Source organism: Micromonospora pallida (assembly GCF_900090325.1).
GTDB lineage: Bacteria > Actinomycetota > Actinomycetes > Mycobacteriales > Micromonosporaceae > Micromonospora > Micromonospora pallida.
In genome coordinates this window covers 7,581,092-7,624,577 of the sequence record NZ_FMHW01000002.1, presented here as the reverse complement: position 1 = coordinate 7,624,577, position 43,486 = coordinate 7,581,092, and the positions used below count along the sequence as shown (strand labels likewise).

The 43,486-nt window shown below is 71.0% G+C and carries 44 protein-coding genes, 2 tRNA genes and 4 pseudogenes (1 of these 50 only partly in view); 20 read left to right on the top strand and 30 right to left on the bottom strand.

Annotated elements, in window-relative coordinates:
- The 7 genes and pseudogenes from GA0074692_RS32915 to GA0074692_RS37075 all read left to right on the top strand — a co-directional run.
- The coding region (locus GA0074692_RS32915; RefSeq protein ID WP_218106738.1) for a hypothetical protein at positions 1–276 on the top strand (276 nt) is incomplete at its 5' end.
- A gap of 3 nt (positions 277–279) precedes the next feature.
- Positions 280–637: pseudogene (locus tag GA0074692_RS32910) on the top strand (hypothetical protein).
- Entirely contained in the window at positions 637–1,083 is a 447-nt protein-coding gene (locus tag GA0074692_RS32905; RefSeq protein WP_245730573.1) for a minor capsid protein, read from the top strand. Before GA0074692_RS32910 ends, GA0074692_RS32905 begins: the two are co-directional and overlap by 1 nt.
- 116 nt (positions 1,084–1,199) lie before the next feature.
- Positions 1,200–1,751 (top strand): annotated as a pseudogene (locus GA0074692_RS37090) (phage tail tube protein); the annotation flags it as partial.
- Positions 1,752–1,851: 100 nt separating this feature from the next.
- Positions 1,852–2,193 (top strand): annotated as a pseudogene (locus GA0074692_RS37085) (DUF7426 family protein); the annotation flags it as partial.
- Entirely contained in the window at positions 2,154–2,420 is a 267-nt protein-coding gene (locus GA0074692_RS37080) for a DUF7426 family protein (protein WP_425413414.1), read from the top strand. The pseudogene GA0074692_RS37085 and the gene GA0074692_RS37080, both read left to right, overlap by 40 nt.
- Positions 2,389–2,570, top strand: a pseudogene (locus tag GA0074692_RS37075) (hypothetical protein); the annotation flags it as partial. The gene GA0074692_RS37080 and the pseudogene GA0074692_RS37075, both read left to right, overlap by 32 nt.
- A 106-nt stretch (positions 2,571–2,676) precedes the next feature.
- On the opposite strand, the gene GA0074692_RS34415 reads toward GA0074692_RS37075, so the two are convergent.
- Entirely contained in the window at positions 2,677–2,982 is a 306-nt protein-coding gene (locus GA0074692_RS34415; protein ID WP_141725468.1) for a hypothetical protein, read from the bottom strand.
- Positions 2,983–4,106: 1,124 nt separating this feature from the next.
- Between GA0074692_RS34415 and GA0074692_RS34410 the strand changes: the two genes are divergently transcribed.
- The 4 genes from GA0074692_RS34410 to GA0074692_RS32875 all read left to right on the top strand — a co-directional run bounded on the left by GA0074692_RS34410 (position 4,107) and on the right by GA0074692_RS32875 (position 6,968).
- Positions 4,107–4,949: a hypothetical protein gene (locus GA0074692_RS34410; protein ID WP_141725467.1), complete on the top strand. Its 843-nt coding sequence runs from the start codon at positions 4,107–4,109 to the stop codon at positions 4,947–4,949.
- Between the two features lie 893 nt (positions 4,950–5,842).
- A complete protein-coding gene (locus GA0074692_RS32885; protein WP_091652201.1) occupies positions 5,843–6,076 on the top strand; it encodes a hypothetical protein in 234 nt (77 codons plus the stop codon).
- A 17-nt stretch (positions 6,077–6,093) separates the two neighbouring features.
- Positions 6,094–6,342 carry a hypothetical protein gene (locus GA0074692_RS32880; RefSeq protein ID WP_091652197.1) on the top strand — a complete coding sequence of 83 codons (249 nt, stop codon included), beginning with the start codon at positions 6,094–6,096 and terminating at the stop codon, positions 6,340–6,342.
- A gap of 386 nt (positions 6,343–6,728) precedes the next feature.
- Complete coding sequence (locus tag GA0074692_RS32875) at positions 6,729–6,968, top strand: hypothetical protein (protein WP_091652193.1); 240 nt, start codon at positions 6,729–6,731, stop codon at positions 6,966–6,968.
- A 1,292-nt stretch (positions 6,969–8,260) separates the two neighbouring features.
- On the opposite strand, the gene GA0074692_RS32865 is transcribed toward GA0074692_RS32875, so the two are convergent.
- The gene (locus GA0074692_RS32865) at positions 8,261–8,611 is read right to left on the bottom strand and encodes a hypothetical protein (RefSeq protein ID WP_091652187.1); all 351 of its coding nucleotides are present in this window, start codon (positions 8,609–8,611) and stop codon (positions 8,261–8,263) included.
- A gap of 588 nt (positions 8,612–9,199) precedes the next feature.
- Here GA0074692_RS32865 and GA0074692_RS32860 point away from each other — a divergent pair.
- Both GA0074692_RS32860 and GA0074692_RS34405 read left to right on the top strand, forming a co-directional pair.
- Positions 9,200–9,451 (top strand): hypothetical protein, encoded by a 252-nt coding sequence (locus GA0074692_RS32860; RefSeq protein ID WP_218106737.1) that lies wholly within the window; start codon positions 9,200–9,202, stop codon positions 9,449–9,451.
- Between the two features lie 206 nt (positions 9,452–9,657).
- Positions 9,658–10,026: a hypothetical protein gene (locus GA0074692_RS34405; protein WP_141725466.1), complete on the top strand. Its 369-nt coding sequence runs from the start codon at positions 9,658–9,660 to the stop codon at positions 10,024–10,026.
- 515 nt (positions 10,027–10,541) lie between these two features.
- Here GA0074692_RS34405 and GA0074692_RS35130 read toward each other — a convergent pair.
- The 6 genes from GA0074692_RS35130 to GA0074692_RS32840 form a co-directional block, all read right to left on the bottom strand.
- Positions 10,542–11,057, bottom strand: a complete 516-nt coding sequence (locus GA0074692_RS35130) for a hypothetical protein (RefSeq protein ID WP_091652183.1) — start codon at positions 11,055–11,057, stop codon at positions 10,542–10,544.
- A complete protein-coding gene (locus GA0074692_RS32850) occupies positions 11,057–11,584 on the bottom strand; it encodes a hypothetical protein (protein ID WP_091652178.1) in 528 nt (175 codons plus the stop codon). Before GA0074692_RS32850 ends, GA0074692_RS35130 begins: the two co-directional genes overlap by 1 nt.
- A gap of 1 nt (position 11,585) precedes the next feature.
- The gene (locus GA0074692_RS32845; RefSeq protein WP_091652175.1) at positions 11,586–11,834 is read right to left on the bottom strand and encodes a hypothetical protein; all 249 of its coding nucleotides are present in this window, start codon (positions 11,832–11,834) and stop codon (positions 11,586–11,588) included.
- A gap of 84 nt (positions 11,835–11,918) precedes the next feature.
- Positions 11,919–12,074, bottom strand: coding sequence for a hypothetical protein (locus GA0074692_RS35125; RefSeq protein WP_176738647.1), 156 nt, complete (start codon positions 12,072–12,074; stop codon positions 11,919–11,921).
- A gap of 3 nt (positions 12,075–12,077) precedes the next feature.
- Positions 12,078–12,242: a hypothetical protein gene (locus GA0074692_RS35120; RefSeq protein WP_176738646.1), complete on the bottom strand. Its 165-nt coding sequence runs from the start codon at positions 12,240–12,242 to the stop codon at positions 12,078–12,080.
- A gap of 2 nt (positions 12,243–12,244) precedes the next feature.
- Entirely contained in the window at positions 12,245–13,351 is a 1,107-nt protein-coding gene (locus GA0074692_RS32840) for a DUF2637 domain-containing protein (RefSeq protein ID WP_091652171.1), read from the bottom strand.
- 110 nt (positions 13,352–13,461) lie between these two features.
- On the opposite strand from GA0074692_RS32840, the gene GA0074692_RS32835 reads away from it, so the two are divergent.
- Positions 13,462–14,241, top strand: coding sequence for a GntR family transcriptional regulator (locus GA0074692_RS32835; protein ID WP_091654506.1), 780 nt, complete (start codon positions 13,462–13,464; stop codon positions 14,239–14,241).
- A 58-nt stretch (positions 14,242–14,299) separates the two neighbouring features.
- Here GA0074692_RS32835 and GA0074692_RS32830 read toward each other — a convergent pair whose 3' ends face one another.
- From GA0074692_RS32830 to GA0074692_RS32815, 4 genes are all read right to left on the bottom strand, one after another.
- Positions 14,300–15,082 carry a hypothetical protein gene (locus GA0074692_RS32830; protein ID WP_091652169.1) on the bottom strand — a complete coding sequence of 261 codons (783 nt, stop codon included), beginning with the start codon at positions 15,080–15,082 and terminating at the stop codon, positions 14,300–14,302.
- An 80-nt stretch (positions 15,083–15,162) separates the two neighbouring features.
- The gene (locus GA0074692_RS32825) at positions 15,163–15,351 is read right to left on the bottom strand and encodes a DUF397 domain-containing protein (protein ID WP_091654504.1); all 189 of its coding nucleotides are present in this window, start codon (positions 15,349–15,351) and stop codon (positions 15,163–15,165) included.
- A 12-nt stretch (positions 15,352–15,363) separates the two neighbouring features.
- Positions 15,364–15,603, bottom strand: a complete 240-nt coding sequence (locus GA0074692_RS32820) for a hypothetical protein (protein ID WP_091652167.1) — start codon at positions 15,601–15,603, stop codon at positions 15,364–15,366.
- Complete coding sequence (locus GA0074692_RS32815) at positions 15,600–15,794, bottom strand: hypothetical protein (RefSeq protein WP_091652164.1); 195 nt, start codon at positions 15,792–15,794, stop codon at positions 15,600–15,602. The genes GA0074692_RS32820 and GA0074692_RS32815 overlap by 4 nt, the downstream gene beginning before the upstream one ends.
- A 212-nt stretch (positions 15,795–16,006) precedes the next feature.
- On the opposite strand from GA0074692_RS32815, the gene GA0074692_RS32810 reads away from it, so the two are divergent.
- Both GA0074692_RS32810 and GA0074692_RS32805 read left to right on the top strand, forming a co-directional pair.
- Positions 16,007–16,237, top strand: coding sequence for a winged helix-turn-helix domain-containing protein (locus GA0074692_RS32810; protein WP_091652161.1), 231 nt, complete (start codon positions 16,007–16,009; stop codon positions 16,235–16,237).
- A gap of 69 nt (positions 16,238–16,306) precedes the next feature.
- Positions 16,307–16,711: a GntR family transcriptional regulator gene (locus GA0074692_RS32805; protein ID WP_091652159.1), complete on the top strand. Its 405-nt coding sequence runs from the start codon at positions 16,307–16,309 to the stop codon at positions 16,709–16,711.
- A 722-nt stretch (positions 16,712–17,433) separates the two neighbouring features.
- On the opposite strand, the gene GA0074692_RS32795 is transcribed toward GA0074692_RS32805, so the two are convergent.
- The 3 genes from GA0074692_RS32795 to GA0074692_RS32785 all read right to left on the bottom strand — a co-directional run bounded on the left by GA0074692_RS32795 (position 17,434) and on the right by GA0074692_RS32785 (position 19,231).
- A tRNA-Ile gene (locus tag GA0074692_RS32795) sits at positions 17,434–17,510 on the bottom strand.
- A 160-nt stretch (positions 17,511–17,670) separates the two neighbouring features.
- The gene (locus tag GA0074692_RS32790; RefSeq protein ID WP_091652153.1) at positions 17,671–18,906 is read right to left on the bottom strand and encodes an NAD(P)/FAD-dependent oxidoreductase; all 1,236 of its coding nucleotides are present in this window, start codon (positions 18,904–18,906) and stop codon (positions 17,671–17,673) included.
- Between the two features lie 252 nt (positions 18,907–19,158).
- Positions 19,159–19,231 (bottom strand) — tRNA-Asn (locus GA0074692_RS32785).
- Between the two features lie 264 nt (positions 19,232–19,495).
- Between GA0074692_RS32785 and GA0074692_RS32780 the strand changes: the two genes are divergently transcribed.
- Complete coding sequence (locus GA0074692_RS32780; protein WP_091652150.1) at positions 19,496–19,912, top strand: hypothetical protein; 417 nt, start codon at positions 19,496–19,498, stop codon at positions 19,910–19,912.
- Between the two features lie 126 nt (positions 19,913–20,038).
- Here the strand turns inward: GA0074692_RS32780 and GA0074692_RS32775 are convergent, their stop codons facing one another.
- From GA0074692_RS32775 to dnaG, 14 genes are all read right to left on the bottom strand, one after another.
- Positions 20,039–21,049: a sugar phosphate isomerase/epimerase family protein gene (locus GA0074692_RS32775; protein WP_091652148.1), complete on the bottom strand. Its 1,011-nt coding sequence runs from the start codon at positions 21,047–21,049 to the stop codon at positions 20,039–20,041.
- Between the two features lie 330 nt (positions 21,050–21,379).
- Complete coding sequence (locus GA0074692_RS32770; protein WP_091652145.1) at positions 21,380–23,080, bottom strand: ThuA domain-containing protein; 1,701 nt, start codon at positions 23,078–23,080, stop codon at positions 21,380–21,382.
- A gap of 117 nt (positions 23,081–23,197) precedes the next feature.
- Positions 23,198–26,029, bottom strand: coding sequence for a PQQ-dependent sugar dehydrogenase (locus GA0074692_RS32765; protein WP_091652143.1), 2,832 nt, complete (start codon positions 26,027–26,029; stop codon positions 23,198–23,200).
- Between the two features lie 982 nt (positions 26,030–27,011).
- A complete protein-coding gene (locus tag GA0074692_RS32760; protein ID WP_091652139.1) occupies positions 27,012–28,220 on the bottom strand; it encodes a Gfo/Idh/MocA family protein in 1,209 nt (402 codons plus the stop codon).
- Positions 28,221–28,240: 20 nt separating this feature from the next.
- Positions 28,241–29,284 carry a substrate-binding domain-containing protein gene (locus tag GA0074692_RS32755; protein ID WP_091652136.1) on the bottom strand — a complete coding sequence of 348 codons (1,044 nt, stop codon included), beginning with the start codon at positions 29,282–29,284 and terminating at the stop codon, positions 28,241–28,243.
- Between the two features lie 122 nt (positions 29,285–29,406).
- On the bottom strand, positions 29,407–30,504 hold the full coding sequence (locus tag GA0074692_RS32750) for an ABC transporter permease (protein WP_091652132.1): 1,098 nt from the start codon (positions 30,502–30,504) through the stop codon (positions 29,407–29,409).
- 40 nt (positions 30,505–30,544) lie between these two features.
- Entirely contained in the window at positions 30,545–32,053 is a 1,509-nt protein-coding gene (locus GA0074692_RS32745) for a sugar ABC transporter ATP-binding protein (protein ID WP_176738761.1), read from the bottom strand.
- Positions 32,054–32,178: 125 nt separating this feature from the next.
- Positions 32,179–33,357, bottom strand: coding sequence for an ROK family transcriptional regulator (locus GA0074692_RS32740; protein WP_091652129.1), 1,179 nt, complete (start codon positions 33,355–33,357; stop codon positions 32,179–32,181).
- A gap of 278 nt (positions 33,358–33,635) precedes the next feature.
- Entirely contained in the window at positions 33,636–34,625 is a 990-nt protein-coding gene (locus GA0074692_RS32735; protein WP_091654499.1) for a YihY/virulence factor BrkB family protein, read from the bottom strand.
- A gap of 546 nt (positions 34,626–35,171) precedes the next feature.
- The gene (locus tag GA0074692_RS32730) at positions 35,172–35,981 is read right to left on the bottom strand and encodes an ABC transporter permease (protein ID WP_091652125.1); all 810 of its coding nucleotides are present in this window, start codon (positions 35,979–35,981) and stop codon (positions 35,172–35,174) included.
- A gap of 10 nt (positions 35,982–35,991) precedes the next feature.
- Positions 35,992–36,801: an ABC transporter permease gene (locus GA0074692_RS32725; RefSeq protein WP_091652122.1), complete on the bottom strand. Its 810-nt coding sequence runs from the start codon at positions 36,799–36,801 to the stop codon at positions 35,992–35,994.
- A 16-nt stretch (positions 36,802–36,817) separates the two neighbouring features.
- Entirely contained in the window at positions 36,818–37,747 is a 930-nt protein-coding gene (locus GA0074692_RS32720) for an ABC transporter ATP-binding protein (RefSeq protein WP_091652120.1), read from the bottom strand.
- 101 nt (positions 37,748–37,848) lie between these two features.
- Complete coding sequence (locus GA0074692_RS32715) at positions 37,849–38,382, bottom strand: hypothetical protein (protein WP_091652117.1); 534 nt, start codon at positions 38,380–38,382, stop codon at positions 37,849–37,851.
- Positions 38,382–40,250 (bottom strand): DNA primase, encoded by a 1,869-nt coding sequence (gene dnaG / locus GA0074692_RS32710; RefSeq protein ID WP_176738645.1) that lies wholly within the window; start codon positions 40,248–40,250, stop codon positions 38,382–38,384. Before dnaG ends, GA0074692_RS32715 begins: the two co-directional genes overlap by 1 nt.
- A 166-nt stretch (positions 40,251–40,416) precedes the next feature.
- Between dnaG and GA0074692_RS32705 the strand changes: the two genes are divergently transcribed.
- The 3 genes from GA0074692_RS32705 (at position 40,417) to GA0074692_RS32695 (ending at position 43,257) form a co-directional block, all read left to right on the top strand.
- Positions 40,417–41,169: an ATP-binding cassette domain-containing protein gene (locus tag GA0074692_RS32705; RefSeq protein ID WP_176738644.1), complete on the top strand. Its 753-nt coding sequence runs from the start codon at positions 40,417–40,419 to the stop codon at positions 41,167–41,169.
- Positions 41,166–42,539, top strand: a complete 1,374-nt coding sequence (locus GA0074692_RS32700; RefSeq protein ID WP_091652108.1) for a hypothetical protein — start codon at positions 41,166–41,168, stop codon at positions 42,537–42,539. The genes GA0074692_RS32705 and GA0074692_RS32700 overlap by 4 nt, the downstream gene beginning before the upstream one ends.
- 70 nt (positions 42,540–42,609) lie before the next feature.
- Positions 42,610–43,257 carry a hypothetical protein gene (locus tag GA0074692_RS32695; RefSeq protein WP_091652105.1) on the top strand — a complete coding sequence of 216 codons (648 nt, stop codon included), beginning with the start codon at positions 42,610–42,612 and terminating at the stop codon, positions 43,255–43,257.
- Between the two features lie 11 nt (positions 43,258–43,268).
- On the opposite strand, the gene GA0074692_RS32690 is transcribed toward GA0074692_RS32695, so the two are convergent.
- A protein-coding gene (locus tag GA0074692_RS32690) for a BCCT family transporter (RefSeq protein WP_091654496.1) crosses the window boundary here: on the bottom strand, positions 43,269–43,486 show its end. 1,417 nt of this gene lie beyond the right edge of the window; 218 of the gene's 1,635 nt are visible here — the last part of the coding sequence; its start codon lies beyond the right edge, outside the window; it ends in the stop codon at positions 43,269–43,271.

Genomic DNA, 43,486 nt, shown 5'->3' with positions numbered 1-43,486 from the left:
TCCGGCGCGTACGGCGACGTGTTACGCCGACCCCGTCGACGTGGGCCCGTGCGTCGTCGACGACACCACCGCCGGGTCGTCGTGCAGACCCAGGACGCCGAGGGCGCTGAGGGCGTCTCCTCCACCACGGTGTTCGCGCCGATGGCCACGGTCGCCCCGCCGTCCAGCCTGGTCACCCTGCCGTGGACCGGCCGCACCGCCAAGGTGCTCGCCGTCAGCGTGATGGAGGACCACGGGCTCGGCCTGCCCGAGCACGTCGAGCTGTCCCTGGAGTGACCCATGGCCGACGAGTTCCGCCTCGACTGGGACGGCGACAAGGTGCTCGCGCTGATGTCTGACGCCTCCTTCGACGGCTCCGAGCTGGCCGCCGAGCATCTGCTCCAGGTGTCCAGTGGCCTCGCCCGCACGAGGAGGGCGACCTGGAGCGGTCCGGTGAGGTCAGCTCCGACCGGGCGTCTGGCCTGGTCGCGGTCAGCTTTGACCGGTTCCTACGCCGTTCGTCAGCACGAGGACATGACCCTGCGGCACGACGACGGGCGGCAGGCGAAGTACCTGGAGGAGCCGATGGGCACCGAGCGCGACGTGAATGCTGGCGCTGATCGCGAAGGCCGCCGGCAAGCCCCTGGGCGGCCCCTGATGGCGGCCGGTGACGGCTGGACCTCACGACTCCTCACCGGCCTCGCCCTGCACCTCCAGGCCGCCGGTATCGGCACCTGGCGGGACAGCGGCATCTACCAGGCCAACGAGGTCGGCATCACCATCCGCGGTATCCCCACCAGTCCGGACCGGATCATCACGCTCGCCCCGTACGTCGTCGCCTCCCCGCCGGGGCTGGCCGACTACACCCAGGGCGTCCAGATCCGCGTGCGCGGCACCCGGGATCCCAGGGTGGCCGAGGACCTGGGCGACAGCGTCTTTGACGCGCTCGACAGCGCTCACGGCCTGGTCTGGGGCGAAATCCCGATCGTGCAGGTGTACCGGCAGTCGTACACCGCGCTCGGCGCCGACGCGAACGGCCGGTGGGAAAGCAGCCACAAACTACTACGTCGAGGCCATGCGCCCGACCAGCAACCGCACGACTGAGGAGAGGACCGTCATGGCGACGACCCCACCACCCGCGTGACCGCCCTCGCCCGGCGGATGCGCGTCGACATCGACACCGCCACCTACCCGGCCAGCCAGTACCAGCAGCTCATCGGATCGAGGAGCTGAAGCTCATCGAGGAGCTACGCACCGAGTCCGACGAGACCTACGAGGACGACGGCGCGGCCCGGGAGGCCGTCACCGGCTACAACTGGCGCATCGAGGCGAAGATCAAGCACTCGACGAACGCGGCCGGCACCAGCATCGACAGCGTCCACGCCTTCCTCCGGAACCGCTTCAACGCGGCGAAGGCCAGCAACGTGGCGTCGGCGGAGTTCGGGGTCCGCTGGTACGACCGCAACGGACTGGCCGGCGACAGCTTCGAGGGCCGGGCGTACGTGAAGGCGTGGCCCACGACGGCGCGGCACCGGTGCCCTCGACACGGTCAGCGTGGTCATCCAGGCCAAGGCCCGCTGACCCCGATCACCAACCCGGCCGCCAGCGCCGTGCCGGCCGTGACCGGACTCAACCCGGCGGCGGACCCACGGCCGGCGGCAACTGGTCAACATCTACGGCTCGAAGTTCACCGGCGTGACCGGTGCGACCGGGTCAAGTTCGGGGCGAACAACGCCACCAACTACACGCTGGTCAGCGACACCCACATCGTGGCCACGGCCCCGGCCGGTGCTGCCGGCACCGTCCAGGTGACCGTGACGACCCCGGCGGCACCAGCCCGAACGCGCCCGCCGACGACTACACGTACGCCTGATGGGTGCGAAGTTCGGCGACCTGGACGACTACTGGTCACCCGGGTTGACGCTGACGGTACGCGGCAAGGAGTACACCTTGCCGCTGCCGTCGGCAGAGCTGGGACTGTGGTGCCGCCGCGTCGCCGCCGTCGCCGGGAAGTCAACGCCGCCACTGGCACCGACGAGATTCAGGCCGCGGTCGCTGCGGTCGAGGCGCTCCCCGAGCTGCCGGCGGAGGAACATCACCTTGCAGGAGCGGGTCCTGGGCGACGTCTACCAGCAGATGGTGGCCGACCGGGTGCCGGACCCGTACATCCAGTTCTGCGGGCGACTGCCTACCTGTGGATCATCGCGGGCGAGGAGGCGGCGCAGCGGTACTGGACGTCCGGTGGCCGCCCGGAAGCACCGGGCCGGCGAACCGTCAGGAGCGCCGGCCAGTGGCCGGAAGACCGTACGGACGGGCCGCCGCGACGCCGCCAGCGGCCTCTACGAGTGGTACGACTACCCGGAAGAGGTCCGGCAGGAGCAGGACGCGGACCGGGTCTCGTGGGCGGACATCCTGAGCCGGTGGGCGCTCGTCGAGGCTGACCTGCACGACGTATACGGCGTTGACGTCGAGGACCGAGCCCTGTTGCGGACCCGATCCTGGCGGTGGCTCGACGTCCGGATCTCCGGTCTGCTGGCGGCGGACACCCGGCTGCACGGGCGTTCGCGCCCGTCCCGAGACGCCGGTCAGTAGCTGGACAGAGGTGCTTACGCACCACCTCGTTGATCTTCTTCGCCTTCGCCTCGCCGAACCCGTTCGGCTGGTCCGGTGAGGTGAACCGCGTGTTGGCGAACATGATCACCTTGGCTTCGTCGTTCGGCCAGTCCTTGATGGTGCGGCACTGGTCCCGGCCCGGTCGATGATCCGGTCTGGGTCCTTGTCTCCGACGATGTCCGGGTCGATCTTCCGTAGCGCGGCCAGGTAGGCGTCAGCGGTCTTCTGGTCCGGCTTCGGCGGGATGCCGGCAGCCTCCAGCGCCTTCTCGACCGCCTCGGAGCTGATCGCGCCGGCGTGGTTGGAGTCGCCTCCGGGTCTCCTCGCTGCTACCGCAGCCGCCAACGCGATCGCCGCAACGACGGCGACCGCTACGTGCCGTGCTCTCACTCATGCTCCTGTGACGGGTGGACAACCGCGCACGGTACCGCCGGTGACGGCCCGAACGGTCCTTGATCCGACAGTGGAGGTGATCTCGTGGCGCTCAAGCTGGTGAGCTGGTCGCGTACCTGCGCGCTGACGACACGCCCTCGACCGTGGCATCAAGTCCGCCAAGCAGAAGCTCCAGCAGGCCGGTGAGTCGATCCGCCAGCAGGGCCCGCTCATCGGCGCGGCCTCGCCGCCGGCATCGGTGCCGGCTCCTCCAGGGCCTGGAACTGGACAAGGCCAGGGCGAGGCTGGCCGCGCAGGTCGGTGACCCGGCCTGCCAAGCAGCTCGGCGAGGTCGCCGGCAACGTCTACGGCGAGGCTTCGGCGAGTCGGCGCCGAGGCGATGCAGGCCGTGCAGGCGTGGCGTCCGCGAAGCTCGTACCCGAGGGCGATGCGAAGGCGATCGAGGACCTCACGGTCAAGGTGCAGGCGTACGCCACCGCGTGGGCACCGACGTGGCCGAGGCCACGCAGTAGTGTCCACGCTGATCGGGTCCGGGCTGGCCGACAACGCCACCCAGGCACTGGACCTGATCACCGTCGCCAGCGGGAAGGTGCCGGCTGCCTCCGGAGGACTTCCTCGAGGCTGGGACGAGTACGGCCAGTTCTTTCGCACCTCGGCTTCGACGGGTCGCAGGCGTTCGCGCTGCTGGTGGAAGCCAGCTCCAAGGGCAAGTACGGCATCGACAAGGCGGGACGCGATCAAGGAGTTCACGCTCCGGGCGACCGACATGTCGGCCATTCCGTCGGGCGTACAAGGCGATCGGCCTGGACGCCGAGACCATGTCCAACCAGATCCTGAAGGGCGGCGATACGCGCAGGCCGCTTCCAGAAGATCGTGTCCGGGCTGCTGTCGATCAAGGATCGACGGCGCAAGCAACACCGCCATCGCCTGTTCGGCACCCGCTCGAGGACCTGAACGTCCAGGACATCCCGAGTTCTTCGCACATGAAGTCGCGGGGACGGGCTGGTGATGTCGCCGGGCTGCCGACAAGGCGGCCAAGCCTCGAGCAGAGCGCTCGCAGAAGCTGAGGCGTTCAAAGGCAAGCCCAGAGTGCCTTGGTCGAGAAGCTTGCGAGCCATCCGATGATCGAGAAGACCTTCGGCTGGTTGCAGCGCAACTCCGGCTGGTGGGTCCGTGGCGACTGGGCTCGGCATCCTCGCCGGCATCATCGGCCTGTCGTGCTCGGCACCAAGCTCTGGGCCGCCGCTCAGATCGCACTCAACGTCGCCATGATGCTCAACCGTCGGCCTGATCATCCTGGCCGTCATCGGCTTATCGCCTGTCGTCGGCCTGTGATGAAATTCGAGGCTTCCGGAACTTCTGGATCGGGGCCTGGGAGATCATCAGAGCGCGCACTGGCCGTGTGGGACTTCCTGGTCGCGCCTTCCAAACCTGTGGGCCGTCTTCTCCGCTTCTGGACCGGGTGGGCAGGTTCTTCGCCGGACTGTGGAACGGCATCGTTGACGGGTGAATCCGCCTGGGCTGATCACCGACAAGTTCGATCAGGTCGTCACTTCCTCAGTGGCTACCGGGCCGGATCGAGCGAAGGCGCGCGGCATGTTCGATGGGATCAAGATGCATTCCGCAGCGCCCTGAACTGGATGATCGGCAAGTGGAACAACTTCAGCCTGACCCTCGTGGCGGGTCGGTGCTGGGCATGGCATCCCAGTGTCACCCTCTCCACCCGAACATCCGTACTCGCTGAGGCGGTCACATCTGCGCGCCGGCACGGCCGTGGTGGTGAGCGCGGTCCGGAGCTGGTGCACCTCGGCCGCGGGGACCGTCAGCCGCTCGCCGACGGCGGCGGGCGACCGCCGTATCGGGTGCTGCGGCTCATCGTCGCCACCCCGACGGCCGGCAGATCAAGACGAGCTGATCGACGCCGCATCACTGCGTGGCAGTCGGTGGCCGCTACCTGGGCATGAGCACGACGACGTAGCGCGGAGGGGCAGTGGCGGACCCGACTATCAGCGTGCGCGTGGGCCTGGACATGACCGGACGATCCGGCCTGGTCTACACGGACATCACGGACCGGGTGCACTACGGCGACGGCGGCCAGGCCGTGAGGTCACGATCGGCCGCAGGACGAGACTGCGGAATCAGGCCACCGAGATGGGCTGGGCGCTGAAGAACGGCGACAACTGTTCACGCCGAGGAATCGGCCAGCCCGTACTACGGCGGTGGAGCAAGGCCGGCGGTGCAGATCGCGAGACGGTCGGCGGGTGGAGTATCTCCTCGGCACGGCTACTCGAGATCCCGGACATGCCGATCGTGGATTCGCGCAGCTCGCAGCCGGTGCGGGTGACGGCGGTGGATCGGCTGGGCCGCTGGAGTCGGCGCCGGCCTTCGAGGGCACCCTCGCCGAGCACATCCGGGCGCACGGAGGCAGCTCGTCGAGTGGTTCCCGTTGTCGGATAGCCTCGGATGCCGTACCTGTCCATCCCACCGGCACACCACGGAGCGGGTCCCGTTCGGCTGGTCCAGCGCCCAGGTGCTCGCGGATCCGGACGACTGCTCCGGCAGCAGACACGGAAGGCCGCCGGGTGACGACCAGCGGTACGCCAGGTGGAGCGGTCGGGGATGTCGACGGCTCTCGGCCTTCGCCGACGCGACCTCGTGGCGCGCTGCCACTGACGGTGTCGGCAACGGACACCATCGCCGTGTCGGTGTGGGCGCGGCTGGGCGAGTACGAGATGGCTCCCACGTCCGAGGAACCCGCCGGATTCCTGGTCAGCTGCGCGGAACAACGGGCCACGTCCTGCGGATTACCGCCGACAGATCAGCATGTCGGCCGGACCTGTTCTACGCGGGCAGCACCGTGGACCCGGGCGTCGGCAGCGTCGTCGCCGATCGGACGTCGGCCGCCGTACGATTCGACCTGTGGAGGCTGGTCACCGCCCGCTTCAACCTGGCGACCGGCTTGCACGAACTGTGGGTCGGCGCGGACGCGACCGCGTCGCAGACCTTCACCACCCCGGGCGCGCAGTCGTACACCCTCCTTGAGATCGGGACCGGCTGGTCTGGCGCGCTGGCCCACGTGCAGGTGCGGTAGGCCCGGACGCGACCACGATGACCCGGGCGGACCACCTGGCCCAGCACGCCCACGGCTACCGGGGCCTGGAACGGCAGACGGTGGCCGAGCGGTGGTCACCTGGCTGGGTACGCGGGCATCCCCGCGTCCGAGGTGGACGCCCGGCCGCAGCGAGCACCCGCTACAGCGGGCCGGCTGGCGGAGTGAGCCCCGCAGCCGCGCTGAAGACCGCCGCCCAGGGCGGCCAGGACACCCTGATCACCGCCGGGACGGCCGGATCACCCTGATCCCCCGCGTCCAGCGGTACAACAGCCGGTCGCGCTGGCCATCCCGTGGGGTGGATCAGCCGGCGGCACCTTCGGTACCGGCCTGACCGGCCGGTTACCGACGTGACCGTGACCATCGCCGGCGGGGGAAGCGTGCGCCGGTCTGACCGGTCCGGGCAGCGCGGTACGGGGTCACCGGGCAGCCGTACGAGCTGTCCAGCGCGATCGCCGACGACGCCGCCAACCTCGCGTCCTGGGCGCTGGCCGCGCACGGGGAGCGCGGACACGGTGCCCGTCGATCCGGATCAACATGCTGCGGCGGACCGTCGCCGAGCGGCAGCAACTGCTGTCGCTGCGGGTGGGTGACCGGATCGAGCTGACCGGCATGCGCCGGGGAGCCCGGAGACGTGCCGCACCTGATCGTGCAGGGCATCCGGCACACCATCGGCCCCGGCCGGGTGCGGGTCATCGAGTTCAACACGTCGCCGCTGCTGGGCCGTCGCCGGGCGTACCACGGCCTGCCCGGTCGTCGGCGACATGGTGGCGAATCCGCGATCGTCGCTACTGAAAGGAGACACCGTGCCGTCGTACCCGAAACCAAACCCGCGTGGGCCAACGGCATCGACGCGCTCAACAGTACGAATTGAACGCGTACGTCCGCGATCCGTTGCGTTTTTTGATGCGGAAGCCAGCGGCGAAAGTGCGGCAGTCCGTCACTCAGTCGTTCACGTCCGGCACGTGGACGGCGGTGCTGTTCGGCGTCGAGGACTTCGATACGATCTGGACGGGATTGGCGGGCACTCGACGTCGAGCAGCACCAGCAGATATACCGCTCGCTACCGGGCCTGTATCTGTGCGGGGCGGCATTAGCTGGGCCAACAACACGACGGGCAGGCGCGGCGTGCGCTGGGCGGTCAACGGCTCCAGCGTCCTCGGTACGAGGTGTTGATCCAGTCCACCGCCGGAGCCAACGTGAACTCGGTGGTGGCCGCACGACGCTCATATACCTCGACATCGGTGATTACGTTGAGTTGTACGCGATGCAGGACTCCGGTGCAGCGCTCGAACGGCGGTCACCGCCGACACCAGCCGGCGATGAGCGTCACTGGGATCGGATGGTGCGTCATGACCATGTGGTACCTGCGGATCAGGACGCCCACCGGCGACGAGATCCACCTGTACGAGATGGCATCGCCGTCGACCCGAACCCGTTGTCGAGCAGCACCTGGACCGCATCCGGGCCGAGCTCGGCATCCCGAGGGCTGGATCGACGCCGGATGGGACATCAGCCTGCTCGACGCGCCACTGCACCGAAACTGTTGGAAATCGCGATCCTGCACCCGCTGGAGACGCCGTGAAGGTCCAGAATCCCCTTCAAGCAGGGGCGCAATGCCTACGACGACCGCGACGGTCAGAAGTTCGGCATCGCGATCACGCCACCGACAACACCGCCACGGCCGAGCGGAGGCGTCCTACGCCACCCGCCGCACCGACGGTGTCGGCTCGCCTTCTACGTCGACGGGGACTCGGTCGTCCAGTCGCTGGACACCCGGTCGCGGCGCCGGCCATGCCGGGTCGAGCACCGGCAACGAGAACGGCATCTCGGTGGAGATCACTGGCCGGGTGTCGGCCAGCCGGCAGTGGTGGCTGGCCAACGTGGCGTGGGACCGCCTGGCCGAGGTGCTGCGGTGGTCTGCCGGGAGTACGACATCGCACCCCGCCGGGCCACCGTGGCCGAAATGAAGGCCAACCCCAAGGTACGGGCCTTCTACGGGCACAACGACATGCGGCTGGCCTGGGGCGGCACCAGCCACACCGACCCCGTCCCAACTTCCCCTGGGACCACCTGCTGGACAGGTCAAGCGCGCCATGAACGGAGATGAGATGGAACTGACCGACCCGATCAAAGCTGGTCACAGGCAAGGGCGTGGCATACAGCTCACCCACCACCACCGTGGCCGGCGTGCTGTCGAGCACCAACTACTACGTTCTCCAGACCCGGAACTCGGTCCTGGCTGAGCTGGCGGACGCGCGGGTTCGCGAAGAGGCGATCCTTTGCCGCGGTGACCGGCGGCAGCCAGGCGAAGGTGCTCGAGGCGATCCAGGCGCAGGGCGAGCAGACGCGCCGGCAGCTCGCCGAGCAGGCAGCAACCGAGGCCGCCGCGACGCCGAGCTGCGCGCGCTCGTCGAGCAGGGCCAGGACGGCACCCTCGACGCCACGGAGGTGCTCCGACGGATGGGCGAGTTGCTCGCCACCGCCGGCCAGGGCCAGGCACGTGAGTGACGCCACAGCAAACGCGCGTGCCGTGGCTGCGGGACATCACCTGTCTCGTCGCCGGGGTGGCAGGTTCGCCCACTCCCTGGTGACCGGGGCGGGATGGCCTCCGCTGCTGGTCAGCGCCGCACTGATGGCCGGGCCGGGCGTCCTGCGCCTCTGGCTGGCTGGGTATACCCAGGGCACCGGATTGTCGTCCGCGCCGGGCTCGCCGGAGCCGCCGCCGCCCTCGCCGTTGCCGTCGTCCGCGCCGTCGGCGGGTGATCCCCGGTGAGCCCGCATCGACGACCGGTACCGCTCTGGTACGCGTTGCTCGCAATCCTCGTGTCCACGCTGGCGGTGGCGGGGACAGGCATCTGGTACACCCATCACGCCCAGGAGGAGGCGGATCACCGGTGGTGTGAGCTGCTGACCGTTGCTGTCGGACCGCAGCCCGCCGCCGGAGACGGACCGGGGCCGGCGCATCGCCCAGGAAATCGGCGAGCTCCGCTCGTCCCTCGGCTGCCCGCCCTGACCTGACCATCCCCTGCCCGGACCGCGCGGTCCGGGCCTCGTCGTACCTGGAGGTACACCGTGACGCAGCGCAGCTCTACCCCGGCCCCGATGGAGAAGAAGGTGAAAGCGTCGGCCGCATGGTCGTACCTGCTCGCCCTGGCGGGCCTGGCCATCGTCAACGGCACCACGGACACGACCCTGATCACGGACCTGCCGGACACCGTCGAAATCTTCGTTGCGCCGCTGGTGCCGGCGCTGGCGGCGGGATCGGCGGGTACCTGGCGCGGCACACGCCGCGTCCGGACCTCGGCCAGCCCTGACCGGCGTACCGACCAACATCAACGGCCCCGCTCTCCGTGATGGGGAGGGCGGGGCCGTGTTTTGTCATGTCCGAGGAGTGATCTTTTGTAGGTTTTCTCCAAAGGTTCTAGTGCGGTTTGGTGCCTGCCGACAACGCGCTGCCCCCATGTTGTCCGGCAAGGTCATGCGTATGCAGAAGGCCCAGCCGGGCAGGTAAAGGGCGACTCTGCATGTACCCCCACCGAACCCGCGAAAGGCCCAAAAAGATGCTGTACGACAACTACTTCGCTACAGGTAGGCGTCTCTTCGTTCTCGGCTTGGCGGTGCTGGCGACCGTCACCGCATTGTCTTGCATGTACATCTACTACTACCTCCGCTTCGTTGCCGAGTTCGTCCAAACGAATCCCGTGGGCGCGAAGGAGCTAGCGGCGCTGGTAGCAGGAGCCGTGCCGGCGACGGTCGCTCCCTTCCTGGCAGTGGGCGTCATGCTGAAGATGGGCGTGACAGCAATTCTCAGGGCACGTAACGACAACGCAGCCAAGCGGCAGGATGATGACACGAAAGCAGGCGGCCGTAGCTCAAGGCGTCGCCGGCCGTCGGCTGGTGGCCGGAGAAGTTCCCCAGAGGGACGTTGACTTCCCTTCGGAGCCGCCCGACCAATGCCAATGGCCCCGCTCTCCCGGGTGGAATAGCGGGGCCGTTTCGTCGTGTGAGTGGATCACCCCCGCGTGTGCGGAGAACACGGTCTCGACCCGACCTGCAATCCGATCGCGAACGGATCAACCCCGCGTGTGCGGGGAACACCTTCCTGACCTGGATAGCTAAAGATCAAATAACAAGTTTCTCTTCACTTTAACGTGAGTAGCCCCGCCTTTAGCGAACAGGACGGGCACTTTGCTGTCCGGGCCCGGACGTCGGTGGCCTGCTGTTCTCGGCGCCCCACCGCCCGCAGGTGTGGCCGGCGCCGATCGGAGTGGCCGCGTCGACGTGGTGAGCGTGCCGGGCGGGGGCCGGTCCGTCCAGCGGGTCCGGTCTGCCTGTGGACAGCGGGGCGTCCTGTGGATAACCGCCTGATCATGGGCGGGACGTGGTATGAGCGAGCGCCCCGCCACCGGTCAGGTGGCGGGGCGCTCTCGCGTCTCCGGGCTGGCTACGACACCTGCTCCCGGGCGGCGCGTGCGTCCCGGATCCTCCTCTTGGCGGTCGCCTCGCTGACCTTGAAGTCCGCCATCAGCGTGGCGACGATCTCGGAGTAGGCGACGCCCCGGTACTCCAGGCGGTCGACCACGTCCTCGATCGCCTCCTCCTCGTCCTCGGCCGGCTCGTCGTCGTCTAGGGCGACGTCGACCGCCTCGTCGACGTGCTCGACGATGCCCTCGATGACCCGGACCCGCTTGCCGCCGATGGTGGCGATCCGCCCCCACCAGCCGGTGTCACGCTCGGTGTCAGCGGTGTCAGACACCGTCCTGGCCTGCGTAGTGTCACTGACACCCCGCCTGCCTGGTGGGGTAGGGGAGGGGTTCGCGCGTCGCTCTCGGGCCTCCTGAACACGGTGGTGCACGGAGATGATCACGTAGAAGGCGGCGACCGCGGCGAACAGAGCGATTGGTCCGCCCCAGCCCCGCTCCGGCTCCTGGGCGGCGGCGAGGATCGTGGTGGTCAGCATCAGGCAGCTCCGAACAGAAGGCCCGGAATCGGGGCGACGAGACTGGTGACGATGGAGACGAGCGACCGGGTGACGTCGCCGATCAGCCCGCCGGGCAGGTCGGACATCATCCCGAGGATGATGGCGACGATCCACATCTTGGTGTTGAGCCGGTAGAGCGGGGACTGGGGCCAGGTCAGGGTGGCGAACCGGCCAAGCTTCTTACCGGTCTTGACCGGCAGCATGCACCCGATCGTGTAGACCCAGAGCAGGCCGATGAGCACGCCCAGGATGGCGTTCACCGAGGCCCCGGCGATGTAGGCGCCACCGGTGGAGTCGAGCAGGCTCTGGATGAGCCCGCCGGCGGCGGCGACCGTCGCCTGGTCGGCCGGCGACTGGTCGAAGCCCTCGCGGATCGCGGGCACGGCCATCACGAAGGCCAGCCGATCCCGGAGGCTGTTCGGTCCGATCGACATGTAGTCGACGACCAGGGCGAGCAGCAGCAGGATGGCGACCGCCGTGGGGGACATGGTGCGGGCGAGTTCCACGTCAGGCCCCCGACCAGTCGAGGACGAGCGCGCCGGTGACCGCGTCACGCACCTCGAGGCGGGGTGCGCTCATCGGCTCGTGGGCGGCGAGGGCGGCCCGGGTGAGCGCCTGGAGGTGCCGGTCGAGGATGCCCTCGTAGCCGGGAAGCGTCAGGTCGAGGGTGACGATGAAGATGCGCTTGTGCAGCACTTCGTACGCGCCGTCGAAGATGTGCAGCCGGTACCGCTGCGGCGGGGCCGGGTCGGTCATGATGGAGGTCCTGCCTCTCTCTGTGGGAGGTCGGGCCCGGGGCGGCGGAACTGCTTTGGTCGGTGAGACCGCCGCCCCGGGGCGTCATCGGGTGGTGATGCGGGGCGTCGCGCCGACGGCGGCCAGCTCGTCGGCGCGGCGGACGAGGTCGTCGTCGGTGCCAGCGGGCAGGGTCACCCGTCGGCCGGCGAGCGCGCGGGCCCGGCTGTCGGCCGGAACCTGGGCGGTGATGCGTCGCATCGGTCAGCCCTCCCGGCTCGGGTCGGTGGCGGCGATGCGGTCCAGCTCGGCGGCGAGGTGCGGCAGGCCGGCCTCGCGGATGTTCTGCCGGACCTCGGCGTGCCGCTGCGGGTTGCCGCGGGCGGCGAGGAGCTCGCGCTCCAGGCGGGCGATGTCGGACGTCGGCATGGTCAGTTCTCCTTCGTGGCCGGCGCGTGGTCGCGCTTCCAGTTGTTGGCGTAGGACTTGCTGACGCCGGCCATGGTCGCCAGTTCGGCACCGGACGGCGGGTGGCCGTGGTCGGCCACGAAGGCGGCGTACGCGGCGGCCGTACGGTCGGCCTCGCTGCCGGCCGTGGTCGACTTCGTGACCGTCTTCGTGGTCGCCTTCCGGGTGGTCTTCGTGGTCGGCGCGTGGTCGGTCCGGGCGACCACGGTGCGGCGTCGCGTGGCCGGCTTCGTGGCCGCCACGGTGGTCGACTCCGAGGCGACCGCCGTGGTCGGGACGGGCGCGGCCGTGGTCGACAGCGCCCGGCGCTCCGGAGCGACCACGGCCGGAACCGGGCGCGCGGTCGTGGCCGGCCACCGGGTGAGGGCATGGTCGGCCATAGCCACCCGGGCAATACCTGGAGACAGAGCCTGACGGGCGGTGGCCATCTGCTGCTCGAGCTGCCGGCAGAGCTGGATGCCCGGGTCAGATTCGTCGACCACGGTCGCCTTGATCGGTGGCCGCTTGCCGAAGTCGCGCTGCGGGTCGGTGGCGTCCAGGACCAGCCGCCGCCACGCCGCGAACGTCGGCCACGGAGCCAGGGCGAGCCGGACCATCCGGGGGTAGACGATGGCCACCGGCCCCGGCTGGCCACGACGGCGCAGCACCTGCCGGCGCACCTCACCCAACAGGACCTCGAAGGCGAACATCGCGGCCACGGCGACGCCGGCCGCGAGGATCACGGTCTGCTCGTCACCGTCTGACCGCCGCCATGCCGCGCTGGCGTTGCTGGCCGCGCTGGCACCGATGGCCACGGCGGTGATGAGTCGGGCGTAGACCGCCGGCCTGGCGTCGAGGCTCGCGGCGAAGGCGACGGCGGCCATGGCCACCGCCATGCCGTCGAGGGTGAGCGGCAGGAGTTCGGGCGTCTGGAAGCCGAGGCTCTTCGCGAGGTGGGTCTGCTCCTCGTAGGACCAGACGGCGCCGCACACCCAGACGCCGGCGATCAGCAAGAGGGCGATGACGGTGGGGGCTCCGACCGTGGTGGTGCGGGTGGCCGCCCCGGTGGGGGCATCGGTCGCGGTGCTCATGGCGTCCGAGGCTACCTATGTGCTGTCTATAAGTCTAGACGAAACTCTGTTACTTTCTGTGGGCCAGCGTCCAGACAGAAGATGCAGACAAGGGCGGTACCGTGATCGCCATGTCCCCACCCCGACAGCAGCCCCGGTACCGGCAGATCGCCGACGACCTGCGCCGTCGCATCGAGTCCGGGATGCTCCCTGCCGGAGCCCCGCTGCCCACCGAGGTGGAGCTGATGCAGGAGTGGGACGTCGCCCGCGGCACAGTGCGTGAGGCCATCGGCCTGCTCCGCGCGGAGGGCCTGATTTCGACCGCACGTCACCGGGGGTCGCACGTGCGTCCGCGTTGGCCGGTGCGCCGGCTCGGTCCGGAGCGGTACCGCGTGGAGGTCGAGCAGCGCGACGGCACCCCGGACGGCCCGGCGACGAGCTTCACCGCCGACCAGCGGATTGGCTGGGACGCGTTCTCGATGGACAAGGACTTCGCGGAGGTCGGCGCCGACGAGCGCCTCGCCGAGCTGCTCCAGGTCGACGTCGGCACGCCGCTGCTCCGCCGCCACTTTGTCTTCCGCAGCCACGGCGTGCCTCAGCAGATCAGCACCTCGTACTTGCTGCTGGATATGGTGGCCGGGACGCCGGTGGCTGATCCGGATCGGGAGCCCTGGCCCGGGGGCAACACCGCGCAGCTCGCGTCGCTGGGCGTTCGGCTGACCCGGATCATCGAGCGGCCCCGCACCCGGATGCCGAGCGAGGAGGAGGCGCGGATCCTGGCCATCGGCGACCGAGTGCCGGTCATGACGATCACCCGGATCAGCTTGGCCGGGGATCGTCCGGTCGAGACCGCGCTGGAGATTGTGTTACCGGGTGACCGGGTCGAGTTGGAGTACGTGATCGACCTGTAGCCCACGCAGAGTTCCGCCCCCGGCCGTGCTCGGTCCGGGGGCGGCGGTGTGCCTGGGGTCAGTTCTTCCGAATCAAGATGACGGCGGCCGTGGCGTTGTCGGGGGCCTCGTCCGGGTCGGTACGCGGCAAGCCCGTGCCGGCGTCCACCAGCGCGTCGGCGAGAGCCTGGGCGTCATCGGCGTGGCGCTCGACCAGCTCGGCGATCTGCTCGTCGGACAGCGGCTTGTGCACGCCGTCGCTCGTCAGGACGATCAGGTCGACGTCAGCGGCCTCCCCGCGCAGCGGCGTCCACGAGATCGTGCTGATGGTCGCGTAGACCAGGCCGTTGAGCACGTAGTCGTCGAGCGCGGCGACGACCTTGTCGCCGTGGTCGGCGAGGGCTGCGCGGTCCATCGCGGTGAGGCCGGGGTTGCGCATCATGTGCGCAACGTGCTGCCCGGCGGTCTGGTCCACGGTCCACCGCCGTAGTCCGGCTGCCGCCGACCACGTCCATACCGCGCAGTCGCCCACGTGGGCGATCTCGATGCGCCCGCCCGGCTCGATCGAGGCGACTGCGGCCACGGCGTTGGGGCTGCGCGGGTAGTCCGGGTAGGTGTCGGCGGCGGCCATGATGCCGGCCTGGGCGCCGCGGTGGGAGGCGACGATCGCGGCGGTGCCGGCGGCACGACGTGCTGCGGCGACGACGGCCGGACTGGAGCCGATGCCGTCGATGACCGCGGCGGCCACGCCGAGGGGATTCCCGACGACGCTCGCCGCGTCGGCGTTTGCGTCGCGGCCGCCGATGCGGCTCGCGCTGGCCAGCGTAACCGCAAGGGTTCCGCACTGCTGGGTGGTGATCACTGGTCCTCCAGGGGTGACGTTGAGGCGATACGGTGACGGCTCCGGAACCGCCCGGTTCCGGAGCCGTCGCGGTGCTGAGGTCAGAGCTGCTGGCCGTCGCGGATCGACCCGACCAGCGCGTCCCACCCGGCGGGGCTGAAGGTGACCACCTCGTCGGGGCGCTCCGAGTCCCGCACGTACCGGGTTCCGTCGTCCCCGATTGCCACCTCCGGGCAGTTGGGTCCGGAGTTGTCGCACCGGGTCGGCCGGGTCCACTTCATCTGGCGCATGCTGTACTCCATCTACTCGCCGGCCGCGCTCTGCGTCCGGGGGTCTGCGGGGGTGGCGGGTCGGGGCTGGTTGAGCCGTCCAGCGAGGATCAGCTCCGCTCGGGCCTCGGCCCTGGCCGGGCACGGGCACCGGCGGCGGCACTGCTGGCACACGCCGTAGCTGGGTGCATGCCGGTCCATGATCGCCCACAGGTCGAGCGTGGCGGCGTCGCTGATCTCGATGGCGAGGGCTTCGTGGGTGCCGCTGCTCACCGCAGTACCCCGATCACGATGGCGGCCACCACCAGGGCGACGACCAGGCCGCCGTAGGCGTACTGCTGGCGGCTCACCGGCGGCGGCTCCGGCCGGGGCGGCTGGGGAATGGTGTCGCCGTCCGGCCATGGCGGGCGGCCGTCGGGGACCGGGTAGGCCCTGGGTGATCGGTCTGGGCTGCTGGTTTCCACGGCGTCCTCCTTGGGGTGGAGGTGGGAGCCGGGCGGGGCGGGAGCAGCACAGGGGCTGCGGGCCCCCGCCCGGCGGGTCGGCCGGATCGCGCCAACGAGACCAGCCACCCCGACAGTAGGAACACTTGGTACACCAAGTCAACCTAGGACACACATTGCGTCACGGCGAGTGGCAGGCTCGAGGGTGCCAACGAGACCAGCCGGAGCCCGCCATGCCCCGCACGCCTGCCTTCCGGCAGATCATCGCCGATATCCGCACAGCCATCGAGACCGGCCAACTCAAGCCGGGTGAGCAGTTGCCGACCATCGCCCAGCTCTGCGCGCAGTACGACGTGTCGCCCACACCGGTCAAGTACGCGCTTCGCATCCTCGAGGAGTCCGGGGTGATCGAGACCTGGCAAGGGAAGGGCACGTACGTCCGCCGCCAGGCCGCTGAGGAGTAGGGATCCGGGTCGAACGTTCGAACGTTGCACCGTCCGAACGTTCTACCCTGCCCTCATACCGTCCGCCAGGTGATCGACCTGCACTCCGGGGTGCCCAGGCACCGGCAGCTCGCTGACGAGCTGCGTGCCCGCCTGCGTGCCGGAGAGTGGGCGCCCGGCGCTCGGCTGCCCTCGGAGACGCGCCTGAGTCAGGAGCACGGGGTAGGCCGCGGTACGGTCCGGCGGGCGGTAGCGATGCTGCGAGCGGAGGGCCTGGTCGACGTGGCATCTGGACGCGGCACCCGCGTGCGGGAGCTGGTCGACCTGGAGCGGGTTGCGGTGCCGCGCGGGGCTGTGACGCGCTCCCGGATGCCCACCGTGGAGGAGCGGGCGGAGATGGACATCCCGGAGGGTGTCCCGGTGCTCGTGGTGATCCTGGGCGGCCGGGTGCGGGGTGTCTACCCGGCGGACCGCGCGGAGATCACCCACAGCTAGATCAGGCCTTCCAAGATCGCCGATCTTGCTGTTCAGTTACCGCGACTTCTCGCAGAGTACATATTTAGGGTGATCGCAGCGCGGGGCAAATCCAATCAGCTCCGACCAATTTGCCTCATGGGAATGTCACAGTAAGCGGTTCCCATCTGATGCAAATTGCGTTTGGTGTGTGACGCGTGTGTGACGATGGCCTATCGTCCGCCAGTCCACGGGAGGTCGATTGTCAGTGCCCGAAACGCCTACCACCATCCGGGACGCCGTTCAGGCTGCCCGCACCCAGCAGGAGACTTACCGGAGCCGGGGCCCCGGACCGGGCTCCACCCGTTGCCTCATTGCCACCATCATCGCTACGCCCATGATCTGGGCTACGCTCGTGTGGGCCGCTGTCTTGTGGCACGACCAGCCAGTAACCGTTGCGCACCTCGTGTGGGTCGGGTCCGCGTCGACCTCTGTTATCGCTGCCGCGATTATGGCTGCGACGTGGATCATGCGCCGGGATTCAGCCCGCCAGCACGACGAGATGCTCATTGCGATGGACGTCGTGTGCAGTCGGTCGTTGACCCACGCCGAGGCGGTTGGGGACACCGTAGACCGCCTTGCTGCCGCGCTGCCGGGTGGCGGCAAGGTCACCCAGATTCGCTAACCTGTCCCCAAGATGTCCCCATGCGGAAAGTCGCGGCCCTCCGGTCGATATCCGGAGGGCCGTTTCGCCTGGTAAACAATGGTGGGGCGGACGGGACTCGAACCCGTGACCGAGGGATTATGAGTCCCCTGCTCTAACCTGCTGAGCTACCGCCCCCTGCCAGCGCGGGGATCCTAACCCGGTCGGGCGATCACCGGCCACCACCTTGCCCGGCTGCGGCGCCATACCCGCCGGCACGATGGGCAACGCGAGGATAACAGCCTGCATCGATCACGGCTGCCCCTCGCCCGTACCCCGGCCGAGGATGGCACGGAGATCAGGGGCGGAGGGCGCGGAGGACGGCGGTGGCGGCGCGCCAGCCGCTGGTCAGGGCGCCCTGGATGGAGGGGCTATCGCGGTGGTCGCCGGCGACGTACCGGCCGTCGCCGAGGGCGACCGGCTTGCGCAGACGCCCCTGCGGCGGGGGCGCGGCCGGCAGGGCGTGCGGGACGGAGACCGTGGTCAGATGTTCCCAGTCGTCGGTGGGTCGGCCGTAGAGGCGGGCGAGTTCCCGGCGTACGACGGGCTCGGGCGGGGCGGACGGGCCGACCACAGACGTGGCGACGAGGTGCCGTCCTGGTGGGGCGTAGCCGGGAGCGGCCCGGCTGACCACCGTCGTGTTGGCGATCATCTCGCGACGGTCCCCGTCGAGCAGCAGGATCGGCTCGGTCAGGGGCGGCTCGGCAGTGCTGTGGTAGTAGGTCGTGTAGCTGTGCATGCGTACCGGGGGAAGGTCCGGCAGGAGCGCGGCGGCGGCCGGCGGGTCGACGGCGACCAGCACGGCGCGGCAGCGGATCCCACCAGCTTCGGTACGGACCCGGCCGGGCGACACCTCCTCGACCGGCGTACGGAGTGCGATCAGGTTGGTCGGCAGTGGAGCGGCGACGGCCCGGGGCAGCGCGCCCATTCCCTCGGCGGGCAGCCCGATCCGACCTCGGGCGAAGGAGCGCAGGATCATGGCCAGCACCCGACTGGAGGTTTCCAGTTCGCGGTCGACGAGGACGCCGGAGAGGAACGGACGCAGCACCTCCTCGATGATCGCGTCGGAGAGGCCGGCCCGGCGCAGTGCGGTTTCGGTGGTCGTCTCGGTCGCGTCGAGCAGGCGGCCCGGGGGCAGGGTCGCGCAACCGGCGGCGAGCAGGGCGAACCGGACCCGGTCGGCCAGGGAGCCGACGCCCGCCAGGGCGGTGCCGGGGGCACCGGCCGGCTCGCGCAACGGATGGACCAGCCGTACCAGGTCGTCACCCCGGCGGACGAGGACGCCCGAGGTGAAGTACCCGAGCCGCAGGGTGCCGAGATCGAGCAGGGCGCCGAGCTTGGGATAGGCGGTGTTGAGCACCTGGAATCCCCGGTCGAGCAGGTATCCGTCGACCCGGTCGGTGGCGACTCGGCCACCGAGCCGGTCGCCTGCCTCGAGGAGCCGCCAAGGCACTCCGGCACGGTGCAGCCGGCGGGCGGCGGCGAGTCCGGCCAGGCCCCCGCCGACGATCACGACGTCCGGTTCGGCCGACATCGGCTGCCCTCCCCTCGGTGGTCCGGGTGCCGGGCCGGCCCGTGAACCGATACGGGATTCGACGCAGTCTGGAGTTCAGGCCGGCCCTGTCCATCCTGCCGGGCGGGCGGAACACACAGCGGAGAAACGACCGGCACGGCCACGGCGGGCTCGGCGGTGGCGCGACGCAGGGCGACGGGTACGGCGCAGAGCGCAGGACGGTGGGAAACAGTGACGCCCGCCGGCGGATGCTGGCGGGCGTTGGTGGATAAGCTCCCCCGATTGGACTCGAACCAATAACCTGCCGGTTAACAGCCGGCTGCTCTGCCAATTGAGCTACAGGGGATCGCGTTTCCGGAACCGGATCTCTCCGGCGCCGTGGCGACGGGGACAAGAGTACAGGACTCCCCCGGGTGTCGGTCCAGGGGGTTACCACCAACGTGGTACCGCAAGTTTGTTGGACAAATCGCCATCCGGGCACAGGGAGGCATGAGCGCAGAGCAGGATGGGTAGTTAGCTGCGGACAGAGGACGCAGGCGCGACACGACCGCTTCCTGCCGGGTTCTCCCGGTACGGAACCGGTAGCGCGTCAGGTACGAAGGGAGCCGCCATGCGCGGAAAGATCATGTTCCTTGGCGGGCTGGCTGCGGGATTCGTCCTGGGCGCCCGTGCCGGCCGGGAGAAGTACGAGGAGCTGGTCGTCCGGGGCCGTAAGGTGCTGGACCACCCGACCGTGCAGGAGGCGGCCGGCGTCGCACAGGCCCAGGCGAACCGGCTCTACAGCGAGGGCAAGGACAAGCTCAGCCACTCCAGGATCGGCGAGAAGCTGGGCACCACCGGTGGGGGCGGCAAGCAGGAGCTGACCAGCGCCGACAAGCCCTTCGCCGGCACGCCGGCCACGGTCGGCGCGAAGGCGGGTGGCAGCGCCACCGGGCCGTCGAGCGGCGGCTCGACCGGCGCCAACCCGGCCAGCACCAGCAACCGGAGCAAGCCCTCCGGCACCGGGACCAACAACAGCACCCTCTGACGGGTATCCGACGGGCCGGCCGCGACGATGCGGCCGGCCCGTCGGCTGTCCTGCCGCCGGTCCGTACCGGCCGGCACGGACCGGACGGCGTGACGGCGGCAGGTGACGACCCGGCGGCGTACCGGGTCAGTCGCGGCCGCTGCTGAAGGCGGCGTCGAAGGCCGCGGATGGGGCGTCGAAGGCGAGCCGGCGGACGAACTGGAGCGCCTCGGGCGCGCCGACCAGCCGGTCCATCCCGGCGTCCTCCCACTCGATCGAGATCGGGCCGTCGTACCCGATCGCGTTCAACGCCCGGAAGCAGTCCTCCCAGGGCACGTCGCCGTGCCCGGTGGAGACGAAGTCCCAGCCCCGGCGCAGATCGGCCCAGGGCAGGTGGGAGGAGAGCCGGCCGCGCCGGCCGTCACCGGTACGCACCTTCGCGTCCTTGCAGTCGACGTGGTAGATCCGGTCGGCGAAGTCGAGGATGAAGTTGACCGGGTCGAGGTCCTGCCAGACGAAGTGGGACGGGTCCCAGTTCAGGCCGAAGGCGGGGCGGTGCCCGATCGCCTCCAGGGTCCGCCTGGTGGTCCAGTAGTCGTACGCGATCTCGCTGGGGTGAACCTCGTGGGCGAACCGCACCCCCACCTCGTCGAAGACGTCGAGGATCGGGTTCCACCGGTCGGCGAAGTCCTGGTAACCGCGCTCGATCATGGCCGGCGGCACCGGCGGGAACATCGCCAGGGTGTGCCAGATCGACGAGCCGGTGAACCCGACGACGGTCTGGACGCCGAGTTTCGCCGCCGCCCGGGCGGTGTTCTTGATCTCCTCGGCGGCCCGCTGCCGGACCCCCTCGGGCTCGCCGTCACCCCAGATCCGGGCCGGCAGGATGTCCTGGTGCCGCTCGTCGATCGGGTGGTCGCAGACCGCCTGGCCGACCAGGTGGTTGGAGATGGCGAAGACCCGGAGGTTGTGCTTGGCCAGCGTCTCGCGCTTGCGATCGACGTACGAGTCGTCGGCCAGTGCCTTGTCCACCTCGAAGTGGTCGCCCCAGCAGGCGATCTCCAGTCCGTCGTAGCCCCACTCGGCGGCGAGCCGGCAGACCTCGTCGAACGGCAGATCGGCCCACTGGCCGGTGAAGAGCGTGATCGGTCGCGCCATTGTTCTTCTCCCCTGTGGTGGTCAGGGATTCCGTGGGCGGGACCGGGGCGAGGGTGACCGGCCCCGGGACGAGGGGCCGTGCCGGAGGGAGGACCGGTGGGCGCCGCCCCGCCGGTCGTCGACGGTGGTGCACCTGGCACCCGACGGGTTGCGCCTCCCGTCGGGTCACCGGCTGCCTGTCACGGCTGCCGTCGTCCACTCTAGGACCGCCACAGCCGGTCCGGAAGGGCATTACCAGTTCGCACGGGCCCAGCGACACGCACAGGGCGGTTGCAGGGGTCCCCTGTTCCTCACCAGGAGGTAACAGGGGACCCCTGCTACCCACCTGGACTACGGCAGGGTCCACTTCTGGTTCGCGCCGGTGTGGCAGGTCCACAGGTGCACCGCCTGCCCGTCGACGGCACTGTTGTTCGACACGTCCAGACACTTCCCCGACTGCGGATTACGCACCGTCCCATCGGCCTGCGCCGACCAGTTCTGCGCACCCGAACCGTTACACGTCCACAACTGGATCTTCGTACCGTCCGCCGAACCACCACCGGACACATCCAGACACTTACCGAGAGCCTTGACCGGACCATTCGGCGTCACCGACCACGACTGCGCCGCCGAACCGTTGCACGTGTAGATCTGGATCTGCGTACCGTCCGCGGTACCCGCACTCCGCACGTCCAGACACTTACCGCCCAGCCCGACGATCGGCCCAGTGCCGGTGCCGCCGCCCAGTTCCCTGATCCGGATGTTGCGGAACGAGACGTCGTCGCCCGTACCGTGATTCTGGATGCCGATGTGGCCGGCGAGCGAGCGGACCGGGTCGGTGTTGGTGAAATCGTTGATCTTCCGCCCGTTGAGGAAGACCTGGAGCCGCTCCCCTTCCACCAACAGCTCGTACGTGTTCCACTCCCCCGGCGGGTTCAGCGCGGCGTCACGGGCGGCGAGGTCGGCGGACTTGAACGTGTAGACCGCGCCGGTGGTCCGGTCGGGCGCGTCGGTGGGGTCGATCTGGATCTCGTACCCGTTGTTCACCGCCGACCAGGGGTCGCTCGACGGCGGGAAGCCGATGAAGACACCGGAGTTGTCGTCCCCGGCCATCCGCCAGTCGAGCTTGAGCGAGTAGTTGGTGAACTGCTTCGCGCTGTACCAGTACAGGCCCATCCCGCCGGCCGAGGTGAGGGTGGCGTCGACGTTGCTGAAGCTCCCCGGTCCGGCCTGCGACCAGCCGGTGGTGGAGCCGTCGTAGAGGGCGGTGTAGCCGGTCTCGGCACGGCAGTCGGCCCGGGTTCGGCCAGCCGCGTACCGGATGCCGCCGAGCAGGTGCGCCCGGAAGGCCGGATCGGCGTACGACGCCTGGGTGTGGCCACCGCCGGTGTAGAACGACCGGCCGGCGCTGACCGTCCGGCACCAGGCGATCGGGTGGTCCGCCCCCATCTGCCCACCCGAGTACGACGACTCGTCGAGGGCGGCCAGCACCCGCACGGACGGGCGGGGGTTGGCCCGGTAGTCGTACCACTCGTCGGTGCGGGTCCAGGTGCGCGGCAGGTGGGCGGTGGCCGCGTGCGCCCGGTCCGTCACGTGGACGTGGGCCTGCTGGATGGCCGGGTGCGAGGCGAAGTAGGCGCCCACCAGGTTCCCGTAGAACGGCCAGCCGTACTCGGTGTCGGCCGCCGAGTGGATGCCGACGAACCCGCCGCCGCCGTTGACGTACGCCTCGAAGGCGCTCTGCTGGCCGGCGTCGAGCACGTCACCGGTGGTGTTGAGGAAGATCACCGCCTCGTACTGGGCGAGGTTGGCGGTGGTGAAGCGGGTGGGGTCCTCGGTGGCGGTGACGGTGAAGTTGTTGGCCGCGCCGAGGTCCCGGACGGCCTGGGTGCCGACCGCGATGGAGTCGTGCCGGAAACCGGTGGTCCGGGAGAAGACCAGCACGTCGTACGGGGCGTCGGCGGCGCTGGCCGGGGTGGCGGGGGTGGTGCAGGCCAGGACGGCGAGGACCGCGGTGGCCGCGCCGATCGTGGATCTGAGGAGTCTGCGCATGTCGCTCTCCCTGCGGGGGGTGGGTGGGATTTTTTGGTTGCAGGGGTCCCCTGCTCCTCACCAGGCGGTAACAGGGGACCCCTGCTCACACATCAGCGAAAACACCCGAACCGCGAACTACGGCAGCACCCACTTCTGGTTCGCGCCGGTGTGACAGGTCCACAGGTGCACCGCCTGCCCGTCGACGGCACTGTTGTTCGACACGTCCAGACACTTCCCCGACTGCGGATTACGCACCGTCCCGTCGGCCTGCGCCGACCAGTTCTGCGCACCCGAACCGTTACACGTCCACAACTGGATCTTCGTACCGTCCGCCGAACCGCCGCCAGAGACGTCCAGACACTTACCCAGAGCCTTGACCGGACCATTCGGCGTCACCGACCACGTCTGTGCGGCCGAACCGTTGCAGGTATAGATCTGGATCTGCGTACCGTCCGCGGTACCCGCACTCCGCACGTCCAGACACTTACCGCCCAACCCGACGATCGGCCCGGTGCCCGCGGCGCTGGTGGTGAAGCCGAACGCGTCGACGTCGAAGAGCGCCCCGGTGCCCCCGGCGAAGGTCAGGTAGAGCATGCCGGTGCTGGCCGGCGCGCCGGAGACGGTGCCGGTGACGGTGGTGAAGGTCTCCCAGCCGCCGGTGACCGGCACGGTGGCCGAGCCGAGCACGGTGCCGGTGGGCGAGCCCATCCGCACCTGGATGGTGCCGCCGACCCCGGCGGAGGAGACCCGCGCGCTGAACGAGGTGACGTTGTCGATCCGGTACGGCTCGAACGCAATCCAGTCGCCGTTGTCGATGCTGCCGACGGTCTGGCCGCCCTCGGCCGGGGTCTTGCTGTGGAGGGCCACCCCGGAGGACGTCTTGAAGTGCTCCGCCTGGCGCTTGCGCGGCTGGAGGATGTGCTGGTCGTGGGTGGTCAGCCCGCCGGCGTCGGTGTACTCGGCGTCGAAGACCGCGAAGATGTTGGCCGCCTCGTCGTGTTCCCCGTCGACCGGGATGGTGATCGAGCCGGAGCAGCCATTCTTCGAGGTGATCGGGTGGCCGTGCTGGTCGTGGCCGAGCACGTAGGTCATCTTGACCCGGGCACAGTCGATCGTCCCGTCCTCCGGGTCGGTGACGGTGATGTTGAACGGCACCGTGTCGCCGTACGAGAAGAGCCGGCCCTCGTGGGGCGCGTTGATGGTCACCGTCGGGGCGGTGTTGCCGACCCTGATCGTCACGCTGGCGGTGCCGGTCGCGCCCTGCGGGTCGCGGACGGTCAGCGTGGCGGTGTACGTGCCGTTGGTGGTGTACGTCTTGCTCGGGTTCGCCGAGGTCGACGTGGTGCCGTCGCCGAAGGCCCAGGCGTACGTCAGCGCGCCGCCGTCCGGGTCCGACGACCCGGCCGAGGAGAAGTTCACGGTCAACGGGGCGAGGCCGGAGGTCCGGTCGGCGCTGGCCACGGCGGTCGGCGCGCGGTTGCCGCCGCCGATGTAGTCGTAGCGGTAGAGCGCCGAGTTGGCGTCGCCGTTGAAGTAGCCGGTGCCGTAGTCGAACACGTAGAGCGAACCGTCCGGGCCGAAGGCCATGTCCATGACCTGCTTGCCGTTCCACGGGAAGGTGTCAATGGTGCCCGGGGACCCGTCGGCGTTCACGTGGATCGGCTTGACCCAGCCGCGACCGAACTCACCGGCGAAGAACTGCCCGTCGAAGGACTGCGGCCACTTCGTGGTGGAGGGGTTGGCGGCGTTGTACCGGTAGACCGGGCCGGCCATCGGTGACTCGGAGCCGCCGCCGAACTCGGGCGGACTACCGGCGTCGCCGGCGTACCGGATCCACGCGGACTTCGCCCCGGGGAGCGTCGGCAGGCCGGTGTTGCGGAACGAGTTGTTGGTCGGGCCGCCGGTGCAGTTGTACTTCGCGCCGGCGGTGCCGGTGGCGAAGTCCCATTCCGCGTACGTCTCGGTGGCGGTGTTCGTGCCGGTGCAGTACGGCCAGCCGTAGTTCCCCGGGCCGGTGATCCGGTTGAACTCGACCTGTCCGCTCGGCCCCCGGGTGCTGGTGGAGCCGGCGTCCGGGCCGTAGTCGCCGACGTAGACGATGCCGGTGGCCCGGTCGACGCTCATCCGGAACGGATTGCGGAAGCCCATCGCGTAGATCTCGGGACGGGTCCTCGCGTCGGAGTCGACGAACATGTTGCCCGCCGGAATCGAGTACGTCCCGTCGGCGTTCACCTTGATCCGGAGAATCTTGCCGCGCAGGTCGTTGGTGTTGGCCGAGGTGCGCTGCGCGTCGTACGCGGGGTTGCGGTTGGTGCGCTCGTCGAGCGGGGCGTAGCCGGCGGAGTCGAACGGGTTGGTGTCGTCCCCGGTCGACAGGTAGAGGTTGCCGGCCGCGTCGAAGTCGATGTCCCCGCCGACGTGGCAGCAGATGCCCCGGTCGGCCGGCACGTCGAGCACGGTGACCTGGCTGGACATGTTGAGCGTCCAGTCGGCGTTCAGGGTGAACCGGGAGAGCCGGTTGACGCCCCGCCAGGCGGAGAAGTCGGTGCCGGTGGCCGGCGCGTCCCCGGCGGGGGTGGACAGCGGCGGGGCGTAGTAGAGGTAGACGTGCCGGTTGCTGGCGAAGTTCGGGTCCACCCCGACGCCCTGGAGGCCCTCCTCGTCGTGGCTGTAGACGGCGAGGGTGCCGAGCACGCTGGTGGTGCCGGCCGCGTCGGTGCGGCGCAGCGTGCCGTTGCGGGCGGTGTGCAGCACGGAGCGGTCGGGCAGCACCGCGATGGTCATGGGTTCGCCGACCTCGGCGACCCCTTTGGCCAGGGTGACCTGCTGGAAGTCGGCGGCGTTGACGGGGTGGGCCTGGGCGGGGGCCGGGCCGCCGAGGGCGACCAGCCCGGCCGCGGCCACCAGCAGCAGCGCCGAGCCGACCGACCACGTTCGTCGGCCGGAGATGCCGTCGTGTCTGGACATACCTTGGTCCGTCCCTTCCTGACGATCGACTGCCAGGGCGGGCGCGCGCCGTCGCGCCGAATGCCGTAGCGGGGGATGCGCTCGGCCGGTGCCGGGTGCCGTCCCGGGTGGGGCCGTGTCCTCCGGCACGCCGGCACGCGGAGGTGCGGGGTACGTGCGCGCTGACGCTCGAAGGGGGTCGATGGATCACCGCGCCGCCGGTTCACCTCGACGAGGACGTGCGTGATGGCGACGACATTAAGGGGTTTCGATGCCTGTGTCCATAGCTTCCGACGGCTCTCGCCGAACTTCTGCTCAAATCGCGAAAAGTGGTCCCGTCCGGGTCACTCAAGGCCGCTTCGGGCCGCTCCGGCGCGGCTGGGTGGATGGTCCTCGCGGCGCGGGAGGAGGGACCCCGCCCGCCGCACCAGGGCCGGGAGAGCACCTGCGGGCCGGCGACGTCGTCGGCGGCGAGGACGCCGGCACGCGGATCCGGTTCGGTGTGACGGACGGGGCGGGTGGGCAGGGCCGGTCGGCGTCGCGACCCTGCCCACCCGGTTCGTCCGGTCGGTACCGGTGCCGTGTCGACCGGACGTCTGGGGGCCCGCGCCACGAACGGCGGCCCGGGCGGCCCGTCGACGAGCAGCAGGCCGGCCGAGACGCCGGCCTCGGGCCAGCGGGCGCGCAGTGGGTGGCTGTAGGAAGTAGCGGGTGGCCGTCGGGGCAGCCGACAGCCGTCGGGGACGGCGGGTCCGGTCGTCCGGCGCGACCGGGGAATCCCGGTCCGGCCGCGCCGGACGACCGTCGTGCTGTCGTGCCCCACCGGGCCGGACCCGGCCGGCAGGGGCACGCCCTTCCGGATCGGACCTCGTTCCGGCCGCGGGGCGCAACCGCGGCCGGCCCTCGCCGGTCGGTCCGGAAAGTCGCTCGGGTGGGACGCCGGGCGGCGGTCCCACGGTGGGTGGCAGGGGGCGCGGGTACGACGACCGGCGCCCCCGGTCGGTCAGGCGGCCACCGTCGCCAGGGCCGGTTCCACCTCGGTCCAGGACGACCCGAGTTCCGCCGAGCGGGTCACCGCGTCCAGCACGAGCTGGACCTGCAACGCGTCGGCGAACGAGGGGGCCGGGTCGGCGCCGGTGGCGACCGCCTCGACGAAGTCGCGCGCCTGGTGGGTGAAGGAGTGCTCGTAGCCGATGAGGTGCCCTGGCGGCCACCAGGCCGACATGTACGGGTGGTCGCCCTCGGTGACCAGGATCCGGCTGAAACCCTGCTCCACGGCGGGCAGTGTGGCGTCGTAGAACTCGAGTTCGTTGAGGCGTTCCAGGTCGAACGCGACGGTGCCGAGCGAGCCGTTGATCTCGACCCGCAGCGCGTTCTTCCGGCCGGTGGCGAAGCGGCTCGCCTCGTACGTCGCGAGCGCGCCGCCGTCGAGCCGGGCGACGAAGACCGCCGCGTCGTCGACGGTGACCGGGCCGGTGGCCGGGGCGGAGCCGTCCACGGTCCCGGTCAGCCCCTGGGCCTCGGTCGGCAACGGCCGTTCCTTCACGAACGTCTCGGTGACCGCGCTGACCCCGGTGATCCGCTGCCCGGTGACGAACTGGGTCAGGTCGATGATGTGCGCCCCGATGTCCCCGAGCGCGCCGGAGCCCGCCCTGTCCTTCTGTAACCGCCAGACCAACGGGAACTGCGGATCCACGATCCAGTCCTGGAGGTAGGTCGCGCGGACGTGCCGGACGACGCCCAGCCGGCCGGCGGCGACCAGGTCCCGCATCATGGTGACCGCGGGCACCCGGCGGTAGTTGAAGCCGCACATGGACCGTACCCCGGCGGACCGCGCGGTCGCCGCCGCGGCGGCCATCGCCCGCGCCTCCTCGACCGTGTTGGCCAGCGGCTTCTCGCACAGCACGTGCTTGCCGGCGGCCAGCGCGGCCAGGGCGATCTCGGCGTGGCTGTCCCCCGGGGTGCAGACGTCGACCACGTCGATGTCGTCCCGGGCGACCAGGTCACGCCAGTCGGTGGTGTACGCCTCCCAGCCGAGCCGGTCGGCGGCGTCGGCCACCTTTCCGGTGTCCCGGCCGCAGATCAGCGCCATCCGGGCCTGGACCGGCAGGTCGTACACCCGGTTCACGGTGCGCCACGCCTGCGAGTGCGCGGCACCCATGAACGCGTAGCCGACCAGGCCGACCCGCAGCTCCCGTGGTGATGTGGACAAGGTGGGTCTCCCCCCGTGTGTCAGAACCCGAGCTTGAGGTAGCTGCCCGCGTTCTCCTTGGTGATCGTCTCGGAGGCGAGCACGATCTCCTTCGGTACCTGGAGCTCCACCAGGTCGGACATGCCCTTGCCCTGGCCGATCAGGCGGGCCAGGGAGATAGCCGAGGAGGCCATCGACGGGCTGTAGGTGACGGTCGCCTTCAGCGCGGTGTTGTCGGCCTGGATGTCCTCCATGGCCTTCTTGGAACCGGCGCCGCCGACCATGAAGAACTCCTTGCGACCGGCCTGGTTGATCGCCGCCAGCACGCCGATGCCCTGGTCGTCGTCGTGGTTCCAGAGCGCGTCCATCTTGGGCAGCGCCTGGAGCAGGCCGGTGGCCGCCTGCTGGCCGGAGTCGGCGGTGAACTCCGCCGGCCGGCGGTTGGCCACCTTGAAGCCGTACGAGGTCAGGGTGTCGGCGAAGCCCTTCGACCGTTCCTGGGTCAGTTCCAGCGAGTCGATGCCGGGGATCTCGCCGATGATCGGGTTGGTGACGCCCTTGGCGCGGAGCTGGTCGACGATGTACGTGGCGGCGGCCACGCCCATGCCGTAGTTGTCGCCCTTGATCTGGGTCCGGTACGCCCGGGCGTCCGGGAAGGCGCGGTCGAGGTTGACCACCGGGATGCCCGCCTTCATCGCCTCCAGACCGAAGGCGTTGAGTTCCTTGCCGTCGTGCGGCAGCAGCACGATCACGTCGGGCTTCTGGGACAGCAGCGTGGACAGCGCCGCCCGCTGGGCCGCCGCGTCCGCGCCGGCCTCCACCGTCTTGAACTCCACGTCGGAGTACGCGGCCGCCTGCGCCTTGGCGTTGTTGGTGATGGCGGCGATCCAGCCGTGGTCGGCTGCCGGGGCGGAGAAGCCGATGGTGACGCGCTTGCCGGGCTCGGCGTTGCCGCCGGACTCGGCGGCCTTGGTCTGCGCGGCGGTCGGCGCGGTCTCGTTGCTGGTGCAGCCGGCGAGGAGCGCGCCGGCGCCGAGCGCGGCCGTGCCGAACAGCAGCCGGCGGCGCGGCAGGTGCTGGGTCATCGTGACCTCCTGGGTGCGGGGGGGTGGTGGCGGAGTCCGGCGGAGGGGTGCGGTTGTCCCGGCCACCGTCGGGTGTGACGGTGGCCGCCGGTCAGGGCTGGTGGTGTGCCGGTCGGGCCGGGTCAGGTGGTGGTCGTCCGGTTGCGACTGAGGAACTGCGAGAGAGTGCGGAACTGGACCTGCTGGACCAGGACCGCGGCGACGATGATGCCGCCCTTGACCATGTTCTGGGCCTCGGTGGAGAGCCCGTTGATGGCGAACAGGTTGGTGATGGTGGAGAAGATGATCACGCCGAGCAGGGAGCCGACGATGGTGCCCCGCCCGCCGCTGAGCAGCGTCCCGCCGATGATCGCGGCGGCGATCGCGTCCAGTTCGTAGAGGTTGGCCATGGCCGCCTGGGCCGAGGTGGCCTGCGAGGTGAGCATGATGGCGGCGATGCCGCAGCAGAGCCCGGAGAGCGCGTAGAGCAGCAGGGTGTGCCGCTTGACGTTGATGCCGGCCAGCCGGGCCGCCTCCGGGTTGCCGCCGACGGCGACGGTGCGCCGGCCGAAGGTGGTGCGGTTGAGCAGCACCCAGCCGGCAATGACCACCGCGGCGAGGATGTACACCAGCAGCGGGATGCCGAGCAGGTTGGTGCTGGCGATGCCGTTGATGGTGGCGTTGCTCGACACCTGGGTCTGCTTGTCGGAGATCTCCGCCGCCAGGCCCCGGGCGGCGACCATCATCGCCAGGGTGGCGATGAAGGGCACCAGCCGGCCGTACGACACGAGCAGGCCGTTGACCAGGCCGACCGCCAGGCCGACGGTGAGCGCGCTGAAGATCATGCCGCCCGCGCCGTAGCTCTGGGTGGCGACGGTGGTGCACCAGACCCCGGCCAGCGCGACGATCGCCCCGACCGAGAGGTCGATGCCCCCGCCGATGATCACGAAGGTCATGCCCACCGTCACCACACCGACCACCGAGGCCAGCTTGAGGATGGTGAGGATGTTGTTCCAGACCCAGGTGGAGTCGCCGTAGAGGTCGGGGCGGGTGGCGATCCCGATGATCACCAACGCGACCAGCACGGCGATCAGGCCGAGATTGCGGCGGGCGCCCTCGCCGTTCTCACCGCGCCAGAACGAGGGAGCGCCCCGTCCGCTGTCCGCCTTGTGGACCGGGGGCGACTGTGCCGGCAGGTCGGCCGGCCGGTCCGGGGTGGTGGTGCCTGTCGCGTCGCTCATGCCGTCGCCTCGCTTGTGCGTGTCTGGCCGCTGCATCCGTTCATGCCGGCGTGCCTTCCAGGAGGGACCCCGCCATGACGAGGTCGAGCACGGTGTTCTCGTCCAGTTCGCCGGCCGGCGCCTCGCGCACGACCCGCCCTTCCCGCATCACCAGCACCCGGTCGGCCAGACCGAGCACCTCGGGGACCTCGCTGGAGACCAGCAGCACCCCGACGCCCCGGGCCGCGAGCTGCCGGATCACCTGGTACAGCTCGGCCCGCGCGCCCACGTCCACGCCCCGGGTCGGCTCGTCGAGCAGCAGCAGCCGGGTGTCGCCGAGCAGCCAGCGCCCGACCACCACCTTCTGCTGGTTGCCGCCGGAGAGGGTACGCACCGGGCGGCGCACGTCCCGGGGGCGCAGGTCGAGCACGTCGGCGATCCGGTCCGCCTCGGCCCGTTCCCGGCCGGTGTCGGTGAAGCCCAGCCGCGCGTACCGGCTGAAGGTGGCCAGTGTGACGTTGCGGTAGATCGGCTCGCCGAGCAGGAGCGCCTGGCTCTTCCGCTCTTCCGGGGCCATCCCCATGCCGGCGCGGACCGCCGCGCCGACGCTGCCCGGCCGTACGGAACGGCCGGCCACGCTGACCGTGCCGGCGTCCGCGTGGCGGGCGCCGAAGATGGTCTCCAGCAGCTCCGACCGGCCCGAGCCGACCAGCCCAGCGATCCCGACGATCTCCCCGGCCCGGACGCTCAGCGACACGTCGGCGAACTCGCCCGCCCGGCTGAGCCCGGCCACCCGGAGCAGCTCCCCGCCCGCCTCGGCAGCGGGACGGTCGGGGAAGACGTACTCGATGGTCCGGCCGGTCATCCGGCTGACCAGGTCCCGGGTGGGGGTGTCCCGGGCGGGCAGGTTCGCCGCGGTCGTCCGGCCGTCCTTGAGGACGGTGACCCGGTCGCCGATCTCGCGGATCTCCTCCAGCCGGTGGGAGATGTAGATGACCGCGATGCCCTGGGCGGTGAGTTCCCGGATGATCCGGAAGAGGTTGCCGACCTCGTCGTGGGCGAGCACCGCGCTCGGCTCGTCCATGATGATCAGTCGGGCCTCGTGGGAGAGTGCGCGGGCCATGCTGACGACCTGCTTGCCGGCCGCCGGCAGCGCGCGGACCAGCCGGCCCGGCGGGATCTCCGGATGGCCGAGGCGGCCCAGGATCTCCCGGGTCCGCCGGGCCATCTGGCCCCGGCGGACGAAGCCGAGCCGGCGCGGCTCGTGGCCCAGGAACGCGTTCTCCGCGACGGAGAGATCCTCGACCAGGTCGAGTTCCTGGTAGATGGTGGCGATGCCGGCGCGCATGGCGGTCTGCGGATTGGCGAAGGTGGCCGGTTCGCCCCGCCACTGCACCTGCCCCGAGTCCGGCCGGTGCACCCCGGCGAGCACCTTGATCAGGGTGGACTTGCCGGCGCCGTTCTGCCCGAGGAGGCAGTGCACCTCGCCCGCCCGCACCTCCAGTTGCACCCCGTCCAGAGCACGGACGCCGGGGAAGGTCTTGACCACGTCGGTCAACCGCAGCACCACGTCACCGGGGACCGCGTCGGCGGGCGCCTCGACCAGCGGCCGGGGTGCCGGCCCGGCACCGGTGCTCACGTGCTCCGATCCGACCTCGGTGCTCGCGCGCCGGGGTTCCGGCCCGGCGCCGGTGCTCACGACGCCTCCAGGAAGGCGACGTCGCTGGCGAGCACCGCCGCGCCGGCCACCCCGGCCCGAGGGCCGAGTTCGGAAAGGACCACCGGCAGGTTGCCGGTGGCCAGTGGCAGCGACCGGCGGTAGACGACACTGCGGATCTCGGCGAGCAGGATGTGGCCGAGTTGGGCCAACCCCCCGCCGATCACGATCATCGACGGGTTGGCGAAGCTGACCAGCCCGGCGAGCACACCGCCCAGCCGCCGCCCGCCCTCCCGGATGAGCTGGATGCAGGTCACGTCCCCCTCGCCGGCCCCCTCGGCGACGTCGAGCGCGGTGACCCGGCCCCGGGCGGCGAGTCGCTCGGCCAACGCCGGGGAGGTGCCGCTGCGCGCGGCGGCGGTCGCGTCCTTGGCCAGTGCCGCGCCGCTGAACAGCGCCTCCAGGCAACCGACGTTGCCGCAGGAGCACACCGGACCGTGTGGCTCGGCCTGGATGTGGCCGATGTCGCCGGCACACCCGTCGCTGCCCCGGTAGACCTCACCGCCGAGGAAGATGCCGCACCCTATTCCCGTACCGATCTTGACGAAGAGGAAGTCGTCCACCGAGTGGGCCACCCCGCCGTGCCGCTCACCGATCGCCATGATGTTGACGTCGTTGTCGACCACCGCCGGGCAGCCGTGCTCGCGGGTGAGCAGTTCCCGGACCGGGAACCGGTCCCAGCCCGGCATGATCGGCGGGGAGACCGGCACCCCGTCGCGGAAGCTCACCGGGCCGGGCACCCCGACGCCGATCGCGTCGAGCCGCTCGTACGCCCCGTCGGCCCGCGCCTTGTGCAGCAACTCGTTGACCCGGTGCAGGGTGGCCTTCGGCCCGGAGCGGATGTCGGCCTGCTCGGCGTAGGCCGCGACCGGTTCGAGCCGGCCGTTGACCACCTCGACGTCGATCGAGCTGGCGCCCATGTCCACTGCGGCGAACCGCAGCCGCGGGTCCAGCTCGACCAGGGTGGACCGACGACCGCCCCGGGACTTGGCCAGGCCGGCCTCGGCCACGTAGCCGAGGGCGACCAGCCGTTCCAGTTCGGCGAGCAGGCGCGGGCGCGGGATCTGGAGACGGTCGGCGAGTTCGGCCCGGGAGAGCGGACCTTCGTCGCGGAGTAACCACAGCAGTCGCAGGTGCAGGGGATGGGCCTTCCGCACCGGACTCACCTCACTTCAAGCCGTTCACATCGACGTCACGTCGTCGTGTTGTGCCCGTCACAGTAGGAGGGTTACGCATCGCGTGTCCAGAGCTTCGGCCGATCTAGCGCAAACTTTTGTCGACCTGAACAAAAGATTCGGTCAAGCCGAGGAAACCTGCTGGTAACGCCGCACCGCCCCCGACCTGCCCGTATCCACCACGGAACCGCCCCCGCCACGGGGCGCGGCGGGGGCGGCGCGGGCATTCGGGACGGGCGGGGTGGTGGAAGTGCGGAGCGTCAGCGGGTGTGCGGCTCGCGCCCCTGCTCCCGGTCCCGCTTCCGGGCCTTCTTGCGCAGCTTCCGGTCGTCGCGCAGCTCGACGTAGGGCTCCTCCTCCGGAGAGTGCCCGGCGGCGATCGCCCGACTGCGTTCGAGTTCGGCGTCGAATTCGGCCCCGAGCAGGATGGCGATGTTGGTCAGCCAGAGCCAGATCAGGAAGACGATCACGCCGGCCAAGGCCCCGTACGTCTTGTTGTACGAGCCGAAGTTGCTCACGTAGAGCGCGAACAGGCCCGAGATGACCAGCCAGAGCACCACCGCCAGCACGCCGCCCGGACTGACCCAGCGGAATCCGCCGTGCCGCGCGTTCGGCGAGGCCCAGTAGAGGAGCGCGAACATCAGGCTGACCAGCACCAGCAGCACCGGCCACTTGGCGATGTTCCACACCGTGACCGCCGTCGAGCCGAGCCCGATCGCGTCCCCCGCCGCCTCGGCCAACCGTCCGGTGAAGACCACGATCACCGCGCTGGCCAGCAGCATCACCCCGATCACGGCGGTCACGCCGACCCGGATCGGCAGGGTCTTCCAGATCGGCCGCCCCTCCGGCACGTCGTAGATGGCGTTGGAGGCGCGCATGAACGCCGCGACGTAGCCGGAGGCCGACCAGAAGGCGGCGAGCAGACCGAGTACGGCCGCCACGCTGGCTAGGCCGCCAGAGGCGCTCGCCTGGTCGATGGCCCCTTCGATGATCCGCTGGACGTTCTGCTCCGGCACCGCGTCGGCGACCGTGTCCCGGATCTCGTTCGTGGCGCTCTCGCCGAGCAGCCCGAGCAGCGAGATCAGCACCAGCAGGCCGGGAAAGATCGAGAGCACGCCGTAGTAGGTCAGCGCCGCCGCCCAGTCGGTCAGACTGTCCTCGGAGAACTCCCGGCCCGTCCGGCGCAGCGTGTCCCGCCAGCCCGTCCCGGAGAGCTGGGTCGGACTGTCCGGTCCGTCGTCCGGCCCCACCGGCCGTTTCCGGGCCGAACCGTCGTCCGGCCCTGCCGGGCGGTTCCCGGCCGGACCGTCCGCCCAGCGCCGGTCGGACCCGTCGCCGTTCCGGCGCCGATCGGCCTGGTCGCCGTTCCGGTGCCGGTCAGCCCCGTCGCCGTTCCGGTGCCGGTCAGCCCCGTCGCCGTTCCGGTGCCGGTCGACCGGTCCGTACGACCGCCCGTTGGTCGACTCCACACCCGCCAGGGGGCTCGGCGACGGATCGTCGTGCCGGGTCGTCGACGCCGCGTCGGCGTCGGGCAGGTCGTCAGGCTCGCGCCGAGTCGCGGTGGCGGGCTCGCGCCGGGTGGCGGTGGCGGGCTCGCGCCGGGTGGCGGTGGCGGGCTCGCGCCGGGTGGCGGTGGCGGGCTCGCGCCGGGTGGCGGTGGCGGAGCGGTCGCGGTGCGGCCCGCCCCGGCCGGGGGACTCGTCGGAGGCCATCGCCCCTCCCTCAGGTCGGCTGTCTCCCCCTCGTCATGCCCCGACCCGCCCCCGGATAACCACCGATCCGGAGGCCGCCACGTCCTATCGGTACAGCAGGCGGGACGTCCGGCGGGAGGCCACCACCAGGCACAGCACCGTCAAGCCGACCAGGTAGAGCACGTCGACCAGCCAGCCCCCACCGCCAGTGCCGAGCGCCGCGTCCCGGAGCAGGTGCACCGACCGGTAGAGCGGGGTCACCTCCACCACCCAGCGCAGCAGGTCCGGATACGCCTGCGCCGGAACGAACGTGCCGGAGAAGAGGAAGAGGGTGAACTGCACGGACCCGAGCAGGTCGAAGTCCTGCCAACTGCGCATGAAGCTGGCGACGGTCATGCCCAGCGCGCCGAACGCGAAGCCGACCAGCAGCGCCGCCGGCAGCGTCGTGACCGCCCGGGCCACGGTGGTCAGGTCCATCGTCACCATCACCACGAGGAACGCCGCGGAGTAGAGCGACCCGCGCAGCATCGCCCAGGCCAGCTCGCCGAGGGCGATCTCGAACGGCTGCACGGGGGTGGCGATCACCCCGTCGTACAGCTTCAGGTACTTCATCTTCCCGAAGAAGTTGAAGGTGGTCTCGGCGAGCGCCCCGCTCATCGCCGACGAGGCGAGCAGCGCCGGGGCGACGAACGTCGCGTACGACACGACCCGCCCGTCGGGGAGGGTGAAGTCGCCGACCAGCGCCCCCACCCCGACCCCGATCGAGAAGAGGTACAACACCGGCTCCAGGAACCCGGAGACGAGCACCAGCCAGTACGCCGTACTGAGCGTGGCGATGTTGCGCTCGGTGACCGAGACCGACCGGCGGGCGGCGGCCCCGACGTCGACCAGCCGGGGCAGCACCAGAGTGACCACGGGGCCCTCCCTAGACGACGAGTGTGCGGTGGAACACGCGCCGGGCCAGCGCCCACCCGGCCAGGGCCCAGGCGGCGAGGTAGAGCAGGTGCCCGGTGGCCGACCACTGGGGGGCCACCCCGAGCACGGCGGCCCGGCACAGGTCCACGCCGTGCCAGAGCGGGGTGAGGTACGCCAACCAGCGCAGGCCGACCGGCAGCGACTCGACCGGGAAGAACACTCCGGCGAACAGGGTCGCCGGAATCACCGCGAACCGGAACAGCAGCGCGAGGTAGCTGTCGCCCGGCACCCGTCCGGCGTACGCGAAGGTCGGCGCGGCAACCGCCAGGCCGAGCAGCAGCACGACCGGCAGGGCGGCCAGCGCCCACACCGACCGCACCGCGCCGAACACCGCCGCGACGAGCAGGAACGCGACGGCGGCGGTGAACACCCGGAACAGTACGAAGATCAGGTGGCCTCCGAGGATGTCGCCGACCCGCAGCGGGGCCGCGCTCTGCGCGTAGTAGAGCTTGGTCCACTGGAAGTTGCCGTACACCGGCCAGGTCGACTCGCCGACCGCGACCTGGAAGGCGGTCGAGGCGACCAGGCCGGGCAGGATCCAGTGCAGGTAGCTCACCCCGCCGACGCCCTGGTCGACGTACGCGCCGACCCCCACGCCGAAGCCGAGCACGGTGAGCACCGGCAGCAGGAACGACGAGAAGACGCTCGCCCGCCAGGTGCGCCGGTAGCCGACCAGGTGGTACGACAGGACGGTCAGTGCCGGCACCCGGGGCAGGGCCGGCCGGGCCGACTCCCGCCGGGTCTGCTGGGTCACGCTCATCTCCGCCCCACCCCGCTCAGTCGACCAGGGTGCGACCGGTCAGGTGGAGGAAGACGTCCTCCAGGCTGCTGCGCCGGACCAGCACGCTCGCCGGGGTGAGTCCGCGCGCGTGCACATCGGCCACCGCGTCGTCCCCGTCGGTCACGTAGAGCAGGACCCGGTCGGGCAGCACCTCGACGCGTTCCCCGACGCCGTCCAGCTTGCCGGCGAACGCCTCCTGCGACTCGGCGGCGAACCGCAGCTCCACCACCTCGCGGGTGGAGTACCGCTCGATCAGCGCCCGGGGTGACCCCTCGGCGACGATCCGGCCGCCGTCCATCACCACCAGCCGGTCGCAGAGCTGCTCGGCCTCGTCCATGTAGTGGGTGGTGAGCACCAGCGTGACGCCCTGCTGCTTGAGCCGGAACAGCCGTTCCCAGACCAGGTGCCGGGCCTGCGGGTCGAGCCCGGTGGTGGGTTCGTCGAGCAGCACGATCTCCGGCTCGTTGACCAGCGCGCGGGCGATGGTCAGCCGGCGTTTCATGCCACCGGAGAGCGGCTCGACCTTGCTGTCGGCGCGTTCGGTGAGCTGCACGAAGTCGAGCAGTTCGGCGGCGCGGTCCCGGGCCACCCGACGGGAGATGCCGAAGTAACGCGCGTAGGTGGTCAGGTTCTCCCGGACGGTCAGCTCCGGGTCGAGGTTGTCGAGCTGCGGGCAGACCCCGAGTCGGGCCCGGATCGCCGGCCCGTCGCGCACCGGGTCCATGCCGAGGATGCGCAGCTCGCCCCCGCTCGGCGGGGAGATGCAGCCGACCATCCGCATGGTCGAGGACTTGCCCGCGCCGTTCGGGCCGAGGAAGCCGAAGGCCTCCCCGGCGGGTACGTCGACGTCGATTCCGTCCACGGCGGTGAAGTCCCCGAACCGCTTCACCAGACCCCGGGCCCGAATCAAGATCTGCGCCGTCACGCCTCGACCCTAGTCGGCACCCCCGACAGACCCCACTTCTTTTCTCCCGGGGTCGCGGGGAGTGCGGGCGCGGCCAGGGTGGCCGCTCGGGGGACGCGGCTCTACAGCGAGCCGGGGGTGGTGGCGGTCCGGGCGGCGGCGACCAGCCGGTCCGTCTCGGCGGCCACGTCGGGATCGTCGGCCGGGGTGCCCGGGTCGTAGCGGACCGTCCAGGTCAGGCCGTCCACCCCCGGCACCCGACGGGCGGCGACCCGGCCCGCGCCGCCGGGCACCGGGTGGTGCGCGGTGTACGCCACCGACTTGGTCACCCGGGCCCGCACCTGGTGCGGCAGCTCCCCCGGGTCGAGCAGGAGGTAGGTCGACGTGGGCGCGTCGGCGACCACCAGGTAGCCGTCCCGCTCGGCGACCGGGTCGGCCGGGGTGACGGTCAGTTCCCGGCCGGACCAGACCGCCTTGAGGATGTCGTGCCAGCCCAGTCGCTCGGCCCGGCCGGGCAGCCAGAGCCCGAGGTTGGTGGCGACCGTGGCGGCGTCGTCGCCGTCGCCCACCCGGGCCCAGGCGAGGACCCGCTCGTGCGCGGCCAGTGCCGGGCGGCACTGCGCCGGAAGCTTGCGCCGACGGTTGAACAGCCCCATCACAGTCCTCCCGCAGCCTGCTCGCGCAGCGCCCGGGCGTGCTGCTCCAGCGAGAGCAGCTCGCCGAAGAGCGCGAAGTACTCGTCCTTGTTCGCCACCGGGTTCACCCGCTGGATCTTGGACTTCAGGTCCCTGATCCGGGCGGTGACCGCCCCCCACTGCAACTGGGCGAGGGTGATCGAGACGTACCTCGGGTCGGGCTCGCCGTCGATCCGCAGCGGCTCCACGGCCAGCTCCGTGACCAGGGCCTGCGCGGCCAGGTCGGCGCAGGCGTCCTGGACCTGGCCCACCCAGACCGCCCCGCCGGTCGCCGTCGACACCCCGCCGGCCTCCGCGACTGCCGTCCGCACCACCACGTGTACGGGGTGCCGGTACTCGTCCGCGCCGACCGCGTCGAACATCGGGCCGGCGAGCACCGGCTCCTGGAGGGCCAGCTTCAACGCCTCCCGCTCGACCATCGACTGCGGGCTGTCCACCGCCGGCTCGCGCCGCGCCGGGGCGGTCCGCGCCGACGCCTCCCGGCCGGTCGGGGCGCCCCCGGCGGCGAGCACCGCCCGCTGCACCGGCTCGATCTCCATGCCGAGGTCACCGGCGAGCTTGCGGACGTACTCGGGGCGCTTCTCCGGGTCCTTGATCTTCGCCACCAGCGGCGCGGCCCGGCGCATCGCCTCCACCCGGCCGTCGACGGTGTCCAGGTCGTACCGGCCGATCATGTGCCGGAGCGCGAAGTCGACCAGCGGTTCACGCCGGGCGACCAGGTCCCGGACGGCCAGGTCGCCCTTTGCCAGCCGCAGCTCGCAGGGGTCCATGTTGTCCGGGCTGACTGCGATGAAGGTCCGCCCGACGAACCGCTGGTCTTCCTCGAAGGCGCGCAGCGCGGCCTTCTGCCCGGCGGCGTCCCCGTCGAAGGTGAAGATGATCTCGCCGGCCACGTCGTCGCTGTCCAGCAGCAGCCGGCGCAGCACCCCGATGTGGTCCGCGCCGAACGCGGTGCCGCAGGTCGCCACGGCGGTGCTCTCCCCCGCCAGGTGGCAGGCCATCACGTCGGTGTACCCCTCGACCACGACCACCCGGCCCTGCCGGGCGATCTCCCGTTTGGCCTGGTCGAGGCCGTACAGCACGTGCGACTTCTTGTAGATCGGCGTCTCGGGGGTGTTCAGGTACTTCGGGCCGTCGTCGTCCTCGAACAGCTTCCGCGCGCCGAACCCGATCACGTCGCCGCTGAGGTCCCGGATCGGCCAGAGCAGCCGGCGGCGGAACCGGTCGATCAGCGAACCGGAGCGGGCCGGGCGGGACAGCCCTGCGGTCACCAGCTCGTCGTGGCTGAACCCCTGCTGGCGCAGGTGCTTGGTGAGCAGGTCCCAGGCATCCGGGGCGAAGCCGCAGCCGTACCGCTCGGCGGCAGCCCGGTCGAAGCCCCGCTCGGCGAGGAACTCGCGGGCCGGCCGGGCCCCGGCAGTGGTGAGCTGGGCCCGGTAGAACTCGACGGCGGCGGCGTGCGCGGCGACCAGCCGCTGCCGCTGGCCCTGCTGCTGCCGTACGCGCGGGGCGGGCTTGCCGTCCTCGATGTAGCGCAACTGGATGCCGGCCCGGCCGGCGAGCCGCTCGACCGACTCGACGAAGCTGAGATGGTCGGCGTCCATCAGGAACTTGATCGCGTCGCCGCCCGCGCCGCACCCGAAGCAGTAGAAGACGTTACGGGCCGGCGAGACGTTGAACGAGGGACTCTTCTCGTCGTGGAACGGGCAGAGCCCCTTGAGGTTGCCGCCCCCGGCCGACTTCAGCGTCACCGTCTCCGAGATGACGTCCGCGATCGAGGTGCGCTCGCGTACCAGCGCGATGTCCTCGTCCCGGATCCGCCCAGCCATCCGCCACCCCCTCTGGCGTACATCCTGCCCTGCGCGACCGCGCATCGGCCCGGCGGGGGCACGCCGTGTGACGGCGGCCGGATAGGCCCCGGCGCATCCGGGCAGGAAGCGATGATCAGCCGTGTGGTCCGCCATGACGCGTCTCACGAAGACTAGGGTCGACAGGATGACCGCGCCCGGGGTGCTCGAGGTCGACGACGTCACCTTCACGTACGGCAAAAAGACCGTGCTGTCGCACGTCTGCCTCGACCTGGCCGTCGGGGTGACCGTGCTCCTGGGCCGTAACGGCGCGGGAAAGACCACCCTGATCAGGACCCTTGCCGGGGCGGCGCGGCCGACCGCCGGGCAGGTACGGCTCGCCGGTTCGGTGGTCGACGGACGGGTCCGGCGGGGGCGGTCCGCGCTGCGCGACATCGGCTGGCTGCCCCAGGCGTTCGGCTATCCACCGCACATGACGACCAGGGAGTTCGTGACCTACGCCGCCTGGCTCAAGGAGGTCCCGGCAGACCGGATCGGCCCCCGTACGGCCGACGCCCTCGACCTGGTCGGTCTGACGGAGAAGGCCGAGCAGCACCTGCGGGCGCTCTCCGGCGGACAGCTACGCCGCGCGGGGCTGGCGGCAGCCATCGCGGCGGACCCGGCGGTGCTGATCCTCGACGAGCCCACCGCCGGTCTGGATCCGGAGCAGCGGGACGGCTTCCACGACCTGATCCGTCGGCTGCGCGCCGAGAAGACGGTGGTCGTCGCGACCCACCTGCTCGAAGACGTGGAGGCGCTGGCCGGGCGGATCGTCGTGCTGGACGCGGGCGCGGTGCTCTGGACCGGCACGGCGGAGGAGTTGGCGGGGACCGCTGCCGCCCCGCCCGGCCTCCACGGCCTGCGGCAGGGCTTCCAGACCGTCCTGGGTCAGGACCGGTGAGCGGCTCGTCGTCGGCTTCCGGCAGCTACCTGAGGAGCCGGCTGGGCCTGGGCACGGTCGTGGCGCTGCTCACCGCCGCACAGGGGATCGCCACGATCTGGGCGAAGTCCGAGCGCTGGGTGGGCCACTGGCCGAGCAGCAGCGCGGTGGTCGCCTGGGCCGGGTTGTGGGGTTCGTGCATCGCGGCCGGCGCCGTGGCCTGGGCGGTGGCCGCGCCCCGCCGGGGCGGTTACCTGTCGATGCTCGTCGCGTCCTCCCGTTCCCGGTCCCGGATCTACCGACCCGCGCTGCTGTCGGTGACGGTCGGCAGTCTCGTCGGGTACCTCGCGGTGGTCGGTTACGTGGTGGCGATGACCGCTCCCCGCGCCACCGAGGGCGGTCTCGACCCGCTCGAACTCCTGCCGCTGCTGGCCTGGGTGGTGATGTCGGTCGGAATCGGGGCAACACTCGGCACGGTGGTCCCCGCTCCGGTGGTGGCACCGGTCGTCGCGGCGGTCGTGCCGTACGTCATCTACATGGGTGCCATGTACGTGGACAGCAGTATCGACCGGGCCGTGCTGTACGACCTGTCGATCATCGACAACTCCGCACGGGAGTACCTCCGCCTACCGGTGGAGCTGCTCGTCCTCAGGTCGGCCCTCTGGCTGGCGCTCGGCGCGGCGCTGGTGACCTGGATGCTCGGGCGGGGACGGGTCGCGTCCGTCCTCGCCGTGGTCGCCGGGTTCGCGGCGGCCGGCGGTCTCGTCACCGCCAACACCCGGCTGCCCGTTCCGGAGGCGTACGCCGTGGTCTGCGCGGACGGCGCTCCTCGCGTCTGCGTGGACCGGGCCCACGACCATCTCCTGCCCGAATACCGCGACCGGGTCGTGGCGGGACTGACACCGCTGGGAGCCCTGCGGCTGGACGAGGCCACGGTGGTGCAGAGTCAGGAACTGTTCGACCACGCCACGCGGTTCGCCGGGCAGGCTCCGCCGCCGGTCGGGACGCGGATCGTCGTCCCCGTCGCCAAGCGGAACACCGCACCGGCGCACGAGATCGACCCAGAGCGGTTCGAGGCGCATCTCGGCTTCGGGATCTTCGTCGCCCCCTGCCGGACGGTTCGGGCCGACCAGGGCAGGACGACGCGGTCCGTCACCCCGGGCCGGCGGACCTCCTTCGTGCTGTACCACTGGTGGCTGACCGAGCGCGGGCTGCCGACGGACGGGAGCAACTACCCCGGGGAGATCGGGACGCAGGCGCTGCTCGCCGAGGACGCCGGGCTGGCTGAGGACGCGCGACGCTTCGCCGACCTGTCCGACGACGACCGGGCCGCCTGGTTCGGACGCCACCGGGACGCGGTGCTGACCTGCCAGGCGGGTGAGCCGGCGTGAACGCACAGCGGCCTGTCGGGCGGGTGAGCCGGCGTGAACGCACAGCGGCCTGCCAGGCGGGTGAGCCGGCGTGAGCAGCACAGCCGCGGCCTGGCACATTGCGGTCGCCTACGCCAAGGCGCACGGCGTAACCGCGCGCGGGGTGCTCGCGTACCTCGGGGCGTGGGTCGCAGTCGCCGTAGCCTCGCGGTTCGGCGTCTCCGCGCTCGGCCTCGAGGTGGCCGAGCCGGGCAGCGCGCCGATGGACACCATCGCCGTCCTGCTCATGCTGGTGCCGGCGGCGATCGTCGGCCGGTGCCTGACCGGTCGGCTACCGACCCTGGAGGCAACCAGGTCACGCTCCCCGCAGCCGGCCCGCCTGGTCTGGGCCGCCGTCGTCGGGCTCGGGGCAGCCCTCGGCCCGCTGCTGACATCGCCGCTGCTGCACGGAGCGATCGACCGGATGACGTTCCTCGCCGGCTGGGGCGTCGTCCTCGGTCTGCACCTGGTGCTCGGGGCGGTACTCGCCGGACCATTCGCCATGGTGGGCACCTTCGCCGTCCTGGCGGTCTTCACCACGCCCAGCCTGCTCCCCTGGCCGGCGAACATCATCTACAACGTCGACCTCCGGCAGACCAGCGCCACGATCGGCGCGGTGCTGGTCGGCACCGGGCTCCTGCTCGTGGGCCTCCGTGGCCGAGGCGGAGCATCCGACATCAGCCAGGAGTGGCCCGGCTAGGAGTGGCCCGGTCAGGAGCGGCGTCGCCAGAGGTAGCGGGTGACCGGGGGCGGATCCTCCTCGTCGTACGAGCGGGCGGCCCGGATCGCCGCGGCCAGGCCGGACGGGCGGCGGACGCGGGCGGGGTTGACCAGCGGATCCCGGGCGAGGTCCCGCAGCAGCGCCCCGGCGAGCCCGAGCATCACCAGCACGAACGGCAGCGCCACCAGGATCGTCGCCTGTTGCAGCG

Bases quoted from the DNA above. Each gene is read 5' to 3' on its own strand.
- GA0074692_RS32905 (WP_245730573.1), top strand. From the start codon at position 637: ATGGCGGCCGGTGACGGCTGGACCTCACGACTCCTCACCGGCCTCGCC.
- GA0074692_RS34410 (WP_141725467.1), top strand. From the start codon at position 4,107: ATGATCGAGAAGACCTTCGGCTGGTTGCAGCGCAACTCCGGCTGGTGG.
- GA0074692_RS32880 (WP_091652197.1), top strand. From the start codon at position 6,094: ATGACCCGGGCGGACCACCTGGCCCAGCACGCCCACGGCTACCGGGGC.
- GA0074692_RS32860 (WP_218106737.1), top strand. From the start codon at position 9,200: ATGGAGAAGAAGGTGAAAGCGTCGGCCGCATGGTCGTACCTGCTCGCC.
- GA0074692_RS34405 (WP_141725466.1), top strand. From the start codon at position 9,658: ATGCTGTACGACAACTACTTCGCTACAGGTAGGCGTCTCTTCGTTCTC.
- GA0074692_RS35130 (WP_091652183.1), bottom strand. From the start codon at position 11,057: ATGCTGACCACCACGATCCTCGCCGCCGCCCAGGAGCCGGAGCGGGGC.
- GA0074692_RS32845 (WP_091652175.1), bottom strand. From the start codon at position 11,834: ATGACCGACCCGGCCCCGCCGCAGCGGTACCGGCTGCACATCTTCGAC.
- GA0074692_RS35125 (WP_176738647.1), bottom strand. From the start codon at position 12,074: ATGCGACGCATCACCGCCCAGGTTCCGGCCGACAGCCGGGCCCGCGCG.
- GA0074692_RS35120 (WP_176738646.1), bottom strand. From the start codon at position 12,242: ATGCCGACGTCCGACATCGCCCGCCTGGAGCGCGAGCTCCTCGCCGCC.
- GA0074692_RS32840 (WP_091652171.1), bottom strand. From the start codon at position 13,351: ATGAGCACCGCGACCGATGCCCCCACCGGGGCGGCCACCCGCACCACC.
- GA0074692_RS32835 (WP_091654506.1), top strand. From the start codon at position 13,462: ATGTCCCCACCCCGACAGCAGCCCCGGTACCGGCAGATCGCCGACGAC.
- GA0074692_RS32825 (WP_091654504.1), bottom strand. From the start codon at position 15,351: ATGCGCCAGATGAAGTGGACCCGGCCGACCCGGTGCGACAACTCCGGA.
- GA0074692_RS32810 (WP_091652161.1), top strand. From the start codon at position 16,007: ATGCCCCGCACGCCTGCCTTCCGGCAGATCATCGCCGATATCCGCACA.
- GA0074692_RS32790 (WP_091652153.1), bottom strand. From the start codon at position 18,906: ATGTCGGCCGAACCGGACGTCGTGATCGTCGGCGGGGGCCTGGCCGGA.
- GA0074692_RS32780 (WP_091652150.1), top strand. From the start codon at position 19,496: ATGCGCGGAAAGATCATGTTCCTTGGCGGGCTGGCTGCGGGATTCGTC.
- GA0074692_RS32775 (WP_091652148.1), bottom strand. From the start codon at position 21,049: ATGGCGCGACCGATCACGCTCTTCACCGGCCAGTGGGCCGATCTGCCG.
- GA0074692_RS32770 (WP_091652145.1), bottom strand. From the start codon at position 23,080: ATGCGCAGACTCCTCAGATCCACGATCGGCGCGGCCACCGCGGTCCTC.
- GA0074692_RS32765 (WP_091652143.1), bottom strand. From the start codon at position 26,029: ATGTCCAGACACGACGGCATCTCCGGCCGACGAACGTGGTCGGTCGGC.
- GA0074692_RS32755 (WP_091652136.1), bottom strand. From the start codon at position 29,284: ATGACCCAGCACCTGCCGCGCCGCCGGCTGCTGTTCGGCACGGCCGCG.
- GA0074692_RS32750 (WP_091652132.1), bottom strand. From the start codon at position 30,504: ATGAGCGACGCGACAGGCACCACCACCCCGGACCGGCCGGCCGACCTG.
- GA0074692_RS32725 (WP_091652122.1), bottom strand. From the start codon at position 36,801: ATGAGCGTGACCCAGCAGACCCGGCGGGAGTCGGCCCGGCCGGCCCTG.
- GA0074692_RS32715 (WP_091652117.1), bottom strand. From the start codon at position 38,382: ATGGGGCTGTTCAACCGTCGGCGCAAGCTTCCGGCGCAGTGCCGCCCG.
- dnaG (WP_176738645.1), bottom strand. From the start codon at position 40,250: ATGGCTGGGCGGATCCGGGACGAGGACATCGCGCTGGTACGCGAGCGC.
- GA0074692_RS32705 (WP_176738644.1), top strand. From the start codon at position 40,417: ATGACCGCGCCCGGGGTGCTCGAGGTCGACGACGTCACCTTCACGTAC.